The sequence below is a fragment of the Actinomadura sp. NBRC 104425 genome (assembly GCF_030269545.1).
In the GTDB taxonomy this organism is placed as follows: domain Bacteria; phylum Actinomycetota; class Actinomycetes; order Streptosporangiales; family Streptosporangiaceae; genus Spirillospora; species Spirillospora keratinilytica.
In genome coordinates, this window is record NZ_BSTN01000015.1 from 56317 (window position 1) to 113778 (window position 57462).

Genomic DNA, 57462 nt, shown 5'->3' on the forward strand with positions numbered 1-57462 from the left:
CGACCCGACGACGATCCGACCACAAAGGAGAGCACACACCATGGCAGTCGCCACCGAGCAGGAGATCCTGGCCGGCCTCGCCGAGATCATCGACGAGATCGTGGGGATCGACAAGTCCGAGGTGACCCCCGAGAAGAACTTCGTCGACGACCTGGACATCGACTCGCTGTCGATGGTGGAGATCGCGGTGGCCGCCCAGGACAAGTTCGGCGTCGAGATCCCCGACGACCAGCTCAAGGACCTCAAGACGGTCAAGGACGTCGTCGTCTACGTCCAGAACCTGCAGCAGTAAGGCCGCCGGCGGCGGGCGGCGCGGCGCGCACCGGAGGGGGTGCCGCCGCGCCGCCGGCCGCGTTCCCGACTCCGGCGCCGCCCGCCGCCCCGTGGAGCCGCCCGCCTCCCCCAGTTCGCTAGGAGCACTCTCAAATGAGCACTACCCAGACCAAAGTCGTGGTGACCGGGCTCGGTGCGACCACACCGCTCGGCGGTGACGTGCCGTCGACCTGGTCCGCGCTGCTCGCCGGCGAGTCCGGGGTGCGCATGCTGGACTGGGAGAACGTGGACCGGCTGCCCGTCCGGTTCGCCGCGCAGCTGGCCGTGGAGCCGTCCGAGTCCATCCCCAAGGCGCAGCTGCGCCGCCTCGACCGCTGCCAGGCCATCGCGCTGATCGCGGCGCGCGAGGCGTGGCGGGACGCCGGGTTCGCGCCGCCCGTCAAGCGCAAGGGCGGCAAGGACGCGGCCGCCGAGACCGGGGTCGAAGGCGGCTTCCAGGTCGACGGCGACCGGCTCGGCGTGGTGGTCTCCAGCGGCATCGGCGGCCTGCACACCGCCCTCAACAGCTACGACACGTTCCTGGAGAAGGGCTGGCAGCGGGTCACGCCGTTCACCGTGCCGATGCTGATGCCCAACGGCTCCTCCGGCCACATCGGCATCGAGTTCGGCGCCACGGCCGGGTCGCACGCCTTGGTCAGCGCCTGCGCGTCCAGCGCCGAGGCGGTCGGCTACGCCATCGACATGATCCGCGCCGGCCGGGCCGACGTGGTGATCTGCGGCGGCACCGAGGCGTGCATCCACCCGCTGCAGATGGCCTCGTTCGGCGTGATGCGGGCGCTGTCCACCCGCAACGACGAGCCGCAGCGCGCCTCCCGGCCCTACGACAAGAACCGCGACGGCTTCGTGCTCGGCGAGGGCGCGGCCGTGATGATCCTGGAGTCGGAGGAGCACGCCCGCGCCCGCGGCGCCCGGGTGCACGCGATCGCCGCCGGCTGCGGCTACTCCGCCGACGCCTACGACATCGTGCTGCCCGACCCGTCCGGCGCCGGGCAGGCCAAGGCGATGCGCCGCGCGCTGGCCGACGCCGGCCTGCAGCCCGAGGACATCGTCCACGTCAACGCGCACGCCACCTCCACCCCCGCCGGCGACATCGCCGAGCTGACCTCCATCAAGGCCGCGCTCGGCGAGGAGGCGGCGCGCAAGCTGTGCATCACCGCCACCAAGTCGATGACCGGCCACCTGCTGGGCGGCGCCGGCGCACTGGAGTCGATCTTCACGATCCTGGCGCTGCGGGAGGGCGTGGTCCCGGCCGTCGCCAACCTGGAGGACCTCGACGACGAGGCCGACCTGGACATCGTGCGCGGCGAGCCGCGCAAGCTGCCGGACGGCCCGGCCGCCGCGCTCAACAACTCGTTCGGCTTCGGCGGCCACAACGTGTCGGTCGCCTTCCAGCGCGCCGTCTGACGACCGCCCCGCGAACCTGGCCCGCCGACACAAGGAGCTTTACGGACGTGACTGTGCTCGACAACCGGGTCGTGGACCCGGCCGCCACCGCAGCCCAGCAGGAGGCCGATCCGCGGCATCCGCGGACACGGCTCACCGCGCTCTTCGACGAGGGCACCTTCCGTCCGCTCGCCGGCGCCCCGGGCGCGGACGACGACAGCGGCGTGCTCGCCGGGCAGGGGCGGATCGAGGGCCTGCCCGTGGTGGCGTTCGCGTCCGACCCGCGCTTCCAGGGCGGCGCCATGGGCACCGCCGGGTGCGAGGCCATCGTGGCCGCCTACGACCTGGCCGTCCGCGAGCGGCTGCCGATCGTCGGGCTGTGGCACTCCGGCGGCGCCCGCCTGGCCGAGGGCGTGGAGTCGCTGCACGCGGTCGGCACCGTGTTCGCCGCGATGACCCGCGCGTCCGGCGTCGTCCCGCAGATCTCGGTGGTGCTCGGCGCCGCCGCCGGGGGCGCCGCCTACGGCCCGGCGCTGACCGACATCGTGGTCCTGTCCGAGGGCGGCAAGATCTTCGTGACCGGTCCGGACGTGGTCCGCTCGGTCACCGGCGAGGAGATCGACATGGCGGGGCTGGGCGGCCCCGAGCCGCACTCGCGCAAGTCCGGCGTGGTGCACGTGGTCGCCAAGGACGACACCGAGGCCATCGCGCAGGGCCGCAAGCTCGCCGTGCTGCTCGGCCACCAGGGCCGGGTCCGCAGCGGCGACGTCGAGGAGCGCGACTTCTCCGACGTGCTGCCCGACAGCCCCCGGCGCGCCTACAACGTGCAGCCGCTGGTCAAGGGGGTGCTCGACGACACCGCCACGGCGGTCGAGCTGCACCCCAAGTGGGCGCCCAACATCGTGACCACGCTCGGTCGGCTCGGCGGCCGCACCGTCGGCGTGATCGCCAACAACCCGCTGCGGCTCGGCGGCTGCCTGGACGCCACGTCCGCCGAGAAGGCCGCCCGGTTCGTTCGGATGTGCGACGCGTTCGGGGTGCCGCTGGTGGTGCTGGTGGACGTGCCCGGCTACCTGCCCGGCGTCGGACAGGAGCACGGGGGCGTGGTCCGCCGCGGCGCCAAGCTCCTGCACGCCTTCGCCGAGGCGACGGTGCCGCGTGTCACCCTGGTGACCCGCAAGGCCTACGGCGGCGCCTACATCGCGATGAACTCCCGCTCGCTGGGGGCGACCCGCGTGTTCGCCTGGCCGACCGCCGAGTTCGGCGTCATGGGCGCCGTCGCCGCCGTCCGCATCCTGCACCGCCGCAAGCTGGCCGCGGTGCCCGAGGAGGAGCGCCCGGCGCTGGAGGCCGAGCTGGCCGCCGAGCACGAGCGCATCGCCGGGGGGCTCGACCGGGCCCGCGAGCTCGGCGTCGTCGACGAGGTGATCACGCCGACGACCACCCGCGCCGCCCTGGCCCGCGCGATCGCCGAGGCGATCCCGGCGCGCGGCGCGCACGGCAACATCCCGCTCTGATCCAGCGTCTCCGCGATGGCCCGGCCCCGGTGCCGGGCCATCGGCATGTCCGGACTCCGCCGGCGGGCGGGGGACGGCGGGCGGGAAAACGTTACGCGCGGCCGCTCCGGGGGTGGAGCGGGCCGCGCGTGCGGTCAGACGATGCCCGGGGCGTGCGGATCACACGGCCGCGTGCAGCCAGCGGACGGGAGCGCCGTCGCCCGCGCGGCGGAAGGGCTCCAGCTCGTTGTCCCAGGGGGTGCCGAGCAGGCGCTCCAGCTCGTGTTCGAGGTTGGCCTTGCCGACGGCGGCGTTGGCCATGACGCTGCGCAGCCGGTCCTCGGGGATCATGATGTCGCCGTTGGCGCCGATCACGCCCGTGAACACCCCGAGGGACGGGGTGAAGCTGTAGCGGACGCCGTCGCACCCCGGCGTGGGATCCTCGGTGACCTCGAACCGCAGCAGCTTCCAGCTGCGCAGCGCGGACGTGATCCCCGCCGCGGTGCCGGGCCTGCCCTCCCAATGGAGTTCGGCGCGCAGCGTCCCCGGGGCGGCGGCTTGGTCGGCCCATTCCAGCGAAACGGGCACGCCAAGAACACCTGCGACGGCCCACTCGATGTGCGGGCTGAGCGCAGGCGGCGCTGAGTGGACGTAGAAAACGCCACGTGCGGTCACCGGACCTCCTGGATCTGTACCGAGGCTCGTCTTCCCCTACGGCCTCGTAAGTCCCAGGACGCGTTCCGCGTCCATCATTCTGCATCATCGGCACCGGAGACACCACTGCACGACGCCTGTTCGCCGAAGCAATGCGGCCGCGCGCGCCCGTCCCGGGTCGCGGCCGGCGACAGGCCGCGACAGGTCCGGGGGCGGGTCAGGGGGCGGGGCGGCGGCGCGCGGCGGCGAGCACGACGGCGGCGGCCGTGACCAGCACGGCCAGATGCCCGACGTAGTCGCCGTAGCGGTCGTAGGGGGTGCGGCTCGCGGCGGGCGGGACGCGCAGGGTGACGACGACGGCGCCGCGCCGGTCGGTGTCCAGCCGGCCCAGCCGCCTGCCCTGGGCGTCGTAGGCGGCCGAGACCCCGGTCAGCGCGGCCTGCACGGCGGGCCGTCCGGTCTCGGCGGCGCGGACGGCGGCGAGGGCGACGTGCTGTTCCGGCGCCCAGCTGTCCTGGAAGGTGGACGTGGACGACTGGTAGACCAGGATCTGGGCGCCGTGCCGGACGACGGCGCGGCCGAGGTCGGGGAAGGCGGACTCGAAGCAGATCAGCGGCCCGATCGTCACGTCGCCCGCGCGCAGGGCCACGGCGCCGGTGCCGGGGACGCGGTCCTCGCCCGCGGCCCGGCTGACGAGGGTCAGCCAGCCGAACGCCGGGCGCAGCGGGATGTACTCGCCGAACGGCACCAGCCGCGTCTTGACGTACCGCCCTTCGGGCCCGTGCGGGCCGAGCAGGATCGCGCTCTTGGAGATGCGGCCGGCGGCGTCGCGGGCGTCCTCGTTGACCAGCAGCCGGCCGCGCGCCGCCAGGGCGGCGACGTCGGGGCGGCGGGCGAGGTCGAGGCCGACGCTGCTCTCCGCCCACACGACCAGGTCGGCGGGGGGCAGCCCGGCGGTGATCCGCTCGCCCGCCGCCAGCCGGGGGCCGGGGCCGCGGATCACGCCGGGCTGCACCAGCGCGACGCGGACGGCGCGTTCGGCGGGCGGCGCGGGCCGGAGCGCGAACACCGCCGGGCCCGCCAGTCCGATCGCCGCGGCGGCGGCGAGCACCGCCAGTCGGGCCCGTGGGAGCAGGAGGGCCAGGGCCACGGCCGTGTTGGCGGCGACGAGCGCGAACGACACCAGCCACACGCCGCCCACGGCGGCCAGGGCCAGTATGGTCGGGTGCCGCCATTGGGACGCCCCCAGCAGCGCCCACGGGCCGCCCAGGCGCGGCCAGGAGCGCACCAGTTCGATGACCAGCCACACACTCGGCACCACGACCATGGCCAGGAGGGGGTGCTCGGGTACGAGACGCCGTACGGCGGCGCCCCATCCCGCCCACATCGCGCCGAACACCACCGCGACGAGCAGCAGCCCGGGGCCGATGTTGGGGAGCGTCCAGTAGAGGGCCGCCAACAGGAAGCCGGCGCCGAACCACCAGCCGCGCAGTGCCGCCTCCCGTACGGTCGGTGCGCGGCTCATCAGCAGGATGCCGGGGACGAGCACCACCCACGCCAGCCACCCCAGGTCGGCCTCGGGGAAGACGACCAGTGTCAGCGCCCCCGCCGCCAGGCTCGCCGCCCGGGCGCGCGTCACCCGCGCAGGCGCCCCCCATCGCGGCCTCTGTCGCGGCGGCTGTCGCGGCGTCGGTGCGCGTTCCGGGGCGCGGGTCTGCCGGCGTCCGAGCACACCTCCAGTAAGACACCGCCGTTCGGTGAACGCCACTCCGCGCGTTTTCAATGACACAGAGTGCTCCTTGGGGCACACTCAGTTAAATGTTCGACCAAGATTCCTGTCTTGAGCGTCTACTCGCCCGGCATGACGACGCCGTCGTGGTGGAGGCGGTGCCCGGCCGCCCCGCCCTGATCCGGCGCGATGAGCTGCTGGTCGCCCCCCAGGACGCGCCCGCCGTGGCGGATCTCGTGCGCCGCTGGCACGACTCCGGTGAGGACGACTACGGCGTGCACAGGATGCGGCTGCGTCCGGCCGCGCGTGTGGACGTGTGCGAGCTGGCGTTCCAGCTCGCCGGCGACCGCCGCCACCGGGAGCTGGCCGTCGCCCCCAACCACCTGGTGCAGGGCCAGCCCCTGTGGTGGTCGGGCCCCGCCGACCTGGCCCGTCCCACGGGCCCGGTACCCGCGCCCAGGCCGCGTCCGGCCGCCCGGGAGATGACGGTCGCGGTGCTGGACACGGGCCTGTCCCCCCACCCGTGGTACGACGGCGCCGACTGGTACGCCGGGCAGCGCGACGAGGTGGCGGAGGTGCTCGACGCCGACCTCGACTGCGAGCTGGATGCGCAGGCGGGGCACGGCACGTTCATCACGGGGGTGGTGCTGCGGTACGCGCCGTCGGCCCGCATCCGCGCGGTGCGGGTGCTGGGCGGCGACGGCGTCGGCGACGAGCTGGACGTGGTGCGCGCGCTCGCCCGGCTGGCCGCGTGGGGCCGCGCCGACGTGGTGAACCTGTCGCTGGGGTGCCACACCTTCGACGACCGCCCCTCCCCCGTGCTGTCGCGGGTGCTGGCGCAGCTGCGGTCGGCGCCGCGCCGTCCGGTGGTGGTGGCGTGCGCGGGCAACACCGGCGGTGAGCGGCCGTTCTGGCCCGCCGCCGCCAAGTCGGTGATCTCGGTGGCCGCGCTGGACACCCGGCGGGGGCGCGCCGACCGCGCGTGGTTCTCCAACTACGGCTGGTGGGTGGACGCGTGCGCGCCCGGCGTGGACATCGCCAGCTGCTTCGTGCGGTTCGGGGAGTTCGACGGCTACGCGCGCTGGAGCGGCACCTCGTTCGCCGCGCCGGCGGTCGCGGGGATGATCGCCGGGCTGGCCGCCCAGGAGGACGTGCCGGCGGCCGAGGCGGCGCGGCGGGTGCTGGATCCGGCCCGTGCGCACACGCTGCCCGACCTCGGCGTGGTGGTCGGGCCGTCGGCACGCGACGAGGTCCAGCGTGAGCCCGCGGGCGTCTGAGCGGACGTGCGGGCCGCCCCGGGCGGAGGCGGCGCCGCCCGAGGAGCTGGTGGGGCGGGCCCGCGGCGGCGACGGCGACGCCTGGGCGGCGCTGACCCGGCGCTACACCGGCATGCTGTGGGCCATCGCCCGCTCCCACGGGCTGTCGCAGAGCGACGCGGCGGACGTGGTGCAGACCGCGTGGCTGCGCCTGGTCGAACGTCTCGACGCACTGCGCGATCCGCGGCGGGTGGGGGCGTGGCTCGCCGTCACCACGGCTCGCGAGGCCGAACGCGCCCGCCTCCGGTCGGTGCAGTGGCCGCCCGACGGGGCCGTGCGGCCTGCGGCGGCGGAGCGCACACCGGAGGGCGTGTGGACCGCCAGGGAGCGCCTCCGCCGCGTCGCGGGTGCGCTGGAGGAGCTGCCCGAGCGGTGCCGGCGACTCCTTCGGCTGTTCGCCGCGTCCCCCAGTTACGCCGACGCGGCGGCGGCCCTGGGGATGCCGGTCGGCAGCATCGGCCCCACCCGTGCGCGGTGCCTGTCCGCGCTGCGCCAACGCCTCGGAGACGACTTCTGACGTCATGAACGAGCAGGAGATCCTGGCGGAGATACGGGCCGCCTTCGACGCCATCGACCCGCCCCCTCCGCACGTTCTACAGGGGGCGCAGGCCGCGTTCCGGTGGCGCGACCCCGGCGCGCTCCTCGTGGAGCTCGCCGGCGACGCGGCGGTCGGGCCGCCTGGTCTGCGCCAGGGCGGCGGCCCGCGGCTGCTCAGCTTCACCGGCCACGACGTGGGCGTGGAGATCGAGGTGGTGGAGGAGCCGGAGGGGCGCCGCCTCGTCGGCCGCCTCCTCCCCCCGGCCACCGCCGCCGTGGTGCTGCGGCACGCACACGGGCAGCTGCGCTCCGGTACCGACATGGCGGGGCAGTTCGTGGTGGACGGCGTGCCCGGGGGCCCGGTCAGCCTGCTGTTCCGCCTGCCCGACGGCGTGTGCATCGTCACCAGCTGGGTGCTCCTGTGAACGACCTGCTGAAGCTGGCGGCGTCGGAGCCCGCGCGCGCCTACGTGACGGCGCTGGCGGCCGTGCAGACGCACGACGACGCGGCGGCCCGTGTCACGGCGTTACGGGCCGCCGCGGTCGCCGCCAAGGAGCTGGGGCGGCTGGGCGAGGGCATCGAGCTGCTCACCACCGCGCTGCACACGGCGGTGGGCCTGCCCTACCAGGAGGCGCAGGTGCGGATGACGCTGGTGGGCCTTTTGGCCGCGCGCGGGGACCTGGCGGGCGCCCTGGACGCCGCCGAACGCGCCGCGCCGCTGCTGGAGGGCACCGACGCCGAACGCCTCACCGCCAACCGGGCCTGCGCGCTGGCCAGGGCGGGGCGGCTCGAAGAGGCGCTCGGCGCCATCCCCCTGCTGCGGTCGGGCAGGGACCCCGCCGCGCTGGCCGGGCTGCTGACGAACCTGGGGCTGGCCCGTGCGCTCAGGGGCGAGTTGGAGGCCGCGCAGGCCGTGCTGTCCGAGGCGGTGGACGTCGCGTCGCAGACGGGGCTGCGGCACCAGGCGGCCACGGCACGGGTCAACCTGGCGTTCGTCATGTCACGCCGCGGCGACGTGCCGCAGGCCTTGCACCTGTACGGGGCCGCCGAGGCCGACCTGACGGGCGAGCGCCTGGCGCAGGCGCGGCTCGACCGGGCCGAGACGCTGATCGCCGCGGGGTTGCCCGGTGAGGCCCGCCCGCTGCTGGACAGGACCCTGGCCGACGTGGCGCGGCGCGGGTACGCCTGCGACGCCGCGGACGGCCTGCTGCTGCTTGCACACGCCGAGCTGGCCGACGGGGAGCCGGAGCGGGCCGCCGCCACCGCCGAACGGGCCCGCGCCGCGTTCGCCGCGCAGGAGCGCCCCGGGTGGGCGCTGCCCGCCGAGCACCTGCTGGTGCGGGCGCGCTGGGCCGGCGGCGACCGGTCCGCGGTGTTCCTGCGCACCGCGGACGCCGCCGCCGACCGCCTCGCGCGGGGAGGCTGGGACGAGGCCGCCGCCGAGGCGTGGATCATCTCGGCGCGGCTGCGCATGGAGCTGGGGCGTCCGCCGCGCCCCCTGCCCGCGAGGATCGAGTGCGCCCGCACGCGGGGCCCGGCGGCGCTGCGCGTGGCGGCCTGGCACGCCACCGCGCTGGACCGCTGGGCGCGCGGGGACCGCCGCGGCACGGCCGCGGCCGTGTGGGCGGGGCTGCGGGTGGTGGCCGAGTACGCCGAGACCATGAGCGCCCTGGATCTGCGCGCGCACGTCGCCGGGCTCGGTGACGAGCTGGCCGCGTTCGGGCTGCGCCTGGCGGGTTCGGCGCGCGAGCTGCTGCTGGCCGAGGAGCGGCGCCGCGCGGTGGCCCGGCGTCCCGTCGCGGTGCGTCCGCCGCGCGACCCGGCCCGCGCCGCCGCGTTGGCGGAGCTGCGCGCCGCGAGCGCCGCCCACGCCGCCGCCACGGCGGACGGCTCCCTCACCGCGGACGAGCTCGCCGCGTCGGCCGAACGGCTCTCCCGGTTGGAGCGGGCCGTGCAGTGCATGGCCCGCGCCGAGGGCCGGTCGGCGCGGACGCCGTGCTGGGATCCGGCGGAGGTGCCGCGGGCGTTGGCTCGGCTCCCCGACGCCCTCGGCGACCGCGCGCTGCTGGAGCTGGTGCGGATCGACGACGAGCTGCACGCCGTGACCGTCACCGGGGGGCGCAGCCGCCGCCGGCGGCTCGGCCCCTACGAAAGCGTCGAGCGCGACGTGCACATGGTGCGGTTCGCCCTGCGGCGCCTGGTGATGGCGGACGGCTGGGACGAACCGGCCGAGGCGGGGCTGGCGCAGGCGGCGCGGCGCATCCAGTCCGCGGTGCTGGAACCGCTGGAACACGCCCTGGGGCAACGCGAGCTGGTCATCGCGCCCACGGCGGTACTGCACGGGCTCCCCTGGGCGGTGCTGCCGATGCTCGCGGAGCGGCCGTTCACGGTGGTGCCGTCCGCCGCCGCCTGGCTGCGCGCGCACGGGTCGTCGGGGGCCCGTGCGCGTCGTGTCGTACTGGTGGCGGGCCCCAGGCTGGAGCACGCCGCGGCGGAGGTGCTGGCGCTGGCCAGGCTCTACCCCGGCGCGACCGTCATGACGGGGTCGGCGGCACGCGTGGACGACGTCCGCCGGGCGCTGGACGGGGCCGACCTGACGCACCTGGCCGCGCACGGGTACTTCCGGCGGGGCAACGCCCTGCTGTCGCACCTGGAGCTGTCCGACGGCCCCCTGATGGGCTACGACCTGCAGGAGCTGGACCGTCCCCCGGCCACGATCGTCCTGTCGGGGTGCGACACGGGCCGGTCGGACGCCGGGGACGCGGTGACCGGCCTGGCCGGGGTGCTGCTGGGCGCGGGCACCGCCACCGTGATCGCCAGTGTCGCCCCCGTGGGGGACCGCGCCGCCCGCGACGCCATGATCGACTTCCATGGGCGGCTGCACCGGGGCCGGCCGCCCGCCTCCGCGCTCGCGGCGGTGCCCCGCACGCCCGGCACCGCGGGGTTCCAGTGCTTCGGCGCGGGCTGACCGCCGTGCCGGCTCAGCTGTCGCCGGTCGCCACCGGGTTGCCGGGGTCGGCGGTCCAGTTGGACCAGGAGCCGACGTACAGGGCGGCGGGGACGCCCGCCAGGTGCAGCGCGAGAACCTCGTGGGCGGCGGTCACCCCGGAGCCGCAGTAGACGCCGACGTCCACGGCGTCGGTCGCGCCGAGTTCGCCGAAGCGGTCGCGCAGCACGCCGGGCGGCAGGAACCGTCCGTCCACCCCCACGTTGCCCACGGTGGGGGCGCTGACCGCGCCGGGGATATGCCCGGCGACGGGGTCGATCGGCTCGTTCTCGCCCCGGTAGCGCTCGGCGGAGCGGGCGTCGAGCAGCACCCCTGCCTTGGCCAGTTCGGCGGCGCCGGCGGCGTCCAGCATGGGCATCCCGCCGGGCCGGGCGGTGAAGTCGCCGGGGGCGACGTCGGGCGCCTCGGTGGTCACCGGCCGGCCCGCGTTCACCCAGGCGTGGTAGCCGCCGTCGAGGACGCGCACGCGGGTGTGGCCGAAGTAGCGCAGCGTCCACCACGCCCGTGCCGCGACGGTGGAGTCGGCGTCGTCGTAGACCACGACGGCGCGGCTCGCGGACACCCCGGCGCGCCGCATCGCCTCCTCGAAGGCGTCCGGTGACGGCAGCGGGTGGCGGCCCTGCGGCCCCGGCGGCGCGGCCAGGTCGCGGTCCAGGTCGACGAAGACCGCGCCGGGCAGGTGGCCGGCGTCGTAGGCGGCGCGGCCGGGCGGGCCGCCCAGGCGCCAGCGGACGTCGAGCAGGGTCGGTGGGTCGTGGCGCAGGAGCCGGGCCAGGTCGGCGACGTCGATGAGAGGCTGCACATCGTCAGTCTGACCGCGGTCGCCGTGATTTGACAGTGGGGTGTCCACGTTCCTCATTCCCGGTGAACGGCCAGCAGCGGCACGAGCTGCTCGGCGGGCGTCAGCGAGCCGTGCATGCCGACCAGGCTCGACATCAGCGGCTCGGTCTCGCCCGCGACGATCGCCAGTTCGCCGTTCGGGACCGCGACGACGTCGCCGACGCGCGGCAGCACCTGCGGGGCCACCGGCCCGAACCAGCCCGCTTCCACCGCCTCCTCGCGGGTGACCACCCACGCCCTGCCGGCCAGTGTCTCCCGCCAGGCCGCCAGCACGTCGCCGGCGGCGCCCGGCAGCGCGTACACGTGCCGCGCGCGCGGCTCGCCGCCCAGCTCGGCCACCCCTTCTCGCAGGGCCGGCACCCGGTCGGCGTCGACGCGCTCGGTCGGGTTGACCATGCCGTGGTCGGCGGTGATGTACATGGACGTGCCGGGCGGCAGCACGGCGGCCAGGCGTTCGGCGAGCAGGTCGGTGAAGCGCAGCTGCTGCCGCCAGTGCGGGGAGCCCGCGCCGAAGCGGTGGCCGGTGGAGTCCAGGTCGGAGTGGTAGACGGTCACGTACGCCCGGTCGGCCCCGGCGAGGACCCGCCCCGCCTCGGCGACGAGCTGGCCGAGCGTGTCGCCGGGCACGTAGTCGGCGCCCCGGGCCGTGGCCAGGCTCAGCCCGCTGCCGCGGTAGGCGCCGGACGCGACGTAGCCCGCGGACACGCCCGCCGCCGCGGCCCTCTCGTAGACGGTCGGGCGGGGCTGCACGACGGCCGGGTCGGCGTCCTCGGCGCGCCACCTGAGGCACCGCAGCAGCCCGTCCACGCCCGGAACGGCGAACTGGAGGCCGATCAGCCCGTGCTCCCCCGGCGGCAGCCCGGTGCCCAGCGACGCCAGACTGGTGGCGGTGGTGGCGGGGAACCCTGCGCTCAGGACGCGTCCCCCGACGGCCAGCGACGCCAGGTACGGCGCGTCCGCCTCGTGCGTGCGCAGCAGCTCCCAGCCGAGGCCGTCGATCAGCAGGACGCAGACGCGCGGCCGCTCCGGGAGGTCCAGCACGTTGGCGGCGCCGGGGACGCCCAGCGCGGCCAGCACGGACGCGGTCAGGTCGGCCAGCGTCCCCGCGCCGTAGCGCGGCGCCGTCGGCCGCCCGGCCGTCACCGCGCGCTCCCGCGCATCCGGGTCGCGGTCATCGGGCGGTGGCCTCCGACAGCGCCTCGGCGAAGGCCAGCACCTGCGTCACCGCGTCGGCGCCGTCGGCGGCCTCGCTGACCCGCAGCGACAGGTCGTCGGCGGTGACGCTGCCGGTGTAGCCGTGGTCGGCCTCGCAGTTCTCGTCGCCGCAGGTCGCCGGTTCCAGGTCGATGTGCGAGATCGCGCCCCAGCCGATCGTCAGCACGACCTCCGACGGCGGCACGCCGGGCACGTAGGAGGCCGGGTCGGGCACCACGCGCGTCACCGCGACGGACTGGACCCGGTCGAGCCGGACGGCCTCGGTGGTGGTGGAGGCGTGCGGCCGCGGATTCCCCTCGCCGGGCGGGTGCTCGTCGGTGTGGCAGACCAGCAGGCGGGTCGGCGACAGCACCAGCACGGTCACGTGCCGCCGCATCTCCATGGCGGGATCGAAGGTCGCCTCGTGGTGCACCACGAAGGCGTCCACCTGCTCAGCGCCGATGGCCGACTCGACCGCGTCCGCCACAAGTGCGGGGTAGTAGCCGCTGCGCTCGATGGCCGCGCGCAGCCCATGCGCCGTCGCTCGGGTGTCCCTCATGCCCCCATCCTGCCCTGTCGGGCCGAACCTCGCACGCCGCGCGGGTGAACACCGGTTGCCACGGTCCCCTCCCGCCGCACGCCCCGCGCGCCGGGCCGTCGCGCCCCGGCCCCCGCCGCCGGCCGATCTCCCGGCGGGACGGCGCCCGCCAGGACCGGAGCCGTCGCCGGGGTCATCGGGTGCGGCCGGGGTAGGGGTGGGGCATGAGCATGACCGACCCGGTGCCGGGCCCGCCGCCGGTGCCGCCGCCCCAGCCGCCCGTACCGCCCCCGGAACCGCCGCCCAAACCGCCGGAGCCGCCCCGGCCGCCGCAGCCCGTCCCGGAACCCGAACCTGAACCGATCCCGCCCATACCGGAACCTGAGCCGGTCCCGCCCGAACCCGGCCCGCCGCCCTACCCGGAGTAAGCCGCCCCCGGCCGCACCCCGGTCCCCCCGAGGGGGCGCCTAGCGGAGGCGGCGCGGCCCCAGTTCGGGGCGCGGGCCCACGGGGCGCTGCAGGCGCAGCGACGCTCGCCGCACCGACACCCCGGAGGCGTCCACGAGGACCGGGTCGAGTTCCAGGCGCGCCACCTCGGGAAGGTCGTCGGCCAGGCGCGCCACGCGCAAAAGCAGCTCCTCCAGCGCCCCCACGTCCACCGGGTCGGCGCCGCGGTGGCCCAGCAGCAGCGGAGCGGTGCGGATCGCCCGCACCATCTCGGCGGCGTCCACGTCCGACAGGGGCGCCAGGCGGTAGGCCCGGTCGTCCAGCAGCGCGGCGGTCTCGTCGGCCAGGCCGAACGATACGATCGCGCCGAACGAGGGGTCCTCCCTGGTGGAGATGCACGTCCGCACGCCGCCGCGATCTTCCGACGCGACCGGCTCCCCCACCGTGACGCCGTAGCAGCGCAGCAGTTCGGCGGCCCGCTCGGGGGAGGACTCCTCCGGGGCGTCGCCGGAGTCCAGCCACTCCTCCACGAGCCTGCGTGCGCCCTTGCGGTCGACGTCGGGCAGGTCGGGGACGCGCCCGGGCGGCCGCCGCCGCCACTGTGCGTACCGGACCACGTAGGCCAGGGCGCGCACCGCGTCCTCCGGCGCCGGGTAGGACGGGATGGAACCCGCGGCCGCCGTCCCGTCGGGCCCGGCGACGCGCAGCTCCTCGGGCATGCCCTTCATGCCCAGGTACGTGGCGACGATCGGCTTGGGGCTGTCGGCCGCCAGCTTGAGGATGCGTTCGGGCACGTGCACGTCGTAGCCGCCGATGGTGGGCGGGGTGAACAGCGCCACCACCGCGTCGACCTCGTCGTCGTCGAGCGCGCCGGCCAGCGCCGCCTCGTACTGGGCGGCGCCCGCCCGCGGCCCCAGGTCGACGGGGGGACGCACCTCCAGGCCGAGGGCCATGGCCGCGTCCTGGGCCAGCAGCCGCAGCGAGTCGGAGTTGTCGATGATCGCGATGCGGTTCCCGCGGGGCAGCGGCTGGTAGGCCAGCAGCTGCGCCACGTCGAACAGCTCCGACAGGTCCTCGACCCGGATCACCCCGGCCTGCGCGAACAGCGCGCTGACCGCGTGGTCGGGCAGGCTGAGCGCCTGCGCCGCGTGGCCCAGCGGCACCCCCTGCGTGCTGCGTCCGCTCTTGACCGCCACGATGGGCTTGCGGCGGCCGAGCCGGCGCGCCAGCCGGGCGAACTTGCGCGGGTTGCCCAGCGACTCCAGGTACAGCAGGACGGCCTTGGTGGCCGGGTCCTCCTCCCAGTACTGCATGAGGTCGTTGCCGGACACGTCCGCCCGGTTGCCCGCCGACACGAACGTGGACAGGCCGAGGCCGCGTTCGGCCGTCCGCTGCAGGATCGCGATGCCGAGGGCGCCCGACTGCGAGAAGAACCCCACGGGGCCGCGCCCCGGCATGGTGGGGGCCAGGGTCGCGTTCAGCCGCACGTCCGGGTCGGTGTTGGCGATGCCCAGGCAGTTGGGGCCGACCACGCGCATCCCGTAGGCGCGGGCCAGGCGCACCAGCTCCTCCTGGCGTTTCCGGCCCTCCGGGCCCGTCTCGCCGAACCCGGACGACACCACCACCAGGCCGTGCACGCCCTTGCCCGCGCACTGCTGGACGACCTCGTGCACGGCGTCGGCGCGCACGGCCACCACCGCCAGGTCCACCTCGTCGGGGATGTCGAGCACCGACGCGTACGCCCGCACCCCCGCCACCGCCGTCGCGGTCGGGTGCACGGGGTAGACGGGGCCGCTGAAGTCCCCGTACAGCAGGTTGCGCAGCACCGTGTGGCCGACGCTGTGCTCGGTGCGGCTCGCGCCGATCACCGCCACCGACCGGGGGAACAGCAGCCGCTGGATCGACCGCGACTCGGCCCGGTGCTCGCGCGCCGCCATGACCTCCACGGACGTCTCGGTGGGCTCCAGATCGAGCACCAGCTCGATCACGCCCTCCTCGAACCGCTGCTCGGCCCGGTATCCGGCCTCGCGGAACACCCTGGTCATCCGCCGGTTCTCGGGCAGCACGCTGGCCACGAACCGGCGCACGCCCCGCTCCCGCGCGGCCGCCGCGATGTGCTCCAGCAGCACCGCGCCCAGGCCCCGCCCCTGGTGGGCGTCCTCGACCAGGAACGCCACCTCCGCGGTGGTGCCCGGCTTGTCGCCGTCGGCCAACCGGTCGTAGCGGACCACCGCCACCATCTCGGTGCCGATCGTGGCGATCAGCGCGACCCGGCGGTCGTGGTCGACGGTGGTGAAGTGCGCGACCTCGCGGTCCGACAGCGTCGGCCGGGGCGAGAAGAACCGGTAGTAGATCGACTCGGGCGACAGCCGGGCGTAGAACGCGCGCAGCAGCGGGCCGTCCTCGGGCCGGATCGGACGCAGGTGCGCGGTTCCGCCGTCGGTCAGGACGACGTCCGCCTCCCAGTGGTCCGGATAACCCCCGGCATGCCGTTCGGTCACGTACCAGAGGGTAAGGCACGGTTGTCGGGGCGGCGGCGGCCGGTGAAAACGCGGTGTTCCCGGTTTCGCTGCGCGTTCGAGACCTAATCGGGGGTCAAGAACTGTTACGGTCGAGCACACGCCCTGTATGCCGCTCGCGCGGGCCGTGTTGATCGAGGTGATGACTCCATGACGCGCGTGGTCGTGGTCGGCGATCTGATGACAGACACCGTGGCACGTGCCGCCTACCCCTTGGCCAAGGGCAGCGACACGCCCGCCGCGGTGACGACGCACGGAGGCGGCTCGGGCGCCAACGTCGCCTCCTGGCTGGCCCTTGAGGGCGTCGAGGTGGCGTTCGTGGGCCGTCGCGGCTCCGACATCGCGGGCCGGAACCGGGACATGGAGCTGATGGGGTACGGCGTCGACGCCCGCCTGGTCATGGACTCCGAGCGTCCCACCGGCACCTGCGTGGTGCTCGTCACCCACAAGGGCGACCGCACCATGCTGTCGGACCCGGGCGCCAACGCGGCGCTGCTGCCCGAGGACGTCGAACGGTGCCGGGACCTGTTCACCCAGGGCGCCCACCTGCACCTGTCCGGCTACTCCCTGATCAACGAGGGCTCCCGCAAGGCCGCCACACGCGCCCTCGAACTGGCCGCCCAGGCGCAGATGTCGATCTCGGTGGACGCCGGCTCGTCCTCCCCGCTCAAGCGCATGGGCGCCGAGCCGTTCCTGGAGTGGACGCAGGGTGCCCGCCTGCTCGTGGTGGACGAACGCGAGGCCGAGGTGCTGACCGGCCGGGACAAGCCCGCCGCGGCCGCCAAGGTGCTCACCGCCTGGTACCCCCAGGTCGTGATCAAGCTGGGCGCCGAGGGCGCCCTGTGGTACACCAACGGCCGCCCCGAACCGGTCACCGTCGCCGCCGAACCCATCGACAAGATCGTCGACGGCACCGGTGCGGGCGACGCGTTCATCGCCGGCTTCCTCCCCGCCTGGCTGGACGGCAAGCCCCCGGCCGAGGCCCTGTCCGCCGGCTGCCGCCTGGCCGCCCAGGCCCTCCAGCACCTGGGCGCCCGCCCGACGCTCGACGTGGTGGACAACCAGATCAAGTAACCCGCCGTTGGGCGTGCGGCCCCCGGCCGAGCCGACAGCCCGTCACTGCGCCACTCCGGGCCACTCCGGCCGGGGGCCGCCCCCGACGCCGGCGGAGCCACAAGGCGGCCGCCGAAACCGCCCAGGCCCGCTCCCCACCCCAACACCGTCCCGCCACACCACCCGGCTGCCGGTGCGGCGATCACCAAGAGCGACCAGGCGGCACAACCGACATTCCGACAGCTGCGAGCAACCGGGCGACAAACGACCCACCGGGACCAACCGCGCGCCGGCACGACAGCACCGCGAACGACCGTGCGGCCATGGACGATCGGACGGTCAACAGGCCCGGGGAGAGCAGCCGAGCGTGCCGGCAACACCGCCACGGACAACCCGGCGGCCACGAACAGCCAGGCAGTCGGGCGCGGCACCCGCACGAGCGGCCGGGCGGCGCGGACGGCCGGATGATCATGAGGCTCGGGGGGAGCGGCCGGGTGCGCTGGGGCGGCGGCGCCGTGGTTCGGCGGGGCGTCAGGGGGTGCGGTGGGTGCGGCCGTCCTCTTGGACGGCCGTCCAAAGGCGGTTGAGCGGGTGTTCGTTCGCGTACCGCATGAGATCGGCCCGGTGGACGAACGCGCCCGTCATGATCTCCACCCGGGGCTCCCGGTCGTCGCGCAGGTCGAGGGAGCGCAGCGGGACGCCGCCGGCATCGCTGTCGGAGGCCATCCGGCGGCCGATGGACGGCGTGACGATCATGCAGCCGCGGACGAAGCCGGAGCGCAGCAGCGACAGCCCGTAGTGGACGTCGTCGATGTCGGCCACCACGTCGAGCCGGTCGCGGAAGCCGGGCCCGTACCAGCTGCTCAGATAGTCGGCGACCAGCCCGGCCGGGGGCACCACGAGCGGCAGCCCGGCCAGTGCGGTGGTGCCGACCGCGTCGCCGGGCAGTTCGCTCTCGGTGAGGTTGGTCAACAGCATGGGACGGCCGCGGGCGAACTCGACCACCTCGTAGTCGGCGAGGCGGCGGTCGTCCCCCGACCTGCTGACGATGCTGCCGCACATGAGGTCGACCTGCCGCGACTCCAGGCGGCTCCACAGGTCCCGGGTGCGCACGTGGACGACCTTGAACTCCACCTCCTGGCGGCGGAACTGCTCGGCGACCCGGTCCCAGGCCCGGGAGATGATCGGAAGGGTGAACTCGGTGGTGCCGACGGTCAGCATCCGGCCCAGGCGCCGCCGGCTGCGCTGGATGGACTCCTGCCACTGCGTCAGGGTGCTGCGGGCCAGCCGGACCGCGGCCTCCCCCGTCTCGGTGAACAGGAAGTCCTTGCCGCGCCCCTGCCGGATGGTCAGCACCTCGCCGCACAGCGCCTGGCAGTTCCGGTTGAGCGTGTTGAGCTGTTTCTGGACGCTGGACTGCTCGCGGCCCAGGGCCCGTGCGGCGCGCAGGGCCGAGCCGGTCTCGTACACCGCCAGCAGCGTCCGGAGCTGATCGAACGTGGTGTCCAGCAGGGCGGGCGGGCAGTCCAGCAACTCGTCAAGGGCCCGCTGGGCGGTCGCGTGCGCATGGGTCGAGGCAGCCACGGACACGGACGTTACTAGCTTTCCACCCCGGTTCGCTGGAAATGGCCGCCGGTGGAGTTCAACGGGAAATGTCATTATTGCCCGTCGAACTGATCATGAAGTGTCCTCGGATTCCATTCGGACGTTTTACGATCATGAAAATCCCCCGCTCCGGTTCCCGAGCGGTCCCACCTCCCGGACCTGCGGCAATGCCGCCGCCCTCCGGTCGGTGCGGCCCTGATCTTCGGCGCTGCGGGCCGATGCGGGCGCGACGGTGCCCGGTGTTCGCGAGGGTTCCGGCGATGCGGCGTTCCGCGGCTCGCCGTCGAGAACACCCTCCGGCATCCTGCGGAGAACGGACCGGCGCATTTCCGTCCGCCGATAAGCGGCACGGCGGGCCCGGTGCGGCCGCCGCATGCCACCGGACGCCGCGGCCCTCCCTCCGGCGGGGGCCGTCCTGGGCGGCGCTGCGCACTCTGCGGCCGGGGTTCATGACGTGACGGCCAGGGTGAGGGGGAGGACGCCGGGGGCGCCGGCGTTTCGGAGGAGGCGGGCGGCCACGGTGACGGTCCAGCCGGTTTCGATGCGGTCGTCGACGAGGAGGATGGGGCCGTCGGTTCCCCGGACGGCCGCGGCCGTGTCGTCGGGCAGGGCGAGGGCTTGCCACACCGAGCGCAGCCGCTGGGCGCTGTTGTGGCGGCGAGGCACCGGGTCGCCCACCGGCGTGATCTCGCCCAGGTAAGGCAGGCGGCCGGTCCGGGCGATCTGTTCGGCGAGGTCGCGGATCAGGCGGGGGCGGGTGCGGGATCCGATCGAGACGACGGCGGCGGGGCGTTGCGGCCAGTCCCAGGCGGCCAGCACCTCGACCACGGCGTCGAACACCTCGGCGGGGACGTCGGTGTCGGGTGCGCCGTCGGCCAGCAGCTCGCGCAGGCGGTTGCCCCAGCCGATGTCGGTGAGCCGGCCCAGCGCGCGGCCCTCCTCGGCGACCTCGCCGGCGGCGATGCGGCCGGAGACGCCGAGGTCGTCCTTGACGCCGGTGGGCCACATCCGGCGGGGCGGCACGGCGACGCCGGGGCGGCGCAGCCGGTCGCGGGCGCGGGCGGCGCCGGCGTCGCTGACGTCGGTGGGCCAGTGGCGGCCGGTGCAGTTGTCGCAGCGGCCGCAGGGGGCGGCGGCGGGGTCGTCCAGCCGACGGCGCAGGAACTCCTCGCGGCACCCGTCGGTGGCGATGTACTCCAGCATGGCGCGCTGCTCGCGGGCGCGTTCGGCGGCGACGCGTTCGTAGCGGGCGCTGTCGTAGGTCCATGGACGGCCCGTGGCCACCCAGCCGCCCTTGACCCGCTGCACGGCCCCGTCCACGTCCAGGACCTTGAGCATCATCTCCAGGCGGCTGCGGCCCAGGTCGACGCGGGGTTCGAGGGCGCCGGTCGACAGCGGGCGCCCGGCCGCGGCGAGCGCGTCGAGGGTGGCGCGCACCACCGGTTCGGGCGGGAACGCCAGACCGGCGAAGTAGGCCCAGATGGCGCGGTCCTCGGCGCCGGGCAGCAGGATCGCCTCGGCGCGGTCGACGCGCCGGCCGGCCCGCCCGATCTGCTGGTAGTAGGCCACCGGGGACTGGGGGGCGCCCAGGTGCACGATGAAGCCGAGATCGGGTTTGTCGAACCCCATGCCGAGCGCGCTGGTGGCCACGATGGCTTTGAGCTTGTTGTCGAGCAGGTCGCGTTCGGCGCGCAGGCGGTCGTCGGGGTCGGTCTTCCCGGAGTAGGCGGCGACCTCGTAACCGCGGTCGCGCAGGAAGCCGGCGACCTCCTGCGCGGCGGCCACGGTCAGCGTGTAGACGATGCCGGAGCCGGGCAGCCGGTCGAGGTGCTCGGCCAGCCAGGCGACGCGCTGCTCGGTGGTCGGCAGCCGGACCACGGCCAGCCGCAGGGACTCGCGCGCCAGCGGCCCGCGCAGCACCAGCGCCTCGCCGTCGGCCGGGTCGATGAGCTGCTCGGCGATGTCCTGGGTGACGCGGGCGTTGGCGGTGGCGGTGGTGGCCAGGACGGGGATCCCGGCGGGCAGGTCGGCGAGGAGGGTGCGCAGGCGGCGGTAGTCGGGGCGGAAGTCGTGCCCCCAGTCGGAGACGCAGTGCGCCTCGTCCACGACGACCAGGCCCGCCTCGGCGGCCAGGCGGGGCATGACCAGGTCGCGGAAGTCGGGGTTGCCGAGCCGTTCGGGGCTGACCAGCAGCACGTCGACCGCGCCCGCGGCGACCTCGGCGAAGATCTGGTCCCAGTCGGCGGTGTTGGCCGAGTTGACGGTGCGGGCGCGGATGCCCGCCCCGGCGGCCGCGTCGATCTGGTTGCGCATCAGCGCCAGCAGGGGCGACACGATCACCGTGGGGCCGGCGCCGCGGTCGCGCAGCAGCCGGGTCGCCACGAAGTAGACCGCGGACTTGCCCCAGCCGGTGCGCTGCACGACGAGGGCCCGCCGCCGCTCGGCCACCAGGGCGCGGATGGCGGTCCACTGGTCGTCGCGCAGCCGGGCGTCATCGCCGGCGAGGGCGCGCAGGCACCGTTCGGCCTCGTCGCGGAGCGTCTCCGCCGTCTCTGCTGTGGTCATAGGTCCTTGCTATCAACGGCCCACGACACCGAGCACCAGAATCTCGTTCTGTGGATAACTCTTCGGGAGCGCGGAGGTATGGGCACGCGCCCGCCATGGGTACCCTGCCGGGACAGATCGGCGACGGCGGGAGGTTTCGGGCAGGCATGGCGGATATCAGGGAGCGGCTGCGGCGCACGTGGAACGCCCTGATGGACGGGACGCCCGCCGAGCCGCCCGAGGACGAGCCGCCCGAGGTCGTCGACGCCCGCGCCATCGACCTGGTGCTGCGCGTGGGCGAGCTGCTGGTGGCCAGCGGCGAGTCCACCGAGCGGGTCAACGAGGCCATGCTGAGCCTGGCCGTGGCCTACGAGCTGCCGCGCGCGGAGGTCCAGGTGACCTTCACGAGCCTGCTGGTGTCGGCGCATCCCGGGGCCGGCGCGCCGCCGGTCACCGGCGCGCGCGCCATCCGGCGGCGCACCCCCGCGTTCTGGCGCCTCACCGCGTTGCACTCCCTGGTCCAGGACGCCTCGATCGGCATGCTGGACCTGGAGGAGGCGCACCGGCGGCTCCGGGAGATCAAGCGGGGCCGCGGCCCCTATCCCCCGTGGCTGATCGTGGTGTCGCTGGGGTTGATCGCCGCATCGGCCAGCGTGCTGGTGGGCGGCGGGCCCCTGGTGGCCGGGACCGCGTTCGTCGCCACGCTGCTGGGGGACCGTGCCGCCGCCGCCCTGGCCCGCCGCGGTGTCGCCGAGTTCTTCCAGCTCGCCGTGGCCGCCGCCATAGGCGCGACGGCCGCGGCCATGGTGGTGGCGTGGGCGGGCAACCCGGCCCGTGCGTCCACCATCGTCACCGGGGCGATCCTGGCGCTGCTGCCGGGTCGTCCCCTGGTGGCCAGCATCCAGGACGGCATCACCGGCGACCTGGTCAGCGCCGGCGCCCGCCTGCTGGAGGTCTTCTTCATCGTCGCGGCGATCGTGTCCGGGCTCGGCGTCGTCGTCTACGCGGCGGTCAAGCTGGACGTGCCGATCGACGTGGCGCACCTGCCGAACTTCCCCGCCCTCCTGCAGCCGGTGTCGGTGCTGGCGGCCGGGGCGGTGTCGCTCACGTTCGCGTTGTCGCTGGCCGCGCCGCGCCAGGTGCTCCCCGCGGCGGCTCTGGGCGGGGCGCTGATCTGGATCCTGTACGTCCTGCTGCTGAAGCTGGACGTGACGTCGGTCCTGGCGTCGGCCGTCTCCGCCGTCATCGTCGGCCTGCTGGGGAGCCTGCTGGCGCGCCGTCACCAGGCGCCCGCGCTGCCCTACATCGTCCCGGTGATCGGCCCCCTGCTCCCGGGGACGCTGCTGTACCGGGGCATGGTCGAGCTCAACACGGGCTCGCCGCAGACGGGCATGCTGAGCCTGATCGGGGCGCTGTCCACGGCGCTGGCGCTCGGCGCCGGGGTCAACCTGGGCAGGGAGCTCGTGCGCGCCTTCCAGCGCGTCGGCCTGGGCGCCTCCGGCAGGTGGGCCCGTCCGGCGGCCCGCCGCACCCGCGGCTACTGAGTCCTCCGGGCCGCTCCCGGCGGACCATCGGGTGACGCCACCGCAGTCCCCTATGCCGCCGCCGGAAAATGTCGGTGGCGCCGGTTACGTTCGCGGCATGTACCGACAGGGAGAGGTCCTGATCTTGCCGGTAGCGGAGGACGCGGTTTCGCAGGAGGTGCGCGACCTGCCGCCCGCGCCGAGCCGGTGGCGATGATCGAGGTGGTGAACCGCACCCCCGAGCCGGACGGGTCGTTCCCCACCTGCCACCTGCGCGTCCCGCCCCATGTCAGGGCGGCCCGCGAAGGCGTCGCCTGGACATTCGGCCTGGACGAGGCCGACTACAGGCCCGAACGGGAGACCTGACCCGCGGCGGGCAGCCGCCCGCCCGGGCCGCCCGGGCTCCGGCGGGGGCCGGCACGGCGGGCCGGGGGCCCGTTGGTGGCACTTCCCCTGCGACCAACGGACCCTGGCCCGCCCACTCGGGCCACGGGGCCCGGGCGTCGACGCGCCGGTGACGCTGCCGAGGCCTCAGTAGGCGGCAAGGGTGCTGGTGAGGATGTGCCGGGTGTGCTCCGGCAGGGAGGCCTCGGTGACCAGGGTGTTGAAGGCGTGCCAGTGGCGTTCGATCTGGGCGGGGCTCGACGGGTAGCACGCCCCTTGGGACCGGTCGAGGTAGACCAGGTCGGGCAGGCTGTGCTGGTGGAAGCGGACCAGGGTGAACGGCTGGTCGCCCAGGTGGCCCGTCGCGGTGTGCGGCGCGACCTGCACGGTGACGTTCGGCCGCTGGGCGACCTCGAGGATGTGCTGGATCTGCGCACGCATCGTCGCCGTGCCGCCGACCGGGCGCCACAGCACCGCCTCGTCCAGCACCACCCACAGGTTGACCGGCCGCGGGCGCATCCGCAGGATCCGCTGGCGGCGCAGGCGCAGCATGACGCGGCGGCGCAGCTCGTCCTCGGCGGCGTCGGGGTGGTGCCGGGCGATGTCCGCGCGGGCGTAATCGGGGGTCTGCAGCAGCACCGGCACGGTGGTGGGCTCGAAGCTGCGGACGAGCCAGGCGGACTGCTCGGCCGACAGGTAGAGGCGCTCCCGGGCGGGCACGAGGTCGCGCTCGTCGTCCCACCAGCCTGGGGCGCGGGACTGCTCGACGAGGGCCAGCGCGGTGGCGTGCTCGGCCTTGTCGTGGAGCCCGTAGAGGGTGAGCAGGGCGACGACGTCGCGCTCCTTGAAGCCGGTGCGGCCGCGTTCCATGCGGCTGAGCTTCGCGGTGGACGCGCCGATGGCCCTGGCCGCCTGTCCGCGGGTCATGCCGCACTCCTCGCGCAGCGCGCGCAGGCGCCTGCCGAGCAGCAGCCGCGGGACGAGCGGACCGCTGGACGCGGACGCGGCGGGCCGGTCGGTGAACGCTTCGGTGCGGGAGGCGGCGATCAAGGCTGCTCCTTGTATGGACGGCCACGGACGAACCAACACCGGCTTCACACGGTAACGCCCGACCTGTGGGAAAGCGTTTCATCCCACCCGATGGCGTTACGCCGCCATCCTGCCCCAACCGGGCACGGGACACCCCGAAACGCGCCTTGACGTGCGGAAATGCCGAATCCGGCCAGTGTCGCCTTATGAAAAGACCGAACAGCCCGTTTGTGTGTCGCCACAAGGACGCGCGTGCCGCCCGGGGTTTGCGGGCCGCCCCGCACATGGTGGATGGTCGACCGCTTCGAGCGGTTGCACCTCCGGCCGCCACAGCGAGCACGGCACGATGCCGGGTGCGACGGGCTCCAGGCCCTCGAAGCAGCAGTGGACCATAGCGGTGCTCGTTGACGGTCGTGGGTTCCCTTTCCGTGGCGGACGGCACCTGTTCCCACCAGCCGCCCCGGACATCCCAACGGCGGGTTCCGGCCCCTATGGCCGACATGCACCGACGGCCCCCGGCGCGGAGGCGACCGGGGGCCGTCGAAGGCGCGTGCGGCGCCGGATCAGGCGGCGGGCAGCACCGAGCCCTTGTAGGTGTCCTCGATGAACTTCTTGACCTCCGGGCCGCGCAGCAGGTCGACGAGCTTCTTGATCTGCGGGTCGTCGGCGTCCTCCGGCCGGGTGACCAGGCCGTTGACGTACGGATTGCCCTCGGCCTTCTCGCTGACCAGCGCGTCCTTGGCCGGGGTGAGCTTGGCCTCCAGCGCATAGTTGCCGTTGATGACCGAGGCGTCCACGTCCGGGAGCTGGCGCGGCAGCGCGGCGGCGTCGGTGGGCTTGAACTTGATGTTCTTGGGGTTGCCGGTGATGTCCTTCTCGGTGGCGTTCTGGCCCGCGCCGGGCTTGAGGGTGATCACGCCGTTGTCGGCCAGCAGCTTCAGCGCGCGCGCCTCGTTGGACGGGTCGCTGGGCACCGCGACGGTGGCGCCCTGCTTCAGGTCCGCCAGCTTGGTGACCTTCTTGGAGTAGACGCCGAGCGGCTCCAGGTGCACCCCGGCGACGAAGGTCAGCTTCTGCCCGGTCTTCTGGTTCGACTCGTCCAGGTACGGCTTGTGCTGGAAGTAGTTGGCGTCGAGCTGGCCGTCGTTGAGCGCGGGGTTCAGCTGCTCGTAGTTGCTGAACTCGCGGATCTCCAGTCTGAGCCCGTTCTTGTCCGCCAGGTTGTCCTTGACGAACTTGAGGATCTCGGCGTGCGGCACCGAGGTGGCGCCGACGGTGAGGGTGTCGTCGGAGCTTGCGTCGCCGCCGCCGCAGCCGGCCAGGCCCAGCAGCAGTCCGGCGGACACGACAACGGTTGTGATCTTGCGCAGCACGAAGAGTGCCTTTCTCGTTCGGTGACAGGGAATCGGTGTCAGGCGCCCGCGGTGTCAGGGAGACGGGGAGCGGGGGTCGTCCGCGGCGCCGTGGCCATTGGCGGGTGAGCGGTCATTTGTGGGTGAGGCGCCGTACGGCCAGGTCGCCCAGCGACTGCACCACCTGCACCAGCGCGATGAGCAGCACCAGGATGGCGAGCATCATCCCGGTCTCGAAGCGCTGGTAGCCGTAGCGGATCGCCAGGTCGCCGAGGCCGCCGCCGCCGATCGCGCCCGCCATCGCCGAATAGCCGATGAGGGCGATGACGGTGACGGTCAGGCCCGCGACCAGCCCGGGGCGGGCCTCGCGCAGCAGCACCTTCCAGATGATCTGGCCGCGGGAGGCGCCCATCGCCTGGGCGGCGGCGACCACCCCCGGGTCCACCTCGCGCAGCGCGGTCTCCACCAGGCGCGCGTAGAAGGGGATGGCCGACAGCGTCAGCGGCACGATCGCCGCCTGGGTGCCGATGGACGTGCCGACCAGCGCCCGGGTGAACGGGATGATCGCCATCATCAGGATCACGAACGGCAGCGACCGGCCGATGTTGACGATCGCGCCGAGCACCTTGTTGACCGCCGGGACGGGCAGCAGCCCGCCGCGCTCGGTCAGCACCAGCAGCACCCCGAGCAGCGTGCCGCCGAGCGCCGTGAACAGCGTCGACCACACGGTCATCTGCAGCGTCTCCAGGGTGCCCTGGCGCAGCAGCGGAACCATCTCGTCCCAGGTCATGAGACCGGCGCCTCCTCGTCGGTCGCGGGGTCGGTCGCGGGGTCGGTCGCGGGCGCGCCCGGCGCGTCGCCGGCGGTTCCGTGGATTTCGACGGCCAGGCCCGCCTCGCGCAGGTGGGCCAGCTGGGCCGCGTTGACGTCGGGTTCGCCGGGCAGTTCGATGCGCAGCCGTCCGATGCGCGTGCCGCCGATCTCCTCCACCGCGCCGCCGAGGATGTTGACGTCGATGGAGTAGGTGCGGGCCAGCGTGGACACGAACGGCCGGTCCGCGCCGTCCCCCTCGAACGTGACGTCCACCACGGTGGTGCCGGCGCGCAGCACCGGATCGGGCAGCGGGAACAGGCCGCGCGCCAGCTCCGAGCCGGGGCGCAGCAGCAGTTCGCGCACCGGGCCGGACTCCACCACCCGCCCGTCGCGCATGATCGCCACGGAGTCGCAGATGCGCTTGACCACGTCCATCTCGTGGGTGATGAGCAGGATGGTCAGGCCGAGCCGCCGGTTGAGGTCGCGCAGCAGCTCCAGGATGGACGCGGTCGTCTCGGGGTCGAGCGCGGAGGTGGCCTCATCCGACAGCAGCACCTTGGGCCGTCCGGCCAGGGCGCGGGCGATGCCGACGCGCTGCTTTTGCCCGCCGGAGATCTGCGCGGGGTAGGCGCGGGCGTGCTCGGTGAGTCCGACAAGCTCCAGCAGCTCGGCCACGCGCTCGGCCCGTTCGGCGCGCGGCACGCCCATCACCTCCAGCGGGAACGCGACGTTGCCCGCCACGGTGCGGCTGGACAGCAGGCCGAAATGCTGGTGGATCATGCCGATGCGCCGGCGGGCCCGGCGCAGCTCGCCGCCGGACAGCGCCGGCAGGTCCTGCCCGTCCACCAGCACGCGCCCCGCGTCGGGCCGTTCCAGCAGGTTGACACAGCGCAGCAGGGTGCTCTTGCCGGCGCCGCTGCGGCCGAGCACGCCGAACACCTCGCCTTCGCGGACGGTCAGGTCGACGCCGTCGACGGCGGTCACCTCGCGCCCGCGGGTGCGGTAGACCTTGCGGAGTTTCTCGATCTGGATCAAGAGGTTTCACCCGTGCGGGTCGACCGCGCGCAAGCAGGCGCGCGGAGCGTGGACGGTGGTCGGGAAGGACGCGTGAGCGGGGAGCCGACGGGGGCTCTAGGCGCGGCCGGGCGGGTACGGCGCGTGGCTCAGCAGGTGGGTCTGGAAGGTCATGTGCGCGGCTCGATGTGGTCCGGGGGTGGGCTCGCTTCGGGGCGCGAGGCTTCGGTCGGGGCCCTCAGCGGTCGCACATTCGACACCGGCACGTACACCCCATCGCGCGCACGGCTCGGGGGCGGCGCGTCGGGCAGGGGTGTGCGGCAGTCACGGTCATCAGTAAACCGGCCCGACACTGATGGTGCAAATCCAGTCATACGACACGAAGGCCGTCGTGATGGGACTCACATGGTCATGCCGGGCCCCACGGCGACGCCGTCGAGGAGTGGTCGCCGCCGGATGGAAACGATCTCCTCCGAAGGACAGCACAATCTCATAGTGCGAACAGGTGAAACGAGGCGTTCCGGACGTCTAGAGTGAGGTTCGACGTGGGGCCCTCCTCCGGGAGGGCCCTTTCCCTGTACCTCGTGTGATCAGAGGACCCGAAGCATGAACGAGCATGAGCTGCGCGCGGAGTTGCTGCGGCTGCTGAGCGACGGGATGACCGAGCCCGCGTCGACCGCGGTGAACGGTGAGCGCGGCCTCGTGCCGCTCGCGCTCGACATGGACGGCGACGTCGCCGTCGTCTCGTTCCTGCGACATCAGAACGGCGGCACCGGAGGCTGCTTCATCGAAGGTGTCACGTTCCACAAGCGGGACGGCGAATGGATCGAGCTCGGCGGCGGCGGGGCCTGGGCTCCCGAAGAGCCGCTGGCCCGGCGTCCCGCGGCGGAGCTCGGCGGCCACCTGATCCGGTACGCCATGGGCCGTACCGTCCGCAACGCCAACCGGCTGTTCCCCTGGGGCGCCAAGTGGGTGAGCGAGGCCAAGCTGCGCGCCTCCAGCGAGGTCGCGCAGATCCGGGTCGGCTCGCGGCTGCTGGACGTCCCGGCGCACGGGCACGTCGTGGTGGTCTGGACGGCGCGCCGCGACCCCGTCGTCGAGGCCCTGGACAAGGACGGCGCCGTGCTGTCATCACTGGACCTCGGCCCCAGGCTCGTCCCCCTGGCTTCGACGGCCTGACCCCCTCGCCCCCTGGGAGGACCCGTGCTCGCCATCACCTGGGACACCGTCCGCGTCTTCCTGCACGTACTGGCAGCGACCATATGGGTCGGCGGGCAGCTGACCCTCACGGCGCTGCTGCCCGTGCTGCGCCGCGCGGGCGGCGACACCTCCAAGCTCGCCGCCCGCCAGTTCAACCGGGTCGCCTGGGCCGCGTTCGCCGTGCTCGTGCTGACCGGCGTGTGGAACATCGCGGCCGTGGGCGACGCGGACGGCGCCTACAAGACGACCCTCCACGTGAAGCTGGCCGTCGTGGTCGTGTCGGGTGTCGCCGCGTTCCTGCACACCCGGGCGTCCGCCCCCAAGGGCCTGGCCGTGTCGGGGGCCGTGAGCGGCGTGGCCGCCCTGGCGGCCCTGCTGCTGGGAGTCATGCTCGGCTGACCCCCTGTACGGCCGTCTGAGGTCACGGTTCGGGCGGGTCACAGCCAGCCGAGGTCGCGGGCGGCGCGGACGGCGGCGTGCCGGTTGTCCACGCCGAGCTTGGTGACCGCGGCCGACAGGTAGTTGCGCACCGTCCCCTCCGACAGCCCGAGGGCGCGGGCGATGCGGGCGACGGGCGCGCCGTCGGCGGCGGCGCGCAGGGCGTCCAGCTCGCGCGGCGTCAGCGGGCACTCCTCGGCGGCCAGCGCGTCGGCGGCCAGCTGCGGGTCGATGTAGCGCGCGCCGCCGGCGACCTGCCGGATGACCTGCGCGAGCCGCGCGCCGGGCGCGTCCTTGCCGAGGAAGCCGCGCACGCCCGCGCTCATGGCGCGGCGCAGGTTGCCGGGCCGCCCGTGCGCGGTGACGATCACGACCCGGCAGCCGGGCAGGTCGCGGGCCAGGCGCTCGGCGGCGGCGAGCCCGTCCAGGCCCGGCATGTCCAGGTCCAGCACCGCCACGTCCGGTTCGAGGGCCAGCGCCCGCTCCACCGCCTCGTCGCCGCGGCCGACGTCGGCCACGACCTCGATGCCGGGCTCGGTGTCGAGCAGCAGCACCAGCGCGTCCCTGATCAGCAGGTGGTCGTCGGCCAGCAGCACCCGGATCATGCCCGGTCCCTTTCGGCGGGTTCCGGCGCCGGGCGCAGCGGCACGGCCGCGGCCACCCGGAACGTTCCGTCGCCGACCGGTCCGGCGGTGAACTCCCCGCCCGCCGCGGCGATCCGCTCGGCCAGCCCGGCCAGCCCGCTGCCGGGCGGATGCGCGGCGGCGTCCGGTGCGCGGCGGCCCGGCCCCGCCCCGTCGTTGCTGATCTCCAGCCACAGCCGGTCGTCGTCGGCCCACACCGTGATCAGGCACCAGGTCGCGTTGCTGTGCCGCAGCACGTTGGTGGCGGCCTCGCGGGCGACCCGGCCGAGCGGTTCGTGCACGTGGGCGGGCAGCCGCGGGGAGATTTCGGGGGGCCGGCAGCGGATCCCGGCCGCCTGCAGCACGGCGGACATGCCGTCCAGTTCCGTGCGCAGCGACGTCGCCCGGTAGCCGCGGACGATCTCCCGCACGTCGCCGACCGCCTCGCGCGCCATCGCCTGGATCTCGGTCAGTTCCTTGCGCACGCGCCCGGGGTCGCGCTCCAGGTACCGTTCGGCGACCTCGGCGCGCAGGGCGACGGCCTGGAGGCTGTGGCCGAGCACGTCGTGCAGGTCCCGGGCGAAGCGGAGCCGCTCCTCCCCCACGGCGGATCGAGCCAGCTCCGCGCGCGCCCGCCGCAGTTCCTGGACGACGTGGTACATCCACACCGTCACGTAACCGGAGAACGCCGCGACGGGGACGCCGAACAGCTCGTACAGCACCGTCAGCGGGGGCAGTCCGAGCAGCACCCCGTACGCGGGGGTGAGGACGGTGGCGGCCCCGGTCACCGCCACGGCCTGCCGTAGCGGCAGCACGACGGGGATGAGCCCGGCGGGGAGCATCAGCAGGTTCCCCCAGCCGTCCTGCGCGCCCATCACCGGCGGCAGCCCCCAGCACACGGCGGTGAGGGCGGCCAGTCCGATGCGGTGGGCGGGCGCGGTACGGCGGCGCAGGTTGAGCCACAGCAGCCGCCCGTAGCCGGCGCATATCGCCGCCGCCGCCGTCACGGCGAGAGCCACGCGTTGCGGCTCGGAGCGGGTGAAGGCCTCATACCAGAGGGCGGGCAGCAGCATGCCGGTCAGGGTCAGCAGGGTCAACGCCACGATGACGGCGGCGAAGGCCCCGGGGCGCCCGATCCTCGGCTGCACCTGTCTGCCTGCCTCTGCGATCAACGGGAGCAGGGTCACTCAGGGTACGCGAGGTGCCCGCCCCCGCCTCTTGGCGGTGCCGTCAAAGCTTTCGGCCGCCGATTGTCACCGCGCTCACAATTTCAGCCCCCGGGCAGGGCGCGCGGGCCTGCGAGAACGCTACGACCGCCCCTGGGCGCACCCGAAGGCCTCTTGCGGGCGCCCCGGGGCGAGAGGCGTCCGGTGTCAGGCGGCCTTCGGATGCGTTCCGTCACCGCCTGTGACCAGACGTCCTTCGTCCAGGACCCCGACGCGGTCGGCGCGACGCGCCTCGTCTATGGCGCGGGTGGCCGCCAGCACGGTCACCCCTTGGGCGGACAGGGCCCGCAGCACGCCCCAGACGCGTTCCCTCGGCGCGTCCCCAAGGTCCGCCGTGGGCTCGTCCAGGAACAGCACGTCGGAACGGGCCAGCAGGACCAGCGCCACGTCCAGCAGGCGCCGCTCCCCCGGCGTGAGCCGCTCGAACGGCACATCCTCCAGCCCCGACAGGCCGGCCAGGCGCAGCGCCCCCGCCGCGGTGAGCGGGTCCAGTGTCCAGCGGCGCCAGGCGTCCACGACCTCCCCCACGGTCAGGCCGGGGAACAGGCCGCCGTCGCGCCACACCGTGCCCGCCCTCAGCGCGCCGCGCCGTTCGTAGGGGTCGATCCCGCAGACCCGCACCGTCCCCCCGGAAGGGCGGCGCAGCCCGGCGGCGGCCTCCAGCAGCGTGGTCTTGCCCGCCCCGTGACGGCCCAGCAGCGCGTACACCTCGCCCCGGGCCACGGTGAACGAGACGTCCCGCACGGCGTCGCGGTCCCCGAAACGCACCCGCAGGTCGCGTACCTCGATCACGTCCATGCGCCCATGCTGCCGAGCACGGGCACGGGGCGGGCAGTCACGGATGTCAGGAAACGCCCGTGACCTTCACACGGCCGCGCCATGACATTTGTCATCCATCACGTCCGCGCGAGGAGATCGGGGCCGAGGTCGGCGGCCCTGGCGTGGCCCGAGAGCATCAGGGTCAGGTCCAGTTCGGCCAGCAGGCAGCGCAGCACGTGCGTGACGCCCGACTCGCCCCCGAGCGCGAGCCCGTACACGAAGGGGCGTCCCACCAGGACCGCCTTGGCGCCCAGGGCGAGCGCCTTGGCGATGTCGGCGCCGGTGCGCACGCCGCTGTCGAACAGCACCTCGGCCTGGCCGCGCACGGCCTCGACCACGGGCGGCAGGGCGTCCAGCGACGCCACCGCCCCGTCGACCTGTCGTCCGCCGTGGTTGGAGACGATCACGCCGTCCATGCCCGCGTCCACCGCGCGCCGCGCGTCGTCGGGGTGCTGGATGCCCTTGAGCGCGATCGGCCCGTGCCAGTGCTCGCGCAGGAACGCCAGGTCGTCCCAGGTCAGCGAGGGGTTACCGAAGTTGGCCGCCCAGTGCAGGAGCGCCGCGTCCCGATTGGCGTCGGTGACCGGCCCGCCGACCGCCTTCTGAAAGACCGGGTCGGTGAAGTAGTTGGCCACCCCGATGCCCCGCAGGAACGGCAGATACGCCTGGTCGAGGTCGCGGGGCCGCCACGCCAGCGCGAACGTGTCCAGCGTGACCACCAGCGCGGTGTACCCGGCGGCGGCCGCGCGCTCCAGGAAGCTGACGGCCAGCTCGCGGTCCTTGGGCCAGTACAGCTGGTACCAGCGCGGCCCGTCCCCGTTCGCCTGCGCGACCTCCTCGATCGAATACGACGAGGCGGTGCTCAGCACGTACGGCAGCCCGGCCGCCGCCGCGGCCCGGGCCGCCGCCCGCTCGCCGTCCGGATGGAAGATCGACTGGACGCCGACCGGGGCCAGCGCCACCGGCGCGGGCATCGGCGTGCCCAGCACCCGCGCCGACAGGTCGCGCTCGGCCACGTCCCGCAGCATCCGCGGCACGATCCGCCACCGGTCGAACGCCTCCCGGTTGGCCCGCGCGGTCGCCTCGGTGCCGGCCGCCCCCGCCGCGTACCCGAACGCCGCGGCCGACAGGCGCCGCCCGGCCAGCGCCTCCAGCCTGGTCAGGTCGGTGGGCAGCTCGGGAACGACGTCGCCCAGGCCCTTGAGGTAGATCTCGTATTGGAAGTCGGCGGGCGAGCTCATGCCCGCCTCCCGCCGGCCTGCGGCACCCGCCCGGCGGCTGCCGCGCCCGCCGACCGGGCGGCGCCGCGCCCCTCCGGCTCGCTCATTCGCCCTCCTCGGACCCGTCCGGACCGCGGCGCCCGCCGCCGCGGAGCCGTCCGGTACGAATCTGTCTGTGGGACCGGCAACAATGTTCCACATGGCACGACGCGGATCCCAAGCCCCACCGCCGCCCGACTTCGAGGAGAACATCGTCGACGTCGACGTCTCCGAGGAGATGCGCGGCAGCTACCTTGAGTACGCCTACTCGGTGATCTACCAGCGGGCGCTGCCGGACGCGCGCGACGGGCTCAAGCCCGTGCAGCGCCGCATCCTGTACTCGATGAACGAGATGGGCCTGCGTCCCGACCGCGGCCACGTCAAGTGCGCCCGCGTCGTCGGCGAGGTCATGGGCAAGCTGCATCCGCACGGCGACAGCGCCATCTACGACGCCATGGTGCGCATGGCCCAGCGCTGGGCGATGCGCATGCCGCTGGTGGACGGCCACGGCAACTTCGGCTCCCTCGGCGGCGACGACATGCCCGCCGCCATGCGGTACACCGAGGCCCGCATGTCCCGCGAGGCCATGCTGATGGTCTCCTCGATCGACGAGGGCACCGTCGACTTCCGGCCCAACTACGACGGGCAGGAGACCGAGCCGGAGGTGCTGCCCGCCGCGTTTCCGAACCTGCTGGTCAACGGGGCGTCCGGGATCGCGGTCGGGATGGCCACCAACATGGCCCCGCACAACCTCGGGGAGGTGATCGCCGCCGCCCGGCACCTGATCGCCAACCCCGACGCCGACCTGGACGAGCTGATGCGCTTCGTGCCCGGCCCCGACCTGCCCACCGGCGGCAAGATCGTCGGGCTGGACGGCATCCGCGACGCCTACGCCACCGGCCGCGGCACGTTCCGCACCCGCGCCACCGCGCACATCGAGAACGTCACCCCCCGCCGCAAGGGCATCGTCGTCACCGAGCTGCCGTACGCGGTCGGCCCCGAACGCGTCAAGGCCAAGATCAAGGACCTGGTCAACGCCAAGAAGCTGCAGGGCATCGCCGACCTGAAGGACCTGACCGACCGCACCACCGGGCTGCGGCTGGTCATCGAGGTCAAAAACGGCTTCCACCCGGAGGCCGTGCTGGAGGAGCTCTACCGGCTCACCCCGATGGAGGAGACCTTCGGCATCAACAACGTGGCGCTGGTGGACGGCCAGCCCCGCACCCTCGGCCTGCGCGACCTGCTGCAGGTCTACATCGACCACCGCATCGACGTGGTGCGCCGCCGCTCGGAGCACCGCCGCGCCAAGCGCGCGGACCGGCTGCACCTGGTCGACGGCCTGCTGGTCGCGCTGCTCAACATCGACGAGGTCATCCAGGTCATCCGCGGCAGCGACGACTCCGCGCAGGCCAAGCAGCGCCTGATGCAGATCTTCGAGCTGTCGGAGGTCCAGGCGCAGTACATCCTCGACACGCCGCTGCGCCGCCTGACCCGCTACGACCGGCTGGAGCTGGAGAAGGAGAAGGAGCAGCTGGCCCGCGAGATCGCCGAGCTGACCGAGATCCTGGAGTCGGAGGCCAAGCTGCGCGGCGTGGTCTCCGACGAGCTCGCCGAGGTCGCCGCCGAGTACGCCACGCCGCGCCGCACCGTCCTGCTGGAGTCGTCCGGCCAGACCGCCGCGGCCGCCGTGCCGCTGGAGGTCCCCGACGACCCCTGCCTGGTGCTGATGTCGTCCACCGGCCTGCTCGCCCGCACCGCCACCGCCGACCCGCTGCCCGCCGAGGGCGACCGGGGGCCGCACGACGTGCTGGCGTCGGTCGTCCGCACGTCGGCGCGCGGCCAGATCGGCGCGGTCACCTCGGCCGGGCGGATGATCCGCATCGAGGTCATCGACCTGCCGCTGCTGCCACCGACGGCCACCGCGCCGTCCCTGGCCGGAGGCGCCCCCATCGACGAGTACATCGCCCTGGAGGACGACGAGAAGGTCGTCGGCCTGGGCGCCATCACCGACTCCGGCCCCGGTCTCGCCCTGGGCACCGAGCAGGGCGTGGTCAAAAGGGTCGTCCCCGACTTCCCCAACCGCGACGACTTCGAGGTGATCGGTCTGAAGGAGGGCGACCGCGTGGTGGGCGCCGTCCAACTGACCTCCGAGGACCAGGACCTGGTCTTCATCACCACCGACGCCCAGCTGCTGCACTACGGCGCCGCCAACGTCCGCCCCCAGGGCCGCCCGGCGGGGGGCATGGCGGGCATCAAGCTGTCCGCCGGGGCGCGCGTCCTGTGGTTCGGCGCCGTCGACCCGTCCCGGGAGAACCGCGTGGTGACGGTCTCCGGCTCCTCCACGGCCCTGCCCGGCACCCAGACCGGCGCGGTGAAGGTCTCCGACTACGCCGACTTCCCGGCCAAGGGCCGCGCCACCGGCGGCGTCCGCTCCCACCGGTTCCTCAAGGGCGAGGACGCCCTGATCCTGGCCTGGGCGGGCCCGGCCCCCGTCCGCGCCGCGTCGTCCACGGGCAAGCCGCTGGCGCTGCCCACCGAACTGGGCCGCCGCGACGGCTCGGGTGAGAAGCTCGGCACCCCCATAGCGGCCGTGGGCGGTCCTCTGGCGTCCGAGGCGTGACAGTGTCGTGCGGGCGCGCTGCGGGTTCTCCCAGGCCGCGCCCGCACGGCGGCGCCCGAGCGCCCAGGGTGAGCAGTCGGTCAGGCCGCCGGGGCGGGGCGTTTCTGGACGACCCACTGATTGTCGTCGGGGTCACTGAAGAAGATCATCGTGCTCCAGGGCTTGTCGCCGCGTCCCGGGCGCCGCTCCCCGTCCTCGATGTGCCGCGCCGATGTTCGAGCCGGTCGATCCGGCACGTTGCGGGGCCGGCGGGGCGGCCGTGTCGAAGACGGGCGGGCGGCTCCAGCACCCGCGAGACGAGGAATACTCAGCGGTGTTCGACGAATGGAGGACGGCCATGACCGAGGCGCTGGTGCTGGGCGGCGGAGGTGTCGGCGGAATCGCCTGGATCACCGGTGTGCTCGCGGGGCTGGCCGACGCGGGGCAGGACGTCACCGGCGCCGATGTGATCGTGGGGACGTCCGCGGGCTCGACCGTCGCGGCGCAGCTGGGCAGCGGTCTGAGCCTGGCCGAGCTGTACGCCCGGCAGGTCGCGCCGGAACTGCAGTCCGCCGAGCTCATGGCCGAGCTGGACGTGGAGAAGTTCGGCGCCGACTTCGCCGCCCTGCTGCGCGACGCGGGCACCGTCGCGGAGATCCGGCGGGCGGTGGGCGGGTACGCGCTGAAGGCCGCCACCGTGCCGGAGGCGGAGCGGCGGGCGGTGATCGAGTCGCGGCTGCCGTCCCACGCGTGGCCGGAGCGCACGTTGAAGATCGTCGCGGTGGACGCCCAGACCGGTGAGCCGCGGGTGTTCGACAACGCCTCGGGCGTGGACCTGGTCGACGCCGTCGCGGCGAGCTGCGCCGTGCCCGGCGTGTGGCCGCCGGTGACGATCGGCGGGCGCCGGTACATGGACGGCGGCATCCGCTCCGCCGCCAACGCCGACTACGCCGCCGGGGCGTCCCGGGTCGTGGTGCTCGCCCCGCTCGGCGGCGTCGAACTGGTCCCGACCGACAGGCCGCTGGACCGGACCGTCGAGGAGCTGCGCGCGAGCGGCGCCGAGGTCGCGGTCATCGAACCGGACGAGGCGTCGCGGACGGCCATCGGCCCGAATCCGCTCGACCCGTCCACCCGCAAGCCGGCCGCCGAGGCGGGCCGCGCCCAGGGCCGCGCGCTGAAGCTGCGATGACGCACCCGCGGGAACCGTCTGTCGAAGCGATTCCATCGGTCGGCCCGTCGTGATCGCCGTTGTCCGCAGACCGTGGGGCGCACACGGCGTGATGCTCGTGATGCCCTCCGGGTGTATCCCACGCTGCGCGACCTGGAACGCTGGGTATGCGCGGCTTCTCCTGGCACGCCCCCGCCAGGGCCGCGTCTTGCCGATCTTCGAAGGAGGACTGCATGGCCGTCTACGCGCTCGGCGACCGGGTGCCCGTCATCCACGAGACCGCCTACGTGCATCCGGACGCGGTGGTGATCGGTGCGGTGACGCTGGGTCCGGAGTCGTCCGTCTGGCCGAACGCGGTGCTGCGCGGCGACTACGGCCGCATTGAGGTGGGAGCCCGCACTTCCGTCCAGGACGGCACGGTGCTGCACACGACCGAGGAATGGCCCACGCTGATCGGCGCCGACTGCGTCGTCGGCCACAACGTGCACGCCGAGGGCTGCACGGTCGAGGACCGCTGCCTGATCGGCTCCGGCTCGGTCGTCCTCAACCGCGCCCGGATCGGCACCGGCTCCATCGTCGGCGCCTCCGCCCTGGTCCCCGAGGACCTGCAGGTGCCGCCGGCCTCCATGGCGCTGGGCGTCCCCGCCCGCGTCCGCCCGATGGGCGAGCAGACCCGCCATGCGGACTGGCTGGACGAAGCGGTGCAGCTCTACGTGCGCAACGCCCGCGACTACCGCAAGAACCTCCGTCGCCTCGACTGAAACCACCGGCCGACGGCGGGCCCGCACCAGCGGCGATGTCCAGCCTCCAGGCCTCCAGCGCTCGACGGTGCGGGCCTACTGCGCGGCCTCCATATGGCCGTCCAGGTAATCGATCAAGCGACTCTCGCTGTTCAACAGCCGCTCCCGGTGTTCGGGCGGCAGGGCGGCCAGCGCGTCGGGAAGCGCTCTATCGCGCGGCACGTGGACCATCGCGCCGGTGTAGACGCGGCAGCCGGGGCACCACGAGAGCCCGATGCACCGTTCATAGTGCGGAGAGTCGGCCGGGTAGATGCGGTAGGTGTACGAGCGCACGGCCGTCCGACATGCGGTGCAGATCCAGTGCCCTTGGTCTTGGACGGTGTCCCATCTGCTGACCTTGCGCCAGCGCTGCGGGTGGGATGGTTTGCTTCGATGCGCCATGAGAGGCATCGTCCCCCAGCCGTCCATGCCCCCGACATGGTCCTGGCAGGCTCGCGCACACGAAAGGTTGTCAGACACCGCGAGTTGGCAGCAGTAGGCAAGATTTGCGATGCGGTCGGTGGAAGGCATTCGGCCACGCCACCGTGCGTCCGGCTGCACGGCAGGAGCCGGGCTGTCAGCCTTCTGTGCCGGCGGCGCAGGCGGTGCCGGCTCCCAGGGGCGCAAGGCGTCGACCCGGACGATCGCGCAGCGCAAGCAGTCCAGTTCCGCACACGATTCAATGGATGCGAGCCTGCGTCTGCTCAATCCGCACAGCCTCATCCTGTAGGGAGTGAGAATCGAGTCGGCACCGCGTGCCCGATCACCCTTCCTCCGGACGCCCCGCCAAGCGCGGCCATGCCCGATTGACAGGCAGCCTTATTCAGCGCCGAAGGCCGCTCCCAAGGGGGGCACTTCCTCGGGAGTTCGACGGAGGGCTTCCTCAACCGATGCGATCAAGTCACGCATGGCGGAACGCAACCGTCTGTGCTGGTCGAGCAGTTCGCTTTCGAAGACGACCGCCGCTCCGCCCTTGTCACCGACCCATACATGACGGCTCGCCATCTGCTTGATCGGCTCGTCCAGCGCGTGTTCCACCATGTCAGCGTCCCGCCGCAAATTGCGCAGAAGTTCCTGCAGCTCCCGATACTTCGGATTCGGAACCATACCCGGGGCCATGATCTTCCTCCTGCGCAGTGGCGGAGACCGGAAAACAACGGCATTCTAAAGGCGGAAGGTGCTGCAGCGCCCGGCCAAAGATGCGGATGAGCGGCATGTGTGGACGTTGGCACCATGTCACCGCCCTTGCATTGACAGCCGCACTCATCACATCCTTCTGTGGCGACACAGAACCCGAAGGCCCCACCGTCGTCGAGGCCGAACAGACCCTCGAGTCCCACATCAACAAGCTCGTTGGTACGGGTGCAGGGAACGTCCGCCACGTGAAGGTTATTGATCCTGGCGGGCCTCCTTGCGCTCATTCTCCCAACTCGCCGCACAGTCAGCAGCCTTCTTCATCATTCCAGCATGGCGCCCTCGGCGATCTCGGTGTCATACGCGCCGGCGATCTGCGACATGGGGATCTGCATGCCGTCGGGCACCTTGTCCTTGAGCGTGGTCATGACCGTGAATGCGAAGCGTCCGGCCTCCCGGGAGTGGGCGCCGTCCTTCTCGTCATACGAGCCGGACCCCGCCGCAAGCGCCCGGCCGAACTGCTCGACGGCCTGCCGGTCGAAGACCGAGAGCCGGGTGAACGTGGAGATCACGTGCCCGAGCTCAGGCTTGGACGGCAACAGGTACGAGCCCGATTTGCTGGGCGGGCGCGGGTTCGCCTCGGCCGTCCCCTGGAAGGCGAGGCGGGCGGCGGCGGGATTGTTGCTCAGTGCCCGAAGCATTTCCCGGATGCTCTCCCAGTCGGTGCCGGTGAGGTCGCTTCGGGCGGCGAGCCCCGAGGACAGCTGGCGGTAGGCCGGGTCGAGCGCGTGGAGCCGGGCGAGGGAGGCCAGCCATTCGGGCGGGAAGGTGCCGTAGGCGACCAGAGCGGCCACGCCTTGTCGCTCTTCCCTCAACAGCTTGGTCTCGAACATCGCCTTGGCGACGGTGTTGAATCCCGGCACGTCCATTCCGCCGGAGACGGCGCTGCCGAACGCCTGGCTGGTCTCCTGTAGCTGGCGGTTCGTGTGCTCTTCACGTCCGTACTTCTTGATGAGTGAGGGAAGGCGGCGGGTCGGTTCGGGGCCGAGGGCCGCAAAGAAGGCGGCGGCGTAGTCGGCATCGAAACGGTGCATGCCGAGTTCGTTGAGAGCGTCGTGATAGGCACCGTCGTCCGGTCGGGTGCTCTTGATGAGGGCGGCGAGGATGGCGCCCTGGCGGCGGGCCTCGGCCGGGGAGAGGACGAGCGACTCGTCGACTGAGGCGAAGCCCCGTGCGGAGCCGTCGTCGCGCGCGACGGCGAGATCCTTGCGGCGGGTGAGCAGGGGCAGTTGCTCGTCGATCCACGCGCACACGCGGTCGACGTTCGACAGCGGGGAGACGTCCACGCCCAGCGCGGGCAGCCGAGACCGGTAGGACGCCAGCGCGCCCGCGATGTCGTCGCGGCCGCGCTGGAACTCTTCGATCATTTCGGCCATCAGGTCAGGGTTGACGCCGCTGAATCCCGGTGGGAAGGGAGTGCCCATTGAGCCGCCGTTCGTGTCCCAGTCGCGTGATCCCCGTCGCGCGAATTTCGTGCTCCCCCCGCGCCACAGATAGCGCACACGGGGACAGAGCGTCAACCGAGCGCGAAAAGGCTGGAGCGCTACGCCTCGTCGAACGAAGGAATAAATCAGACATCTGCCGGTGGCCGGGCTGCCCGTTTCCTGGCTGCCGGGGAGTCGAGGCAACGGTTCCGATCATCGCTTAGTGCCGGTGATGCCAGATGCGTCCGCATATTGGACTGGCCCATAACAATGTCAAAGCATCGATCGCGACATATGACACCTTGAGCACCATCGCGGGTGCCGGGCGCCATGCGTTACGGACGGTGGGTCACAATGGGGGCATGGCGATCGCATCCTTCATGGTTCCGCTGGGCACGCCGGCGCCCGGGTTCGCCCTGCCGTCGATCGACGGCGGTACGGTCTCGCTCGCGGACTTCGCCGACGCTCCGGCGCTGCTGGTGGTGTTCCTGTCCAACCACTGCCCTTACGTGCGCCGGATCGAGCACGGCATCGGCGCCGTGACGGCCGAGTACCGCGACAAGGGATTGGCCACCGTGGCGATCTGCAGCAACGACGTCGAACGGTATCCCGATGACGGCGCCGACCACCTGCGCGAGCAGGTCAAGCGCGCCAGGTTCACCTTCCCGTACCTGATCGACGAGTCGCAGGACGTCGCCAAGGCGTACCGGGCCGCCTGCACCCCCGACTTCTTCCTCTACGACGCCGACCGGCGGCTGGCGTACCGGGGCGAGTTCGACGCCGCCCGTCCCAAGAACGACGAGCCGGTGAACGGCGCGTCCCTGCGCGCTGCCATCGACCACGTCCTGGCAGGAGAGCCCGTGCCCGAGCCGCACATTCCCAGCGTGGGCTGCGGCATCAAATGGAAGCCCGGCAACGAACCCGCATGAGACCGCTTCCCAGAACACAGCGCGGATGAGCGGGTCAACGCACCGGCACCGACACATCGACAAGCGTTGACCCGCCAGCGCCTTAGGCCATGTCCGATGGATCTGGTCCGCAGCGCGGATGCCTGACGGGAGGGCGGCGTTCAGTCCGTGCGCGTCGCCACCGACGCGTGTAGAGCGGGCTGCGTCGTGTGTCCGCAATGAGTTAATCTACCAAGCGATTGTTAGGTAGTCCGACAGGGGCGGGCCAGGATGGATCTTGAGTTCGGGGCGGCCGACGAGGCGTTCCGGGGCGAGGTGCGGGCATGGCTGCGCGAGCATGTGCCTGCCGAGCCGCTGCCGTCGCTGGAGACCGAGGAGGGCTTCGCGGCGCACCGGGAGTGGGAGCGGAAGCTGGGCGCCGCCCGCCTGTCGGCGGTGTCGTGGCCCGAGGAGTACGGCGGGCGGGGCGCGTCCACGCTGCAATGGCTGATCTTCGAGGAGGAGTACTACGCGGCCGGCGCCCCGGGACGCGTCAGCCAGAACGGCATCAACCTGCTCGCGCCCACCCTGTTCGAGCACGGTACGCCCGAGCAGCTCGCGGCCGTCCTGCCGCCCATGGCGCGCGGCGAGGTGATCTGGGCGCAGGCGTGGTCGGAGCCCGGCGCGGGCAGCGACCTGGCGTCCCTGCGCGCCACGGCGCAGCGGGTCGACGGCGGGTGGCTGCTGAACGGGCAGAAGACGTGGAGTTCGCGGGCGGCGTTCGCCGACCGGGCGTTCGGGCTGTTCCGGTCCGACCCGGGCGCGGAGCGCCATCGCGGGCTGACGTACCTGATGTTCCCGCTGGACGCAGACGGGGTGACCGTGCGTCCCATCGGGCGGCTGGACGGCAAGCCCGCGTTCGCCGAACTGTTCCTGGACGACGTGTTCGTCCCCGACGAGGACGTGATCGGCGCGCCGGGGGACGGCTGGCGGGTGGCGATGAGCACCGCGGGCAACGAACGCGGCCTCACCCTGCGCTCCCCCGGGCGTTTCACCGCCGCGGCCGAGCGGCTCGTCACGCTGTGGCGGGAGCGGGGCGATCCGTCCGACACGGCGATGCGCGACCGGGTGGCGGACGCGTGGATCAAGGCCCGCGCGTACCGGTTGAAGGGCTTGGAGACGGTGTCGCGCACCGACGGCATCGGCGCCGAGTCCAGCATGAACAAGCTGTTCTGGTCGGAGTTCGACGTGGCGCTGCACGAGACCGCGCTCGACCTGCTGGGGGCCGACGGCGAGCTCGCCGGGGACTGGCTGGAGGGCTATGTGTTCTCGCTGGCCGGACCGATCTACGCGGGCACCAACGAGATCCAGCGCGACGTCGTCGCCGAGCGGGTGCTCGGCCTGCCGAGGGGGACGCGGTGAAGTTCGTCCTGGACGCCGAGCAGCGATTGTTCGGCGAGACCCTGCACAAGCTGCTCGCCGAGGCCGACACCCCGGCCGCGATCCGCGCGTGGGGGGCCGGCGACGCCGCTCCGGGGCGGGCGCTGTGGCGGTCGGTGGCGGAGACGGGGGTCTTCGCGCTGGCGGTGCCCGAGGCGCACGGCGGGGCCGGGGTGCTGCCGGTGGAGCTGGTCACGGCCGCGTACGAGCTGGGACGCCACGCGGTTCCCGGGCCGTTCGTCGAGACGCTCGCCGCGGCGGTGCTGATCGACGGCCTCGGCGGCGAGCCGGCCGCGCGGTGGCTGCCGCGCATCGCGGCCGGGGAGGCGATGATCTCCCTGGCCCGGCCGTACGCGCTGGACGCCGACGTCGCCGATCTCGTGGTGGCCGTCGCCGACGGCGCACCGCCACGGGCCGCCCGTCCCGCGGAGATGCGTGCGGGCATCGATCCGGCGCGGCGGTTGTTCAAGGTCGTTCCGCAGGCGCCTTTGGGCCGTGCGGACGCCACCGCCCGAGCCGTGGACCTCGCCACGCTGCTGTGCGCGTCGCAGCAGCTGGGCGTCGGACGCGCCCTGCTGGACGTGTCGGTGCAGTATGCCCGGACGCGGCGGCAGTTCGGCCGCGCCATCGGCGAGTTCCAGGCGGTCAAGCACCGTCTGGCGGACGCGGCCGTCGGGTTGGAGTTCGCCCGTCCGCTCGTCCACGGCGCCGCGCTGTCCTACGGGACGCCGGACTTCCCCCGCGACGTCTCGGCGGCCAAGGTCGCGGCGGCCGAGGCGTCCTATGCCGCGGCGAAGACCGCCCTGCAGGTGCACGGGGCGATCGGCTACACCGACGAGTACGCGCCGTCGCTGTGGATCCGCAAGGCCCGCGCCCTCTACTCGGCGTGGGGTGCGCCGGCCGAGCACCGCGCCCGCGTCATGGGGTTTCTTTGCCGTCCGGCGGCGGGTGAGGGCCTGCCAGGCCGTTCAGTATGAGGGCGGTGAGGGAGTCGACGATCTGCTCGCCGGTGAGGTCGGGGGCGTCCTGTCCGGCGGTGAGCAGGGCGTACCCGAGCGTGCTGAGCATCGCGCCCACGGCGGCGGCGATCAGCGTGGGGTCGCCGGGGAGCTCGTGCCCCTGCTCCCGCAGGTACTCCAGGTGGTCGCGGATGACGGCGGTGTCGTCGGCCAGGGTGCGCCAGGCCCGGCCCGACTCGGGCGGTGCGGCGATCATCGCCTGGAACTGCGCGGCCACCACCGGAAGGTGTTCGGAGAACATCTTCCAGTAGACCTCGATGTGCGCGCGCAGTTGCGCGGGATCGGTCAGGTCGTGCTCGCGCGGTTGCCCCTGGGCCTCCAACTCGACGTCGGTGTCGCGGTCCATGTCGTGCAGCAGCGCGGTGAGCAGGTCCTCCTTGCTGGAGAAGTGCTCGTAGAAGGACCCGGTGGCCCGGCCCGCCGCACGGGTGATGTCGGTGATCTTGGTGTCGAGATAGCCCCGTTCGACGAACAGCCTGCGTGCGGCGTCCTTCAGCGCCCGTTCCGTCTCGGCCGCCTTCTGCTTGCGAACCCCCAACGCGCCACCTCTCCGTCACCGCCCGGGACAACCGCCGCCCCAGCATATTGACCTTCGGCCGGCGCATGCCGTAGCCGCTACTGGACGAACTGTCAATACTTGTCCTGCAGTAAGCGGCTCGTTACGTTACGGGCGGGAAACATGTCCTGGAGGTCACCCCCGATGCGCCTCGCCACCCGCTGGACCGCCCCCCTCGCCATCGCCGCGCTCTCGCTCGGCACCGCCGCGCCCGTCCACGCCGCACCCTCCGCACCGACCGCGCTCACCGCGCGCACGGCCACCGCGTCGCCCGCCGCATGGGCGACCGGCGACTGGACGCCCCGCCCCGCCGCCTACGAGGTGGCGACCGAGAAGGACGTCACGCTGACCATGAGCGACGGCGTCCGGCTGGTCGCCGACATCCTCCGACCCGCCCGCAACGGCCGCCCCGTGCCCGGCCGCTTCCCGGTGATCGTCACCATGACCCCGTACAACAAGACGGTGCCCGCCGCGAACATGGCCGACGACTACCTCGTCAAGCGCGGTTACGTACAGGTGATCGTGGACGTGCGCGGCACCGGCGGCTCGCAGGGCAAGTGGGAGGCGTTCAGCGCCCGCGAGCAGCGGGACGGCGCCGAGGTCGTCGAATGGGCCGCATCCCGCGAACGCCCCTGGAGCGACGGCCGGGTGGGCATGGCCGGGGCCTCCTACGGCGGCATCAACCAGCTGTTCACCGCCGCCCAGCGGCCCAAGGGGCTGAAGGCGCTGTTCCCCGTGGTGCCGATGGGCGACTCGTACCGCGACGTGATCGGCACCGGCGGGCAGCTCGGCCTCGGCTTCGTGCCGCTGTGGCTGGCCGCCGTCTCCCTGACCAGCGTGCTGCCGCCCACCTACTCGGGCGCCGACCCCGCACGGGCCGCCGAGGTGCTGCGCGAGCACTTCGGCAACATCGGCGAATTCCAGATCGCCCTGGTCCTCAACGCGCTCACCGGCGGAGACCAGGCGTTCGACGGCCCGTTCTACCGGACGCGCTCGCCGCTGGAGATCATCGACAAGGTGGACGTGCCGACGTTCGTCGTCGGCGGCGAGTTCGACATCTTCCAGCGCAGCGAGCCGATGCTGTACCAGCGGCTCGCTGCGCGCGGCGTCCCCGCCAAGTTCGTCTACGGGCCGTGGTACCACATCGACGGCGCCGCGCCCGCGCTCGGCGTCACCATCCCCGGCACCCCGGTACCGCCCGGCCCGTCGCTGCAGGAGCTCATGCTGCGCTGGTTCGACCACTACGTACGGGACGTCCCCGACTCCGGCCTGGACCGGGACGTCCCGCCGGTCACCTACTTCGAGAACGGCTCGGGGCGCTGGGTGAAGACCTCCCAGTGGCCGCCCGCCGGAACCCGCTACCAGGCGTACCGGCTCTCCGGGCAGGCCGCCCCGGGACGCCCCGGCGGCCTGACGACCGGGCAGGGCGCCGGCGGCCCCGACCACGTCCCCTGGAACCCGTTCGCCGGGCTGTGCAGCCGGTCCACGATCCAGTGGGCGGGCATGGGGTTGCTCAAGTACCTCGGCCTGTCCTGCGAGACCGACAACAGCCAGAACGACGAACTCGGCGTCACCTACGACCTGCCCGTCGACAAGCCGCTGCGGCTCACCGGACCGATCAACGCGCACCTGGTCGTGTCCACCGCCGCCCGCGACGGCCAGCTCACCGTGCGGATCGAGGACGTCGCCCCCGACGGGAAGGCCACCCAGCTCACCAGCGGCTGGCAGGTGCTGTCCCTGCGGGCGCTGGACGAGGCCAAGACCGTCCGGCGCGACGGCCTGATCGTCCAGCCGTACCACCCGTACACCAAGGCGTCCGCCAAGGCGGTGCCCAAGAACACCCCGGTGGCCGTCGACGTGGAGGTCTTTCCGATCGCCGCCGAGATCAAGCCCGGCCACCGCCTGCGCGTGTCGATCCAGACCGCCGACTTCCCGCACCTGTTCCCGCCGCTCCCCCAGCTCGGCGACTCGGTCGGCAAGGGCCTGAAGATCTGGCACGACCCGTCCCACCCGTCCTGGGTGGCCCTGCCCGTGTCCTCCTGAGCCGCGCCGCCGGTCCCCACCCCGGCCGACGGACGGCAGAGCGGGAACGGGCCGCCGACCCCGCCCGGCGCGCCGGCTTGCGGGTCGGCGCACGGACGCGGTCGCGCCCGGCCCGTTCCCGCCGCGGCACCAACCGGCCGCATCTAAAGACCGGCCGCCCCCACGAAGCGTTCGCCTCGGCTGCCGAACAGCTCGCAGCCGCGACCACGCCGAATCCGCCGGTACGCGCGGCACGAGGAAAGCACCAGGCCCGTGAGGCGCCGTGGCACGCAGTGATCGGCGCGGAGCGGCTCTCGTGGCGGGCGCCCGCCGCGAGGACAGTGCCTCGGGCGGGTGGGCAGCCGCTCGCCCCTGCGCGCGGAGTGCGCACCTTGCGGCGCTGGCCGAACCGGTCGAGTGCGGCCCGCTCGCTCCGGTGCGCGGAGTGCGCACCGGAGCGGATCAGACGTCGATGCGCTCGGTGTCCAGTTCGGCGGCGCCGGCGGCGATGAACTCGCGGCGGGGCGCCACCTCGCTGCCCATGAGGAGGTCGAAGATGCGGGCGGCCTCCTCGGCGTCCTCGATGCGGATGCGGCGCAGGATGCGGTGGCGCGGGTCCATGGTGGTCTCGGCCAGCTGGTCGGCGTCCATCTCGCCGAGGCCCTTGTAGCGCTGGATCGGCTCCTTCCAGCGCAGGCCCTTGCGCTCGAACTCCACCAGCTTCTTGCGCAGCTCGGCGTCGCTGTAGCAGTAGACGTACTTGTCCTGGTTCTTCTTCGGCTTCAGCAGCTCGATGCGGTGCAGCGGCGGCACGGCGGTGAACACACGGCCCGCCTCGAGCATGGGGCGCATGTAGCGGTAGAGCAGGGTGAGCAGCAGGCAGCGGATGTGCGAACCGTCGACGTCGGCGTCGGCCATCAGGATGATGCGGCCGTAGCGGGCCGAGTCGAGGTCGAACGAGCGGCCCGACCCCGCGCCGACCACCTGGATGATCGCGGCGCACTCGGCGTTCTTGAGCATGTCGGCGACGGACGCCTTCTGCACGTTGAGGATCTTGCCGCGGATCGGCAGCAGCGCCTGGAACTCGGAGTTGCGGGCCAGCTTGGCGGTGCCGAGGGCCGAGTCGCCCTCGACGATGAACAGCTCGCTGCGGTCGTCGGTGGTGCGGCAGTCGACCAGCTTGGCGGGCAGCGCCGAGTTCTCCAGGGCGGTCTTGCGGCGCTGGTTGTCGCGCTGGGTACGGGCGGCGATGCGGGCCTTGGCCGCGGCGGCCACCTTCTCCAGCACCATGCGCAGCTGCTGCTTCTGCCCGCGCGGTGGGTTCTCGAAGATCGCCTTGAGTTCGCGGGTGACGACCTGCTGGACGATCCGGGTCGCCGCCGAGGTGCCCAGCACCTCCTTGGTCTGCCCCTCGAACTGCGGTTCGGGCAGCCGGACGGTGACCACGGCGGTCAGCCCCTCCAGGACGTCGTCCTTGATCACGTCCTCTTCGCTGTTCTTCAGCAGCCGGGTGGCGCGCAGCTGGTCGTTGATCACCCTGACCAGGGCCCGGTCGAACCCGCGCACGTGGGTGCCGTGCTTGGGCGTGGCGATCACGTTGACGAACGACTTGCAGATCGTGTCGTAGCCGGTGCCCCAGCGCAGCGCCACGTCGACCTCCAGGTCGCGTTCGACGTCCTGCGGGATGAGGTGGCCCTGGTCGTCCAGCACCGGGACGGTCTCGGTGAAGTGGCCCCGGCCCTGCAGCCGCAGCACGTCCACCACCGGCGCGTCCTTGGCCAGGAAGGAGCAGAACTCGCTGATACCGCCGTCGAACTTGAAGGTCTCCTCGACGACCTCCTCGCCGCGCTCGTCGCGCACGTCGATGGCCAGGCCGGGGATCAGGAACGCGGTCTGCCGCATCCGGTCCAGGACCTGCTGGGTCTCGACGGTGGCGCCCTTGAGGAAGATCCGCATGTCCGGCCAGAAGCGCACCCGGGTGCCGGTGGTGGTCTTGGCGACCCGGCGCACCTGGCGCACCCCGGACTTCCTCTTGAACTTGGCGGTGGGGCCGTCGCCGTCGAACTCGCCGGGCAGGCCGCGGCGGAAGCTGATGGCGTGGGTGTGCCCCTCGCGGTCGACCTCGACGTCCATGCGGGCCGACAGCGCGTTGACCACCGAGGCGCCCACGCCGTGCAGGCCGCCGGAGGCGGTGTAGGAGACGCCTCCGAACTTGCCGCCCGCGTGCAGCCGGGTCATGACCAGCTCGACGCCGGACAGGCGCGTCTTGGGCTCGATGTCGACCGGGATGCCGCGCCCGTTGTCGGCCACCTCGAAGGAGCCGTCGGCGCGCAGGGTGACGGAGATGTGCGTGCAGAAGCCCGCCAAGGCCTCGTCGACGCAGTTGTCGACGATCTCCCACAAGCAGTGCGCGAGCCCACGTCCGTCGGTGGACCCGATGTACATGCCGGGTCGCTTCCGTACGGCCTCCAACCCCTCCAGCACCGAGAGGTGCCGGGCGGAGTAGCCGTGCGGGTCGTCGGTGGTCGCTTCAGCGGTCGCGGCGGTCAACTGGTGCGCTCCTCGGGGATGAGGCAGGCTCGGGTGGTCGAATCAGTCGAGTTCGGCAGAAGGTTACCCCCGGCCGCCGACACTCCTTTCACAGGCGCGCCGCCTCGTCTGCGCCGCCCCGGCGCCGGGCGCAGGGCGGGTCCGCATGCTCAGGCGGCCGTCGTGCGGGCACCGGATTCCCGCCTTCCCTCCATGTAACCACGCATGCAACCACGGCGGTCGTGGCGTGACCTGGGAGAACGTGCCTTCGACCGGCCGCGCGGACGATCTGTCCCCCGACGAGGGAACACGTGCGACCTGTCCGATTGGCAGCGAACCTCCGTGAACGACCCCGGGACGGCCGGAAAGCGGGGCGCGAACCGCGATCGCGAGAAGCGTGACCCCGCTCACCTCGGGCATCATACGGAAGGCGCGCGGACGGTCATCCGCGGCGCCGCGTAGGCCCGCCGAGAAAACACCACGAACCACCCGGGAATGGTGTGACCTCGGTCACTTATCCGGGCATTCTGCTGTGGGCGTACTGAGAAGCAGGTTGGGAACGTCGAGGTCGGGTTAGATGTTGTCCTAAGTACCGACCCCGAACTTGAGGAAGGTGCAGTGACTGGAGCCCTTGCCCCGACCAAGCCGCTGTCCGTCGCAGACCGCTGCGACCGTTGCGGCGCTCAGGCTTACGTCCGTGCGGTCCTTGTGGGCGGCGGCGACCTTCTGTTCTGCGCCCACCACGGGCGTAAGTACGCAGAGGCGCTCCGTGCCACCGGGGCCGACATCCAGGACGAGACCGACAGGCTGCAGGCGACCCCGGCTTCCGCCCCCAATGAGGAGCGGTAGCCGCCCCCATAGAAGTCCGCGGCGGCGGTCACCGGAGAGGGTGGCCGCCGTTTCGCATTCCCGAGCACATCCGACATCACATTTCGCAGTCAATTGACCGCGAATAGTGACGGCTCGTGCGGTGATCAGCCTCCGCATGCCGCTTCTCGGCCGGTCACCGCGCGTATGTCGAAATTCCGAGGAGCAGACGGTGCATATTCTGCTGCCGCCGTCGGAGCGCAAGGCGTCCGGCGGCGACGGTCCGCCGCTCGACCTGGCGGCGCTGAGCCTTCCCGAGCTCAACCCGACCCGCGCCAGGGTGCTGGACGCGCTGCGCCGGGCCTCCCGCCGCCGCGACGCGGCCGACGTCCTCGGGCTGCCCGCCGGGCAGGCGGAGGAGGCGCTCGCCCGCAACCGGGCCCTGGCCGAGGCGCCCACGCTGCCGGCCGCGCGCCTGTACACCGGCGTGCTCTACGACAACCTCGACCTGCCCTCCCTCGACCCCGACCTGGCCGCCGAGCGGATCATCGTGTTCTCCGGGCTCTGGGGGGCGCTGCGGCCGACCGACCGCGTCCCGCCGTACCGGCTGGCGATGAACGCGTCCCTGCCGGGGATCGGCGGGGTGGCGGCCGCGTGGCGGCCCGCGCTGAAACAGGCGCTGCGGCTGGACGGGCTGATCGTCGACATGCGTTCGGGCCCGTACGCCGCCGCGTGGAAGGCGGGCCCCGGCCCCGCCGTGGCGGTGCGTGTCTTCCGCGAGCGGGTCGTGGACGGCGTGCCGAAACGCACCGTGGTGAGCCACATGGCCAAGGCGACCCGCGGCGCCCTCGCCCGCGACCTGATCGCGTCCGGAGCGGCGCCGCAGACCCCCGGCGAGCTGGCCAAGGCCGCCGCCGACCTCGGTCACACCGTCGAGCTGAACGGCACGAACCTCGACGTCATCCTGCATTCCTGACGCCGCCCGCCCGCCTCGTGCCGCGTAAGGGCGGGGCATGCGGCGGCCGGGGACGCGGACGCCCGCCGCCTTCGCAGAGGAAGGGGCGGGCGCGCGCGAGAAGGTCCGGCCCGGGCCGGTCGCGTTCGTTCAGTCCAGGTAGTCGCGCAGGACCTGGGAGCGGGACGGGTGGCGCAGCTTGGACATGGTCTTGGACTCGATCTGCCGGATGCGCTCGCGGGTCACCCCGTAGACCTTGCCGATCTCGTCCAGGGTCTTGGGCTGGCCGTCGGTCAGCCCGAACCGCATGGACACCACGCCCGCCTCGCGCTCGCTCAGCGTGTCGAGCACCGAGTGCAGCTGCTCCTGCAGCAGCGTGAAGCTGACCGCGTCGGCCGGGACGATCGCCTCGGAGTCCTCGATCAGGTCGCCGAACTCGCTGTCGCCGTCCTCGCCCAGCGGGGTGTGCAGGGAGATCGGCTCGCGGCCGTACTTCTGTACCTCGACGACCTTCTCGGGGGTCATGTCGAGTTCCTTGGCCAGCTCCTCCGGGGTGGGCTCGCGGCCCAGGTCCTGGAGCATCTGCCGCTGCACCCGGGCCAGCTTGTTGATCACTTCGACCATGTGCACCGGGATGCGGATGGTGCGGGCCTGGTCGGCCATGGCGCGGGTGATCGCCTGCCGGATCCACCAGGTGGCGTAGGTGGAGAACTTGTAGCCCTTGGTGTAGTCGAACTTCTCCACCGCGCGGATCAGACCGAGGTTGCCCTCCTGGATCAGGTCCAGGAACAGCATGCCGCGGCCGGTGTAGCGCTTGGCCAGCGAGACCACCAGCCGCAGGTTGGCCTCCAGCAGGTGGTTCTTGGCGCGGCGGCCGTCCTCGGCGATCCACTCGTAGTCGAGCCGATCCTCCTCGGACATCAGGTGGCCCTCTTTGGCCAGCTTCTCCTCGGCGAACAGACCGGCCTCGATGCGCTTGGCCAGCTCGACCTCCTGCTCGGCGTTCAGCAGGGGGACCTTGCCGATCTGCTTGAGGTAGTCCTTGACCGGGTCGGCGGTGGCGCCGGCGGCCGCGATCTGCTGGGCGGGGGCGTCCTCGTCGTCGTCGCCGAGGACGAACGCCTCCTCCTCGGCGTCGCCGGCCGAGCCCTCCTTGGCGGACTGCTTGGCGGGGGCCTCCTCCTCGTCCTCGACGTCGGCCTGGTCGTCGACGACCGCGCCGTCGTCGGCCAGGTCGGCCTCGAGATCGCTGAGGTCGGTGTCCTCCAGGTCGGTCACATCGACGTCGTCCTCGAGGTCGGGCTCGTCGCCCGGGCGGGCCTCGACCTTGGCGGTGGCCGGGCTCGCCTTCCTGGTCGCGCTCTTGGCGGAGGTCTTCTTGGCGGCGCCCTCGCCGCTCTTCTTGGCCTGCTTCTTGGCGCTCGACTTGGCCGCGGACTTGGTCTTGCGGGCGGGGGCGGTGCGGGTGGACGACTCCCCCGCACCCGCGGAATCGCCGGACCGTTCGGTCACGACGGCGGTCACCGTGTCAGGCTGCTCTTTGGCGGCAGCGGCGGTCTTGGCTCTGCGCGGCGTGCTCGCCCGCTTGCGCGAACGCTTCGGCGCCGCAGAGTCGGCAGCGCTGACCATGACGGTCACACCCTTCTCGCTGAGGCTCCGCAGAATCCTGGAGGCCTTCGACACGGGGATGTCGGCCTCTTCGAACGTACGGCGTACGTCGTCGGCTTCGAGGTAACCCTGGGACCGTCCACGCTCGATCAGCTGCGCGATCACTTGCTCGTGCAGTTCCGACGCTTTCGAGGTCGAGCTAGCAGGCGACACAAATACCTCTCGAACGAACGTGTGGGTTGGTTGACCCAAGTGCCCTGACGGGCTCGGCCTCACACGGGGTGGGACCACACACCGGGCGGGGCCACCCTGTGCGGGACCGCAGCGTACCCGCTCTTGCAAGGGTCAAGCATTCTGGCACGGCTGCGCATTCCGCTTCTGTGATGTCTGCCCGGTAACACACCACCTTAGAGGGCGCCGAGCGGTCCTTCGTACGGAGGCAGCCCGCTCAACGCGGCCCCAAGGGGCGTTCCTACCCGGTCTTGGGCGGGACGTGCAGGGCGAGTACGGTCACATCGTCCACTTGCTCATACCCGGCAAGCATCCGATCGACCAGGAAGTCGACGAGTCTCTCGGGGTCTCCTACCACTTCAGGTGGGGCGTCCGACGCGGCCGCGACCAGTTCGTCCAGCCCGGCGTCCACCCCACGCCTACGGTTCTCCACAAGTCCATCGGAATAGAAGACCACAGTGTTGCCGGTCTCGATGGAAAAACTCGCCTGCTGCCGCTGCGACGGCCAGCCCAGCGGGGTCCCGGGCTCGCGGGAACTGAGCGCGGCGGCGCCGTCGCCGGAGATCAGCAGCAGCGGAGGGTGGCCCGCGTTGCTGAACGCGCCGCGGCCGGTCTCGGGGTCGATGACCGCGTAGGCGACGGTGGTGAACTGCTCCTCGTCCTCGGTGGCGCTGAAGAGCCGGTCCAGTCCGGCCAGCACGGCGGCGGGCCGGGGGTCGTTGAGGGCCAGTGCCCGCAGCGCGTTGCGGACGCGGCCCATTCCGGCCGCGGCGAGCACGCCCTTGCCCATGACGTCGCCGACGGCCACGGCGAGCCGGTCGTCGGGCAGCCGGAACACGTCGTACCAGTCGCCGCCGACCTGCACGTGCCGGGTGGCGGGGTCGTAGCGGGCGGCCAGCTGCATGCCGGGCAGCCGCGGCAGGTCGCTGGGCAGCAGGCTGCGCTGCAGCTCCTCGGCGGTGCGGTGCTCGCGTTCGAACAGCAGCGCCCGCTCCACGGCCAGCGCGCACTGGCCGGCCAGGGCCTCCAGGAAGACCCGCTCCTCCTCGGTGATCTCGCGCGGCCGGGTGAAGGAGAACCGCAGCGCGCCGATCGGCGCCCCGGCCGCCAGCAGCGGCAGGCCCACCCAGGCGCGTTCCTCGGTGTGCTGCAGGAACAGGCCCGCCTCGTCGCGGCCGAGCTGCAGCCGCAGGCTGTCGGGGTGCTCGGCCAAAAACGGGCGGCTCTCGCGCACCGCCACCGACATCACCGTCTGGTCGGAGACCTTGATCTCCTCGCGGACCGCGCGGCCCTCGCCGCCGCGGCCGTCGCCGGGCGGGGACACCACCGACAGCCGCAGCTTGTCGTCGTCCAGCAGCGCCACGGCCGAGTAGTCGGCGCCGATGGCCGACCGGCCCACCTCGGTGATCACCTGGACCACCTGGCTGACGGTGAGCGCCTCGGCCAGCATCGAGGTGGCCTGCTGCAGCCGGGCGGTGCGCAGCGCGGCGGCCGACAGCTGCTCGGTGAGGCGGCCGCGCATCTCCTCGGCCTCGCGCTGGCCGGTGACGTCGGTGTTGGCGCCCACCCACTCGATCACCCGGTCGCCCCGCCAGATCGGCACGGCGCGCACGTCGAAGTGCCGGTAGGTGCCGGTCTTGGTGCGGATGCGGTAGGCGGTCTCGAAGACCCGGTTGTCGTCGACGCACTCGCGCCAGTGCGCCTCGATGCGGGCGCGGTCCTCGGGGTGCACGGCGGCCAGCCAGCCGCCCAGGGCGTAGTCCTCGGGGGTCTGGCCGGTGATGGCCCGCCATTCGGGCGCGTCGTCGATCACGCCGCCCTCGGGCGCGGCGACCCACACGACCTGGGAGCTGGCCTCCACCAGGGAGCGGTAGCGCTGCTCCTTGCGGCGGATGACCTCCTCGGCGCGGCGCCGCTCGGTGACGTCCAGGGCGGTCAGCACGACCCCGAGCTGCTTGCCGTCGGCGCCGTGGGAGGGCAGCCAGGAGCAGGCCAGGATGCGCTCGTCGGCGCCGGGCCCGGGCACCGCGGCGGCCGGCGGGATCGTTCCGGCCGGGGGCATGGCGGGCGCGGGCACGGACGAGGCGCCCGCGTCCGGGGCGGCCTGCGGCGCCGTCACCGCCCCGGCGGCGGGCGGCGGGTCGTCGGAGCCGTTCGCGTCGTCCTCCTGCCGGGCCAGCCGGACGGTGATGTCCTGCTCCGACAGCGGCCGGTCGTCGGCCAGCACGCGGCGCAGCGCGCGTTCGAACGCCCCGGCCACTTCGTCGGGCAGCACCTCGGCCGGGGTCTTGTCGTGCAGCCGGGACACCGGGACGCCGAGCATCCCGGCCAGGGCGTCGCTGGCGCGGCGGCAGCGCAGGTCGGTGTCGAAGAACGCGAACCCGGCGGGCGCCTCCCGCATCAACGTGGCGTACAGGGCGGAGTCGGACGCGTCCATGGGCTGGCCCTCCGGCCCGGAAAGCCGGGGATGCGGAACGGACGTATCGGTGCTCATGGACAACACCTCCGCCCCAGAGGGTCCCGTACCGCGCGGCAATTCGTCATCACTATGCGTGAATGGGAGCAGGCTAGTGCTCCCGCCTCCATCACAACACCGGTCGGAGTCAGGTATTCATCATCCCGATGGCGAGGCGCGGACGGAAGTCCCGGAGGACATCCCTGTCATACACCCGCCGCCGCAACCTCGGAAATGTGCGCCGCCCGGGCGTGGCGACTTGCGGGGCGCCCCCGGATCGGCCGCACGGACGGTGAGTGCCGATGGTACGACGTCCAGGGCCCGCGGGGCGGTGAAGCCGCCTCTCTCGGCGAGTTGCGGTCGCGCCGTGCTCGTCTCGACGGTTCGTCCGTATCCCGCCCTCCCGGCGATGCAAAAAGAAGGCAAAGATTCGAGGCGCCGGGCGCGTCGCCGCGCCCCGGACACCCCCGGATCCCGGCCCCGGGGGCGGCCCGCTACTTCTTGGCCGCGGCCTTCATCTGCTGCTTGAACTCGCGGACCCTGGCCAGCGACTCGGGGCCGGTGATGTCGGCGACGGAACGGTAGGAGCCCTCCTCGCCGTACGCCCCGGCCGCCTCGCGCCAGCCCTCCGGGCGCACGCCGAAGCGCTTGCCCAGCAGCGCAACGAAGATCTGCGCCTTCTGCTTGCCGTAGCCGGGCAGGGCGTTGAGACGCTGGAACAGCTCCTTGCCCGTGGCGGCGTCCCGCCAGATCGCCTCGGCGTCGCCGTCGTAGTGCTCCACCAGGTACCGGCACAGCTGCTGGATGCGCTTGGCCATCGAGCCCGGGTAGCGGTGCACGGCGGGCTTCTCCGACAGCAGCGCGGCGAAGCGCTCCGGGTCCCAGGCGGCGATCTCGTGCGCGTCCAGGTCGTCGGCGCCCATCCGGCGCGCGATCGTGTAGGGCCCGGAGAACGCCCACTCCATGGGGATCTGCTGGTCGAGCAGCATGCCCGTCAGCAGGGCCAGCGGGCTGCGTCCCAGCAGTTCGTCGGCCTCCGGCTGCTGGCTGAGGTGAACCTTGGTGGCCATGCGGCCAGCTTAGGACCCGGCGTCTGACGATTCCCTTACGACGGCACGTACAGCATGGTGGGACCGTGCGCCGGAGTGCTCGGATGTGAAAGGCGTGGACGTGGACGATGACGTGGACGATGCGGAACCGCGGGGCGCGCCGGTGGGGCGGCGCGTCGTGCTCGGCATGGTCGGGTTGGGAGCGGCAGGGGTCGCGGTGGGCGCGTCCGTCCAGGACCGCGTGAGCCGCACGCTGTCCCCGATCGGCGCCCCCATCCAGGACGTGCTGCCCGCCGCGGGCGGCTTCCGCTTCTACTCGGTGGTGGGCCAGGTGCCCCGGCGCGACGCCGACCGCCACCGGATCACGGTCGGCGGGCTGGTGGCGCGGCCCCGCTCGTTCGGTATGGCCGACCTCGCGGCGCTTCCGCAGACCCGGCTCACCCGTGACTTCCAGTGCGTGACGGGGTGGCGCGTGCAGGACGTGGCGTGGGCGGGGGTGGCGCTGCCCGACCTGCTCGACGCGGTCGGCGTGTCGTCCCGGGCCAGGGCCGTGCGGTTCGAGTCGTTCGACGGCGCCTACACCGAGTCGCTCACGCTGGAGCAGGCGCGGCGCCGGGACGTGCTGGTCGCCACCCAGATGCAGGGGGCGCCGGTCACGCACGACCACGGCGGGCCGACGCGCCTGCTGGTAACGCCGATGTACGGCTACAAGTCGCTGAAATGGCTGGGCGGCATAGAGGTCACCGACCGGGTGGTCCCGGGCTACTGGGAGCGCCGCGGGTACGACGTGGACGCGTGGGTGGGCCGGTCGAACGGACGCGACGATGCGCCGACCTGATCCCGGACACCGCGATGACCGGCTGCCCCGGTTCACGCGGGCGGAGCGGTGGGTGCACCACACGACCGCGCTGCTGATGCTGGCCTGCCTGGCGACGGCCCTGCTGCTGTACGTGCCGGCGCTGTCGGCCGCCGTGGGCCGCCGCGACCTGATCAGGCCGCTGCACGTGTGGTGCGGGTTCGCGCTGCCCGTTCCGATGCTGCTCGGCCTGCTGTCGCGGGCGTTCCGCGCGGACCTGCGGCGGCTGAACCGGTTCGGCCCGCACGACGGGGAGTGGCTGCGCCGCGCCGACCGGCGGGCGGTGATGCGCGTCGGCGGCCTGGACCGCGGGGTGGTGCCGGTGGGCAAGTTCAACGCCGGGCAGAAGCTGAACGCCGCGTTCACCGCGGGGGCGGTCCTGGTGATGCTGGGCACCGGCGCGATGCTGGCCTTCCCCGGGCCCTGGCCGGTCCACTGGCGGACCGGGGCGACCTTCGTCCACGACTGGCTGTTCCTGGTCGTCGCCCTGGTGACCGCGGGGCATCTCTGGTACGCGCTGCGCGATCGGGGGGCGCTCACCGGCATGCTCACCGGGCGCGTCGACCGGGCGTGGGCGGCGCGCCACCACCCCGCCTGGCTGGACGCGTTCGACGGCGCGCGCCGCACACCGCCCGCATCGCCCGAGGAGGAAGAGGAAAAGGACACGCCGGCGATACGCGAGTAAAGCTTGCGTTTCCGGTATCGGCCGGGCCTTGACTCTCTCCACGGAGCGGCTGGAATGGGACCGAGGCGAGGCCGCTTCGGCTTCGCCTCGTCCGGCGGTCGCCCCGTACCGCCGGATCCCGGGCGCGGAGGGTGAGCCCTGATGCCTCCTGCACTTGCCGGCCACCGGAGCCGGACCCGCGAGCTGCTGACGCGGCGGCTGGCGGCCGAGTTCACCGGGTTCAGCCCGGCCACCGTGGCGCGCTGCGTGGCCGACGTCCAGGCCTGCCTCACCCATCTCGGGCTCGACGCCACGCCCGAGCTCGTGGAGCGGATGGCCCGCGAG

Annotated in this window: 48 protein-coding genes (1 of these 48 only partly in view); 24 read left to right on the forward strand and 24 right to left on the reverse strand. The window is 73.2% G+C overall.

Going from position 1 to position 57462, the window contains the following annotated elements:
• Nucleotides 1–40: 40 nt before the first annotated feature.
• From QSK22_RS21945 to QSK22_RS21955, 3 genes are all read left to right on the forward strand, one after another.
• On the forward strand, nt 41–292 hold the full coding sequence (locus QSK22_RS21945) for an acyl carrier protein (protein ID WP_285496167.1): 252 nt from the start codon (nt 41–43) through the stop codon (nt 290–292).
• A gap of 134 nt (nt 293–426) precedes the next feature.
• Nucleotides 427–1737: a beta-ketoacyl-[acyl-carrier-protein] synthase family protein gene (locus tag QSK22_RS21950; RefSeq protein ID WP_285496168.1), complete on the forward strand. Its 1311-nt coding sequence runs from the start codon at nt 427–429 to the stop codon at nt 1735–1737.
• Nucleotides 1738–1784: 47 nt separating this feature from the next.
• Nucleotides 1785–3233, forward strand: coding sequence for an acyl-CoA carboxylase subunit beta (locus QSK22_RS21955; protein ID WP_285496169.1), 1449 nt, complete (start codon nt 1785–1787; stop codon nt 3231–3233).
• 159 nt (nt 3234–3392) lie between these two features.
• Here QSK22_RS21955 and QSK22_RS21960 read toward each other — a convergent pair whose 3' ends face one another.
• Both QSK22_RS21960 and lnt read right to left on the reverse strand, forming a co-directional pair.
• Nucleotides 3393–3887: a DUF3145 domain-containing protein gene (locus tag QSK22_RS21960; protein ID WP_285496170.1), complete on the reverse strand. Its 495-nt coding sequence runs from the start codon at nt 3885–3887 to the stop codon at nt 3393–3395.
• A 196-nt stretch (nt 3888–4083) separates the two neighbouring features.
• The gene (lnt, locus tag QSK22_RS21965) at nt 4084–5505 is read right to left on the reverse strand and encodes an apolipoprotein N-acyltransferase (protein WP_285496171.1); all 1422 of its coding nucleotides are present in this window, start codon (nt 5503–5505) and stop codon (nt 4084–4086) included.
• A gap of 179 nt (nt 5506–5684) precedes the next feature.
• On the opposite strand from lnt, the gene QSK22_RS21970 reads away from it, so the two are divergent.
• Genes QSK22_RS21970 through QSK22_RS21985 form a run of 4 tightly spaced genes read left to right on the forward strand, consistent with a single transcriptional unit; the run spans nt 5685 to nt 10416 of the window.
• Nucleotides 5685–6872: a S8 family peptidase gene (locus QSK22_RS21970; RefSeq protein WP_285496172.1), complete on the forward strand. Its 1188-nt coding sequence runs from the start codon at nt 5685–5687 to the stop codon at nt 6870–6872.
• A complete protein-coding gene (locus QSK22_RS21975) occupies nt 6853–7428 on the forward strand; it encodes an RNA polymerase sigma factor (RefSeq protein ID WP_285496173.1) in 576 nt (191 codons plus the stop codon). The genes QSK22_RS21970 and QSK22_RS21975 overlap by 20 nt, the downstream gene beginning before the upstream one ends.
• Before the next feature lie 4 nt (nt 7429–7432).
• Complete coding sequence (locus QSK22_RS21980) at nt 7433–7873, forward strand: hypothetical protein (protein ID WP_285496174.1); 441 nt, start codon at nt 7433–7435, stop codon at nt 7871–7873.
• Entirely contained in the window at nt 7870–10416 is a 2547-nt protein-coding gene (locus QSK22_RS21985) for a CHAT domain-containing protein (RefSeq protein ID WP_285496175.1), read from the forward strand. Before QSK22_RS21980 ends, QSK22_RS21985 begins: the two co-directional genes overlap by 4 nt.
• Nucleotides 10417–10429: 13 nt before the next feature.
• Here the strand turns inward: QSK22_RS21985 and QSK22_RS21990 are convergent, their stop codons facing one another.
• From QSK22_RS21990 to QSK22_RS22005, 4 genes are all read right to left on the reverse strand, one after another.
• Entirely contained in the window at nt 10430–11257 is an 828-nt protein-coding gene (locus QSK22_RS21990; RefSeq protein WP_285496176.1) for a sulfurtransferase, read from the reverse strand.
• Nucleotides 11258–11310: 53 nt separating this feature from the next.
• Nucleotides 11311–12438: an alkaline phosphatase family protein gene (locus QSK22_RS21995; protein WP_285496177.1), complete on the reverse strand. Its 1128-nt coding sequence runs from the start codon at nt 12436–12438 to the stop codon at nt 11311–11313.
• Nucleotides 12439–12466: 28 nt separating this feature from the next.
• The gene (locus QSK22_RS22000; protein WP_285496178.1) at nt 12467–13048 is read right to left on the reverse strand and encodes a DUF5998 family protein; all 582 of its coding nucleotides are present in this window, start codon (nt 13046–13048) and stop codon (nt 12467–12469) included.
• A 446-nt stretch (nt 13049–13494) separates the two neighbouring features.
• The gene (locus QSK22_RS22005) at nt 13495–15975 is read right to left on the reverse strand and encodes a bifunctional acetate--CoA ligase family protein/GNAT family N-acetyltransferase (protein ID WP_285496179.1); all 2481 of its coding nucleotides are present in this window, start codon (nt 15973–15975) and stop codon (nt 13495–13497) included.
• Nucleotides 15976–16143: 168 nt separating this feature from the next.
• Between QSK22_RS22005 and QSK22_RS22010 the strand changes: the two genes are divergently transcribed.
• Nucleotides 16144–17067 carry a carbohydrate kinase family protein gene (locus QSK22_RS22010; protein WP_285496180.1) on the forward strand — a complete coding sequence of 308 codons (924 nt, stop codon included), beginning with the start codon at nt 16144–16146 and terminating at the stop codon, nt 17065–17067.
• Nucleotides 17068–17577: 510 nt separating this feature from the next.
• On the opposite strand, the gene QSK22_RS22015 is transcribed toward QSK22_RS22010, so the two are convergent.
• Both QSK22_RS22015 and QSK22_RS22020 read right to left on the reverse strand, forming a co-directional pair.
• The gene (locus QSK22_RS22015; protein ID WP_285496181.1) at nt 17578–18630 is read right to left on the reverse strand and encodes a LysR family transcriptional regulator; all 1053 of its coding nucleotides are present in this window, start codon (nt 18628–18630) and stop codon (nt 17578–17580) included.
• Nucleotides 18631–19098: 468 nt separating this feature from the next.
• A complete protein-coding gene (locus QSK22_RS22020; RefSeq protein ID WP_285496182.1) occupies nt 19099–21216 on the reverse strand; it encodes a RecQ family ATP-dependent DNA helicase in 2118 nt (705 codons plus the stop codon).
• Nucleotides 21217–21362: 146 nt separating this feature from the next.
• On the opposite strand from QSK22_RS22020, the gene QSK22_RS22025 reads away from it, so the two are divergent.
• Nucleotides 21363–22739, forward strand: a complete 1377-nt coding sequence (locus QSK22_RS22025; protein ID WP_285496183.1) for a threonine/serine exporter family protein — start codon at nt 21363–21365, stop codon at nt 22737–22739.
• A gap of 186 nt (nt 22740–22925) precedes the next feature.
• A complete protein-coding gene (locus tag QSK22_RS22030; RefSeq protein ID WP_502872350.1) occupies nt 22926–23084 on the forward strand; it encodes a DUF6745 domain-containing protein in 159 nt (52 codons plus the stop codon).
• 165 nt (nt 23085–23249) lie between these two features.
• On the opposite strand, the gene QSK22_RS22035 is transcribed toward QSK22_RS22030, so the two are convergent.
• The 4 genes from QSK22_RS22035 to QSK22_RS22050 form a co-directional block, all read right to left on the reverse strand.
• Nucleotides 23250–24152: a helix-turn-helix domain-containing protein gene (locus tag QSK22_RS22035; RefSeq protein WP_285496185.1), complete on the reverse strand. Its 903-nt coding sequence runs from the start codon at nt 24150–24152 to the stop codon at nt 23250–23252.
• Between the two features lie 542 nt (nt 24153–24694).
• A complete protein-coding gene (locus QSK22_RS22040; protein ID WP_285496186.1) occupies nt 24695–25477 on the reverse strand; it encodes a MetQ/NlpA family ABC transporter substrate-binding protein in 783 nt (260 codons plus the stop codon).
• Nucleotides 25478–25616: 139 nt separating this feature from the next.
• The gene (locus QSK22_RS22045; protein ID WP_285496187.1) at nt 25617–26273 is read right to left on the reverse strand and encodes a methionine ABC transporter permease; all 657 of its coding nucleotides are present in this window, start codon (nt 26271–26273) and stop codon (nt 25617–25619) included.
• On the reverse strand, nt 26270–27331 hold the full coding sequence (locus QSK22_RS22050; protein WP_285496188.1) for a methionine ABC transporter ATP-binding protein: 1062 nt from the start codon (nt 27329–27331) through the stop codon (nt 26270–26272). The genes QSK22_RS22045 and QSK22_RS22050 overlap by 4 nt, the downstream gene beginning before the upstream one ends.
• 585 nt (nt 27332–27916) lie before the next feature.
• On the opposite strand from QSK22_RS22050, the gene QSK22_RS22055 reads away from it, so the two are divergent.
• Nucleotides 27917–28489, forward strand: coding sequence for a hypothetical protein (locus QSK22_RS22055; RefSeq protein ID WP_285496189.1), 573 nt, complete (start codon nt 27917–27919; stop codon nt 28487–28489).
• Between the two features lie 24 nt (nt 28490–28513).
• Nucleotides 28514–28909, forward strand: a complete 396-nt coding sequence (locus QSK22_RS22060; protein ID WP_285496190.1) for a hypothetical protein — start codon at nt 28514–28516, stop codon at nt 28907–28909.
• A gap of 38 nt (nt 28910–28947) precedes the next feature.
• Here QSK22_RS22060 and QSK22_RS22065 read toward each other — a convergent pair whose 3' ends face one another.
• The 4 genes from QSK22_RS22065 to QSK22_RS22080 form a co-directional block, all read right to left on the reverse strand.
• Nucleotides 28948–29553 (reverse strand): response regulator transcription factor, encoded by a 606-nt coding sequence (locus QSK22_RS22065; protein ID WP_285496191.1) that lies wholly within the window; start codon nt 29551–29553, stop codon nt 28948–28950.
• On the reverse strand, nt 29550–30743 hold the full coding sequence (locus QSK22_RS22070; RefSeq protein WP_285496192.1) for a sensor histidine kinase: 1194 nt from the start codon (nt 30741–30743) through the stop codon (nt 29550–29552). The genes QSK22_RS22065 and QSK22_RS22070 overlap by 4 nt, the downstream gene beginning before the upstream one ends.
• A gap of 201 nt (nt 30744–30944) precedes the next feature.
• Nucleotides 30945–31595, reverse strand: coding sequence for an ATP-binding cassette domain-containing protein (locus QSK22_RS22075; RefSeq protein ID WP_285496193.1), 651 nt, complete (start codon nt 31593–31595; stop codon nt 30945–30947).
• Between the two features lie 98 nt (nt 31596–31693).
• On the reverse strand, nt 31694–32857 hold the full coding sequence (locus tag QSK22_RS22080) for an alpha-hydroxy-acid oxidizing protein (RefSeq protein WP_285496194.1): 1164 nt from the start codon (nt 32855–32857) through the stop codon (nt 31694–31696).
• Between the two features lie 178 nt (nt 32858–33035).
• On the opposite strand from QSK22_RS22080, the gene QSK22_RS22085 reads away from it, so the two are divergent.
• The 3 genes from QSK22_RS22085 (at nt 33036) to QSK22_RS22095 (ending at nt 37403) form a co-directional block, all read left to right on the forward strand.
• A complete protein-coding gene (locus QSK22_RS22085; RefSeq protein ID WP_285496195.1) occupies nt 33036–35495 on the forward strand; it encodes a DNA gyrase/topoisomerase IV subunit A in 2460 nt (819 codons plus the stop codon).
• Between the two features lie 337 nt (nt 35496–35832).
• Nucleotides 35833–36663 carry a patatin-like phospholipase family protein gene (locus QSK22_RS22090; RefSeq protein WP_285496197.1) on the forward strand — a complete coding sequence of 277 codons (831 nt, stop codon included), beginning with the start codon at nt 35833–35835 and terminating at the stop codon, nt 36661–36663.
• 212 nt (nt 36664–36875) lie between these two features.
• Complete coding sequence (locus tag QSK22_RS22095) at nt 36876–37403, forward strand: gamma carbonic anhydrase family protein (RefSeq protein WP_285496199.1); 528 nt, start codon at nt 36876–36878, stop codon at nt 37401–37403.
• A 75-nt stretch (nt 37404–37478) separates the two neighbouring features.
• Here the strand turns inward: QSK22_RS22095 and QSK22_RS22100 are convergent, their stop codons facing one another.
• The 3 genes from QSK22_RS22100 to QSK22_RS22110 form a co-directional block, all read right to left on the reverse strand.
• Nucleotides 37479–37823 carry a hypothetical protein gene (locus QSK22_RS22100; protein WP_285496200.1) on the reverse strand — a complete coding sequence of 115 codons (345 nt, stop codon included), beginning with the start codon at nt 37821–37823 and terminating at the stop codon, nt 37479–37481.
• Nucleotides 37824–38240: 417 nt separating this feature from the next.
• Entirely contained in the window at nt 38241–38540 is a 300-nt protein-coding gene (locus tag QSK22_RS22105) for a hypothetical protein (protein ID WP_285496202.1), read from the reverse strand.
• Between the two features lie 338 nt (nt 38541–38878).
• Nucleotides 38879–39991: a hypothetical protein gene (locus tag QSK22_RS22110; protein WP_285496203.1), complete on the reverse strand. Its 1113-nt coding sequence runs from the start codon at nt 39989–39991 to the stop codon at nt 38879–38881.
• A gap of 410 nt (nt 39992–40401) precedes the next feature.
• On the opposite strand from QSK22_RS22110, the gene QSK22_RS22115 reads away from it, so the two are divergent.
• The 3 genes from QSK22_RS22115 (at nt 40402) to QSK22_RS22125 (ending at nt 43343) form a co-directional block, all read left to right on the forward strand.
• Complete coding sequence (locus QSK22_RS22115) at nt 40402–40968, forward strand: thioredoxin family protein (protein ID WP_285496204.1); 567 nt, start codon at nt 40402–40404, stop codon at nt 40966–40968.
• A gap of 249 nt (nt 40969–41217) precedes the next feature.
• The gene (locus QSK22_RS22120) at nt 41218–42348 is read left to right on the forward strand and encodes an acyl-CoA dehydrogenase family protein (RefSeq protein WP_285496205.1); all 1131 of its coding nucleotides are present in this window, start codon (nt 41218–41220) and stop codon (nt 42346–42348) included.
• Complete coding sequence (locus QSK22_RS22125; protein ID WP_285496206.1) at nt 42345–43343, forward strand: acyl-CoA dehydrogenase family protein; 999 nt, start codon at nt 42345–42347, stop codon at nt 43341–43343. The genes QSK22_RS22120 and QSK22_RS22125 overlap by 4 nt, the downstream gene beginning before the upstream one ends.
• Here the strand turns inward: QSK22_RS22125 and QSK22_RS22130 are convergent.
• Nucleotides 43285–43923 carry a TetR/AcrR family transcriptional regulator gene (locus tag QSK22_RS22130; RefSeq protein ID WP_285496207.1) on the reverse strand — a complete coding sequence of 213 codons (639 nt, stop codon included), beginning with the start codon at nt 43921–43923 and terminating at the stop codon, nt 43285–43287. The genes QSK22_RS22125 and QSK22_RS22130 overlap by 59 nt on opposite strands.
• Before the next feature lie 162 nt (nt 43924–44085).
• On the opposite strand from QSK22_RS22130, the gene QSK22_RS22135 reads away from it, so the two are divergent.
• A complete protein-coding gene (locus QSK22_RS22135; RefSeq protein ID WP_285496208.1) occupies nt 44086–45984 on the forward strand; it encodes a CocE/NonD family hydrolase in 1899 nt (632 codons plus the stop codon).
• A 441-nt stretch (nt 45985–46425) separates the two neighbouring features.
• On the opposite strand, the gene QSK22_RS22140 is transcribed toward QSK22_RS22135, so the two are convergent.
• Nucleotides 46426–48513, reverse strand: a complete 2088-nt coding sequence (locus tag QSK22_RS22140) for a DNA gyrase/topoisomerase IV subunit B (RefSeq protein WP_285496209.1) — start codon at nt 48511–48513, stop codon at nt 46426–46428.
• Nucleotides 48514–49110: 597 nt separating this feature from the next.
• On the opposite strand from QSK22_RS22140, the gene QSK22_RS22145 reads away from it, so the two are divergent.
• Together QSK22_RS22145 and QSK22_RS22150 are read left to right on the forward strand one after the other, a co-directional pair.
• Complete coding sequence (locus QSK22_RS22145) at nt 49111–49341, forward strand: DUF7455 domain-containing protein (RefSeq protein WP_285496211.1); 231 nt, start codon at nt 49111–49113, stop codon at nt 49339–49341.
• 190 nt (nt 49342–49531) lie between these two features.
• Nucleotides 49532–50275, forward strand: a complete 744-nt coding sequence (locus QSK22_RS22150; RefSeq protein WP_285496213.1) for a YaaA family protein — start codon at nt 49532–49534, stop codon at nt 50273–50275.
• A 129-nt stretch (nt 50276–50404) separates the two neighbouring features.
• Here the strand turns inward: QSK22_RS22150 and QSK22_RS22155 are convergent, their stop codons facing one another.
• The 3 genes from QSK22_RS22155 to QSK22_RS22165 form a co-directional block, all read right to left on the reverse strand.
• On the reverse strand, nt 50405–52075 hold the full coding sequence (locus QSK22_RS22155; protein WP_285496215.1) for an RNA polymerase sigma factor: 1671 nt from the start codon (nt 52073–52075) through the stop codon (nt 50405–50407).
• Between the two features lie 259 nt (nt 52076–52334).
• Nucleotides 52335–54587, reverse strand: coding sequence for a SpoIIE family protein phosphatase (locus tag QSK22_RS22160; RefSeq protein ID WP_285496216.1), 2253 nt, complete (start codon nt 54585–54587; stop codon nt 52335–52337).
• Between the two features lie 455 nt (nt 54588–55042).
• Nucleotides 55043–55618, reverse strand: coding sequence for an HhH-GPD-type base excision DNA repair protein (locus QSK22_RS22165; RefSeq protein ID WP_285496217.1), 576 nt, complete (start codon nt 55616–55618; stop codon nt 55043–55045).
• Nucleotides 55619–55712: 94 nt separating this feature from the next.
• On the opposite strand from QSK22_RS22165, the gene QSK22_RS22170 reads away from it, so the two are divergent.
• The 3 genes from QSK22_RS22170 to QSK22_RS22180 all read left to right on the forward strand — a co-directional run.
• Complete coding sequence (locus QSK22_RS22170) at nt 55713–56435, forward strand: molybdopterin-dependent oxidoreductase (RefSeq protein ID WP_285496218.1); 723 nt, start codon at nt 55713–55715, stop codon at nt 56433–56435.
• Entirely contained in the window at nt 56422–57138 is a 717-nt protein-coding gene (locus QSK22_RS22175) for a cytochrome b/b6 domain-containing protein (RefSeq protein WP_285496219.1), read from the forward strand. The genes QSK22_RS22170 and QSK22_RS22175 overlap by 14 nt, the downstream gene beginning before the upstream one ends.
• Nucleotides 57139–57279: 141 nt before the next feature.
• On the forward strand, nt 57280–57462 hold the 5' portion of the coding sequence (locus QSK22_RS22180) for a hypothetical protein (RefSeq protein WP_285496220.1). 90 nt of this gene lie beyond the right edge of the window; only the first 183 of its 273 coding nucleotides appear in the window; its start codon is at nt 57280–57282; its stop codon lies off the right edge, out of view.

Excerpts from the sequence above, each read along its gene's own strand:
- QSK22_RS22020 (WP_285496182.1), bottom strand. The coding sequence starts at position 21,216 with ATGACCACAGCAGAGACGGCGGAGACGCTCCGCGACGAGGCCGAACGG.
- QSK22_RS22080 (WP_285496194.1), bottom strand. The coding sequence starts at position 32,857 with ATGAGCTCGCCCGCCGACTTCCAATACGAGATCTACCTCAAGGGCCTG.
- QSK22_RS22095 (WP_285496199.1), top strand. The coding sequence starts at position 36,876 with ATGGCCGTCTACGCGCTCGGCGACCGGGTGCCCGTCATCCACGAGACC.
- QSK22_RS22055 (WP_285496189.1), top strand. The coding sequence starts at position 27,917 with ATGAACGAGCATGAGCTGCGCGCGGAGTTGCTGCGGCTGCTGAGCGAC.
- QSK22_RS22000 (WP_285496178.1), bottom strand. The coding sequence starts at position 13,048 with ATGAGGGACACCCGAGCGACGGCGCATGGGCTGCGCGCGGCCATCGAG.
- QSK22_RS22175 (WP_285496219.1), top strand. The coding sequence starts at position 56,422 with ATGCGCCGACCTGATCCCGGACACCGCGATGACCGGCTGCCCCGGTTC.
- QSK22_RS22075 (WP_285496193.1), bottom strand. The coding sequence starts at position 31,595 with ATGGACGTGATCGAGGTACGCGACCTGCGGGTGCGTTTCGGGGACCGC.
- QSK22_RS22160 (WP_285496216.1), bottom strand. The coding sequence starts at position 54,587 with ATGAGCACCGATACGTCCGTTCCGCATCCCCGGCTTTCCGGGCCGGAG.
- QSK22_RS22115 (WP_285496204.1), top strand. The coding sequence starts at position 40,402 with ATGGCGATCGCATCCTTCATGGTTCCGCTGGGCACGCCGGCGCCCGGG.
- QSK22_RS22105 (WP_285496202.1), bottom strand. The coding sequence starts at position 38,540 with ATGGCCCCGGGTATGGTTCCGAATCCGAAGTATCGGGAGCTGCAGGAA.
- QSK22_RS21950 (WP_285496168.1), top strand. The coding sequence starts at position 427 with ATGAGCACTACCCAGACCAAAGTCGTGGTGACCGGGCTCGGTGCGACC.
- QSK22_RS22085 (WP_285496195.1), top strand. The coding sequence starts at position 33,036 with ATGGCACGACGCGGATCCCAAGCCCCACCGCCGCCCGACTTCGAGGAG.
- QSK22_RS21945 (WP_285496167.1), top strand. The coding sequence starts at position 41 with ATGGCAGTCGCCACCGAGCAGGAGATCCTGGCCGGCCTCGCCGAGATC.
- QSK22_RS22165 (WP_285496217.1), bottom strand. The coding sequence starts at position 55,618 with ATGGCCACCAAGGTTCACCTCAGCCAGCAGCCGGAGGCCGACGAACTG.
- QSK22_RS22025 (WP_285496183.1), top strand. The coding sequence starts at position 21,363 with ATGGCGGATATCAGGGAGCGGCTGCGGCGCACGTGGAACGCCCTGATG.
- QSK22_RS22090 (WP_285496197.1), top strand. The coding sequence starts at position 35,833 with ATGACCGAGGCGCTGGTGCTGGGCGGCGGAGGTGTCGGCGGAATCGCC.
- QSK22_RS22120 (WP_285496205.1), top strand. The coding sequence starts at position 41,218 with ATGGATCTTGAGTTCGGGGCGGCCGACGAGGCGTTCCGGGGCGAGGTG.
- QSK22_RS22045 (WP_285496187.1), bottom strand. The coding sequence starts at position 26,273 with ATGACCTGGGACGAGATGGTTCCGCTGCTGCGCCAGGGCACCCTGGAG.
- QSK22_RS21970 (WP_285496172.1), top strand. The coding sequence starts at position 5,685 with ATGTTCGACCAAGATTCCTGTCTTGAGCGTCTACTCGCCCGGCATGAC.
- QSK22_RS22100 (WP_285496200.1), bottom strand. The coding sequence starts at position 37,823 with ATGGCGCATCGAAGCAAACCATCCCACCCGCAGCGCTGGCGCAAGGTC.
- QSK22_RS22135 (WP_285496208.1), top strand. The coding sequence starts at position 44,086 with ATGCGCCTCGCCACCCGCTGGACCGCCCCCCTCGCCATCGCCGCGCTC.
- QSK22_RS22065 (WP_285496191.1), bottom strand. The coding sequence starts at position 29,553 with ATGATCCGGGTGCTGCTGGCCGACGACCACCTGCTGATCAGGGACGCG.
- QSK22_RS21980 (WP_285496174.1), top strand. The coding sequence starts at position 7,433 with ATGAACGAGCAGGAGATCCTGGCGGAGATACGGGCCGCCTTCGACGCC.
- QSK22_RS22010 (WP_285496180.1), top strand. The coding sequence starts at position 16,144 with ATGACGCGCGTGGTCGTGGTCGGCGATCTGATGACAGACACCGTGGCA.
- QSK22_RS22110 (WP_285496203.1), bottom strand. The coding sequence starts at position 39,991 with ATGGCCGAAATGATCGAAGAGTTCCAGCGCGGCCGCGACGACATCGCG.